General features: G+C 70.5%; 51 protein-coding genes and 2 pseudogenes (2 of these 53 cut by a window edge). 29 read left to right on the top strand and 24 right to left on the bottom strand.

Annotated features, from left to right (window positions below; genetic code table 11):
• The 3 genes in view from LDL49_RS29245 to LDL49_RS29235 are tightly spaced (each overlapping or abutting the next) and all read left to right on the top strand, a layout consistent with a single transcriptional unit that may run on beyond the window.
• On the top strand, positions 1 to 537 hold the end of the coding sequence (locus LDL49_RS29245) for an AMP-binding protein (RefSeq protein ID WP_225295479.1). It extends 693 nt beyond the left edge of the window; only the last 537 of its 1,230 coding nucleotides appear in the window; its start codon lies beyond the left edge, outside the window; it ends in the stop codon at positions 535 to 537.
• Positions 534 to 1,787, top strand: coding sequence for an MFS transporter (locus LDL49_RS29240; protein WP_225295476.1), 1,254 nt, complete (start codon positions 534 to 536; stop codon positions 1,785 to 1,787). The genes LDL49_RS29245 and LDL49_RS29240 overlap by 4 nt, the downstream gene beginning before the upstream one ends.
• A complete protein-coding gene (locus LDL49_RS29235) occupies positions 1,784 to 2,647 on the top strand; it encodes an SDR family NAD(P)-dependent oxidoreductase (protein ID WP_225295474.1) in 864 nt (287 codons plus the stop codon). Before LDL49_RS29240 ends, LDL49_RS29235 begins: the two co-directional genes overlap by 4 nt.
• Here the strand turns inward: LDL49_RS29235 and LDL49_RS29230 are convergent.
• Positions 2,630 to 3,859 (bottom strand): RNA-guided endonuclease InsQ/TnpB family protein, encoded by a 1,230-nt coding sequence (locus tag LDL49_RS29230; protein WP_225295472.1) that lies wholly within the window; start codon positions 3,857 to 3,859, stop codon positions 2,630 to 2,632. The two genes, LDL49_RS29235 and LDL49_RS29230, sit on opposite strands and share 18 nt — an antisense overlap.
• A 116-nt stretch (positions 3,860 to 3,975) precedes the next feature.
• Between LDL49_RS29230 and paaI the strand changes: the two genes are divergently transcribed.
• From paaI to LDL49_RS29195, 7 genes are all read left to right on the top strand, one after another.
• On the top strand, positions 3,976 to 4,440 hold the full coding sequence (paaI, locus tag LDL49_RS29225; protein ID WP_308016203.1) for a hydroxyphenylacetyl-CoA thioesterase PaaI: 465 nt from the start codon (positions 3,976 to 3,978) through the stop codon (positions 4,438 to 4,440).
• A 3-nt stretch (positions 4,441 to 4,443) separates the two neighbouring features.
• Positions 4,444 to 5,700: a phenylacetate--CoA ligase family protein gene (locus tag LDL49_RS29220; protein WP_225295469.1), complete on the top strand. Its 1,257-nt coding sequence runs from the start codon at positions 4,444 to 4,446 to the stop codon at positions 5,698 to 5,700.
• Positions 5,701 to 5,799: 99 nt separating this feature from the next.
• A complete protein-coding gene (locus tag LDL49_RS29215; RefSeq protein ID WP_225295467.1) occupies positions 5,800 to 5,979 on the top strand; it encodes a hypothetical protein in 180 nt (59 codons plus the stop codon).
• A 53-nt stretch (positions 5,980 to 6,032) separates the two neighbouring features.
• Complete coding sequence (locus LDL49_RS29210) at positions 6,033 to 6,329, top strand: hypothetical protein (RefSeq protein ID WP_225295465.1); 297 nt, start codon at positions 6,033 to 6,035, stop codon at positions 6,327 to 6,329.
• A 6-nt stretch (positions 6,330 to 6,335) separates the two neighbouring features.
• On the top strand, positions 6,336 to 10,538 hold the full coding sequence (locus tag LDL49_RS29205; protein WP_225295463.1) for a DUF8616 domain-containing protein: 4,203 nt from the start codon (positions 6,336 to 6,338) through the stop codon (positions 10,536 to 10,538).
• 111 nt (positions 10,539 to 10,649) lie between these two features.
• Entirely contained in the window at positions 10,650 to 11,066 is a 417-nt protein-coding gene (locus LDL49_RS29200) for a DUF1989 domain-containing protein (protein ID WP_225295461.1), read from the top strand.
• Positions 11,063 to 12,178, top strand: a complete 1,116-nt coding sequence (locus LDL49_RS29195; protein WP_225295458.1) for an oxidoreductase — start codon at positions 11,063 to 11,065, stop codon at positions 12,176 to 12,178. Before LDL49_RS29200 ends, LDL49_RS29195 begins: the two co-directional genes overlap by 4 nt.
• Positions 12,179 to 12,200: 22 nt before the next feature.
• Here LDL49_RS29195 and LDL49_RS29190 read toward each other — a convergent pair whose 3' ends face one another.
• The 5 genes from LDL49_RS29190 to LDL49_RS29170 are packed head-to-tail and all read right to left on the bottom strand — an operon-like array spanning position 12,201 to position 17,768.
• Positions 12,201 to 13,760, bottom strand: a complete 1,560-nt coding sequence (locus LDL49_RS29190; protein WP_225295455.1) for a PucR family transcriptional regulator — start codon at positions 13,758 to 13,760, stop codon at positions 12,201 to 12,203.
• Between the two features lie 59 nt (positions 13,761 to 13,819).
• Positions 13,820 to 14,401, bottom strand: coding sequence for a GTP-binding protein (locus LDL49_RS29185; RefSeq protein ID WP_225295453.1), 582 nt, complete (start codon positions 14,399 to 14,401; stop codon positions 13,820 to 13,822).
• Positions 14,382 to 14,732, bottom strand: coding sequence for a DUF742 domain-containing protein (locus tag LDL49_RS29180; protein WP_225295452.1), 351 nt, complete (start codon positions 14,730 to 14,732; stop codon positions 14,382 to 14,384). The genes LDL49_RS29185 and LDL49_RS29180 overlap by 20 nt, the downstream gene beginning before the upstream one ends.
• Positions 14,729 to 15,154 (bottom strand): roadblock/LC7 domain-containing protein, encoded by a 426-nt coding sequence (locus tag LDL49_RS29175; protein WP_214640319.1) that lies wholly within the window; start codon positions 15,152 to 15,154, stop codon positions 14,729 to 14,731. Before LDL49_RS29175 ends, LDL49_RS29180 begins: the two co-directional genes overlap by 4 nt.
• Entirely contained in the window at positions 15,147 to 17,768 is a 2,622-nt protein-coding gene (locus LDL49_RS29170; RefSeq protein ID WP_225295450.1) for a sensor histidine kinase, read from the bottom strand. Before LDL49_RS29170 ends, LDL49_RS29175 begins: the two co-directional genes overlap by 8 nt.
• 383 nt (positions 17,769 to 18,151) lie before the next feature.
• On the opposite strand from LDL49_RS29170, the gene LDL49_RS29165 reads away from it, so the two are divergent.
• Positions 18,152 to 19,753: a carboxylesterase/lipase family protein gene (locus tag LDL49_RS29165; RefSeq protein ID WP_225295449.1), complete on the top strand. Its 1,602-nt coding sequence runs from the start codon at positions 18,152 to 18,154 to the stop codon at positions 19,751 to 19,753.
• Between the two features lie 150 nt (positions 19,754 to 19,903).
• Here the strand turns inward: LDL49_RS29165 and LDL49_RS29160 are convergent, their stop codons facing one another.
• Complete coding sequence (locus LDL49_RS29160) at positions 19,904 to 20,740, bottom strand: SDR family oxidoreductase (RefSeq protein WP_225295447.1); 837 nt, start codon at positions 20,738 to 20,740, stop codon at positions 19,904 to 19,906.
• Between the two features lie 69 nt (positions 20,741 to 20,809).
• Between LDL49_RS29160 and LDL49_RS29155 the strand changes: the two genes are divergently transcribed.
• The gene (locus LDL49_RS29155; protein ID WP_225295445.1) at positions 20,810 to 21,181 is read left to right on the top strand and encodes a winged helix-turn-helix transcriptional regulator; all 372 of its coding nucleotides are present in this window, start codon (positions 20,810 to 20,812) and stop codon (positions 21,179 to 21,181) included.
• An 86-nt stretch (positions 21,182 to 21,267) separates the two neighbouring features.
• On the opposite strand, the gene LDL49_RS29150 is transcribed toward LDL49_RS29155, so the two are convergent.
• The 3 genes from LDL49_RS29150 to LDL49_RS29140 form a co-directional block, all read right to left on the bottom strand.
• Positions 21,268 to 21,867 carry a hypothetical protein gene (locus LDL49_RS29150; RefSeq protein ID WP_225295443.1) on the bottom strand — a complete coding sequence of 200 codons (600 nt, stop codon included), beginning with the start codon at positions 21,865 to 21,867 and terminating at the stop codon, positions 21,268 to 21,270.
• Positions 21,864 to 23,045, bottom strand: coding sequence for a PASTA domain-containing protein (locus LDL49_RS29145; protein ID WP_225295441.1), 1,182 nt, complete (start codon positions 23,043 to 23,045; stop codon positions 21,864 to 21,866). Before LDL49_RS29145 ends, LDL49_RS29150 begins: the two co-directional genes overlap by 4 nt.
• A gap of 197 nt (positions 23,046 to 23,242) precedes the next feature.
• Positions 23,243 to 23,581 (bottom strand): hypothetical protein, encoded by a 339-nt coding sequence (locus LDL49_RS29140; RefSeq protein ID WP_225295439.1) that lies wholly within the window; start codon positions 23,579 to 23,581, stop codon positions 23,243 to 23,245.
• Between the two features lie 224 nt (positions 23,582 to 23,805).
• Here LDL49_RS29140 and LDL49_RS29135 point away from each other — a divergent pair, with 224 nt between their 5' ends.
• From LDL49_RS29135 to LDL49_RS29125, 3 genes are all read left to right on the top strand, one after another.
• Positions 23,806 to 24,453, top strand: coding sequence for a TetR/AcrR family transcriptional regulator (locus LDL49_RS29135; protein WP_225295437.1), 648 nt, complete (start codon positions 23,806 to 23,808; stop codon positions 24,451 to 24,453).
• Positions 24,454 to 24,636: 183 nt separating this feature from the next.
• Positions 24,637 to 26,754, top strand: coding sequence for a PQQ-dependent sugar dehydrogenase (locus tag LDL49_RS29130; RefSeq protein WP_225295436.1), 2,118 nt, complete (start codon positions 24,637 to 24,639; stop codon positions 26,752 to 26,754).
• Between the two features lie 9 nt (positions 26,755 to 26,763).
• The gene (locus tag LDL49_RS29125) at positions 26,764 to 27,660 is read left to right on the top strand and encodes a sugar phosphate isomerase/epimerase family protein (protein WP_225295434.1); all 897 of its coding nucleotides are present in this window, start codon (positions 26,764 to 26,766) and stop codon (positions 27,658 to 27,660) included.
• A 12-nt stretch (positions 27,661 to 27,672) separates the two neighbouring features.
• Here LDL49_RS29125 and LDL49_RS29120 read toward each other — a convergent pair whose 3' ends face one another.
• A complete protein-coding gene (locus LDL49_RS29120) occupies positions 27,673 to 28,185 on the bottom strand; it encodes an MFS transporter (RefSeq protein ID WP_225295432.1) in 513 nt (170 codons plus the stop codon).
• Positions 28,186 to 28,464: 279 nt separating this feature from the next.
• Here LDL49_RS29120 and LDL49_RS29115 point away from each other — a divergent pair.
• Positions 28,465 to 30,567: pseudogene (locus LDL49_RS29115) on the top strand (CaiB/BaiF CoA transferase family protein); the annotation flags it as partial.
• Between the two features lie 18 nt (positions 30,568 to 30,585).
• Here LDL49_RS29115 and LDL49_RS59310 read toward each other — a convergent pair.
• From LDL49_RS59310 to LDL49_RS29100, 3 genes and pseudogenes are all read right to left on the bottom strand, one after another.
• Positions 30,586 to 31,095 (bottom strand): annotated as a pseudogene (locus tag LDL49_RS59310) (SDR family NAD(P)-dependent oxidoreductase); the annotation flags it as partial.
• 20 nt (positions 31,096 to 31,115) lie between these two features.
• Positions 31,116 to 31,697: a hypothetical protein gene (locus tag LDL49_RS29105; RefSeq protein WP_225295431.1), complete on the bottom strand. Its 582-nt coding sequence runs from the start codon at positions 31,695 to 31,697 to the stop codon at positions 31,116 to 31,118.
• 142 nt (positions 31,698 to 31,839) lie between these two features.
• Complete coding sequence (locus LDL49_RS29100) at positions 31,840 to 32,226, bottom strand: nuclear transport factor 2 family protein (RefSeq protein ID WP_225295430.1); 387 nt, start codon at positions 32,224 to 32,226, stop codon at positions 31,840 to 31,842.
• Positions 32,227 to 32,391: 165 nt separating this feature from the next.
• Between LDL49_RS29100 and LDL49_RS29095 the strand changes: the two genes are divergently transcribed.
• A complete protein-coding gene (locus LDL49_RS29095; protein ID WP_225295427.1) occupies positions 32,392 to 32,841 on the top strand; it encodes a GNAT family N-acetyltransferase in 450 nt (149 codons plus the stop codon).
• 35 nt (positions 32,842 to 32,876) lie between these two features.
• Here the strand turns inward: LDL49_RS29095 and LDL49_RS58525 are convergent, their stop codons facing one another.
• From LDL49_RS58525 to LDL49_RS29060, 7 genes are all read right to left on the bottom strand, one after another.
• Entirely contained in the window at positions 32,877 to 33,881 is a 1,005-nt protein-coding gene (locus LDL49_RS58525) for an FAD-dependent monooxygenase (RefSeq protein WP_308016202.1), read from the bottom strand.
• Positions 33,826 to 34,104 (bottom strand): FAD-dependent monooxygenase, encoded by a 279-nt coding sequence (locus tag LDL49_RS29085; protein ID WP_225295425.1) that lies wholly within the window; start codon positions 34,102 to 34,104, stop codon positions 33,826 to 33,828. Before LDL49_RS29085 ends, LDL49_RS58525 begins: the two co-directional genes overlap by 56 nt.
• Positions 34,105 to 34,116: 12 nt before the next feature.
• Complete coding sequence (gene sigJ, locus LDL49_RS29080) at positions 34,117 to 35,007, bottom strand: RNA polymerase sigma factor SigJ (RefSeq protein WP_225295423.1); 891 nt, start codon at positions 35,005 to 35,007, stop codon at positions 34,117 to 34,119.
• Positions 35,004 to 36,194 (bottom strand): NAD(P)/FAD-dependent oxidoreductase, encoded by a 1,191-nt coding sequence (locus LDL49_RS29075; RefSeq protein ID WP_225295421.1) that lies wholly within the window; start codon positions 36,192 to 36,194, stop codon positions 35,004 to 35,006. The genes sigJ and LDL49_RS29075 overlap by 4 nt, the downstream gene beginning before the upstream one ends.
• 59 nt (positions 36,195 to 36,253) lie before the next feature.
• Positions 36,254 to 36,982 (bottom strand): hypothetical protein, encoded by a 729-nt coding sequence (locus LDL49_RS29070; protein ID WP_225295419.1) that lies wholly within the window; start codon positions 36,980 to 36,982, stop codon positions 36,254 to 36,256.
• Between the two features lie 169 nt (positions 36,983 to 37,151).
• Positions 37,152 to 39,755, bottom strand: coding sequence for an AAA family ATPase (locus tag LDL49_RS29065; protein ID WP_225295416.1), 2,604 nt, complete (start codon positions 39,753 to 39,755; stop codon positions 37,152 to 37,154).
• 153 nt (positions 39,756 to 39,908) lie between these two features.
• Complete coding sequence (locus LDL49_RS29060) at positions 39,909 to 40,061, bottom strand: hypothetical protein (protein WP_225295643.1); 153 nt, start codon at positions 40,059 to 40,061, stop codon at positions 39,909 to 39,911.
• On the opposite strand from LDL49_RS29060, the gene LDL49_RS29055 reads away from it, so the two are divergent.
• Entirely contained in the window at positions 40,060 to 40,635 is a 576-nt protein-coding gene (locus LDL49_RS29055; protein WP_263655637.1) for a winged helix-turn-helix transcriptional regulator, read from the top strand. The two genes, LDL49_RS29060 and LDL49_RS29055, sit on opposite strands and share 2 nt — an antisense overlap.
• A gap of 66 nt (positions 40,636 to 40,701) precedes the next feature.
• Here LDL49_RS29055 and LDL49_RS29050 read toward each other — a convergent pair whose 3' ends face one another.
• The 3 genes from LDL49_RS29050 to LDL49_RS58520 form a co-directional block, all read right to left on the bottom strand.
• Entirely contained in the window at positions 40,702 to 41,139 is a 438-nt protein-coding gene (locus LDL49_RS29050) for a hypothetical protein (protein ID WP_225295413.1), read from the bottom strand.
• A gap of 104 nt (positions 41,140 to 41,243) precedes the next feature.
• A complete protein-coding gene (locus tag LDL49_RS29045) occupies positions 41,244 to 42,647 on the bottom strand; it encodes a glycoside hydrolase family 28 protein (RefSeq protein ID WP_225295412.1) in 1,404 nt (467 codons plus the stop codon).
• 140 nt (positions 42,648 to 42,787) lie between these two features.
• Positions 42,788 to 43,747, bottom strand: coding sequence for a LysR family transcriptional regulator (locus LDL49_RS58520; protein ID WP_308016201.1), 960 nt, complete (start codon positions 43,745 to 43,747; stop codon positions 42,788 to 42,790).
• Positions 43,748 to 43,963: 216 nt separating this feature from the next.
• On the opposite strand from LDL49_RS58520, the gene LDL49_RS29035 reads away from it, so the two are divergent.
• The 11 genes from LDL49_RS29035 to LDL49_RS28985 form a co-directional block, all read left to right on the top strand.
• Positions 43,964 to 44,671, top strand: coding sequence for an SDR family NAD(P)-dependent oxidoreductase (locus tag LDL49_RS29035; protein WP_225295410.1), 708 nt, complete (start codon positions 43,964 to 43,966; stop codon positions 44,669 to 44,671).
• A 194-nt stretch (positions 44,672 to 44,865) separates the two neighbouring features.
• The gene (locus tag LDL49_RS29030; protein ID WP_372470453.1) at positions 44,866 to 46,161 is read left to right on the top strand and encodes a YbfB/YjiJ family MFS transporter; all 1,296 of its coding nucleotides are present in this window, start codon (positions 44,866 to 44,868) and stop codon (positions 46,159 to 46,161) included.
• A complete protein-coding gene (locus LDL49_RS29025; protein WP_225295407.1) occupies positions 46,158 to 46,523 on the top strand; it encodes a YybH family protein in 366 nt (121 codons plus the stop codon). The genes LDL49_RS29030 and LDL49_RS29025 overlap by 4 nt, the downstream gene beginning before the upstream one ends.
• A 68-nt stretch (positions 46,524 to 46,591) precedes the next feature.
• Positions 46,592 to 47,827, top strand: a complete 1,236-nt coding sequence (locus tag LDL49_RS29020) for a CoA transferase (protein ID WP_225295405.1) — start codon at positions 46,592 to 46,594, stop codon at positions 47,825 to 47,827.
• Positions 47,824 to 48,846 (top strand): LacI family DNA-binding transcriptional regulator, encoded by a 1,023-nt coding sequence (locus LDL49_RS29015; protein ID WP_225295403.1) that lies wholly within the window; start codon positions 47,824 to 47,826, stop codon positions 48,844 to 48,846. The genes LDL49_RS29020 and LDL49_RS29015 overlap by 4 nt, the downstream gene beginning before the upstream one ends.
• Before the next feature lie 92 nt (positions 48,847 to 48,938).
• Positions 48,939 to 51,329 carry a glycoside hydrolase family 2 protein gene (locus tag LDL49_RS29010; RefSeq protein WP_225295401.1) on the top strand — a complete coding sequence of 797 codons (2,391 nt, stop codon included), beginning with the start codon at positions 48,939 to 48,941 and terminating at the stop codon, positions 51,327 to 51,329.
• Positions 51,326 to 53,032: an ABC transporter substrate-binding protein gene (locus LDL49_RS29005; protein WP_225295399.1), complete on the top strand. Its 1,707-nt coding sequence runs from the start codon at positions 51,326 to 51,328 to the stop codon at positions 53,030 to 53,032. The genes LDL49_RS29010 and LDL49_RS29005 overlap by 4 nt, the downstream gene beginning before the upstream one ends.
• Positions 53,033 to 53,086: 54 nt before the next feature.
• Complete coding sequence (locus LDL49_RS29000) at positions 53,087 to 54,073, top strand: ABC transporter permease (RefSeq protein WP_225295396.1); 987 nt, start codon at positions 53,087 to 53,089, stop codon at positions 54,071 to 54,073.
• Positions 54,074 to 54,077: 4 nt separating this feature from the next.
• On the top strand, positions 54,078 to 54,947 hold the full coding sequence (locus LDL49_RS28995) for an ABC transporter permease (protein ID WP_225295394.1): 870 nt from the start codon (positions 54,078 to 54,080) through the stop codon (positions 54,945 to 54,947).
• Positions 54,944 to 55,984 carry an ABC transporter ATP-binding protein gene (locus LDL49_RS28990; RefSeq protein ID WP_225295392.1) on the top strand — a complete coding sequence of 347 codons (1,041 nt, stop codon included), beginning with the start codon at positions 54,944 to 54,946 and terminating at the stop codon, positions 55,982 to 55,984. The genes LDL49_RS28995 and LDL49_RS28990 overlap by 4 nt, the downstream gene beginning before the upstream one ends.
• Positions 55,981 to 56,299, top strand: partial view of an ABC transporter ATP-binding protein gene (locus LDL49_RS28985; protein ID WP_225295390.1) — the beginning only. The gene runs 578 nt beyond the window's last position; 319 of the gene's 897 nt are visible here — the first part of the coding sequence; its start codon is at positions 55,981 to 55,983; the stop codon falls past the right edge of the window. The genes LDL49_RS28990 and LDL49_RS28985 overlap by 4 nt, the downstream gene beginning before the upstream one ends.

Genomic DNA, 56,299 nt, shown 5'->3' with positions numbered 1-56,299 from the left:
ACCAACACCCCGCGGTGCCCGGCCGACGTCTTCCATCCGCTGCCCGCGCAGCTCGTGCACGCGGACGCCGACGAGCTGCTGGACTTCACCACGCTCGACCCGGACATGCTCAACCCGGTGCTGCGCTACCGCACCGGCGACGCCGGCCGCTTCGTGACCTGCGAGTGCGGCCGGGAGGACCGGGCGCTGCGGGTGCTGGGCCGCCGTGACTCGGTGGTGCAGGTACGCGGGCTGGGGCTGCACGTGGACGACATCGTCGCCCAGGCGGAGCGCGAGCCGGGCGTCTCCCGGGCGCAGATCCTCATCACCCAGCAGCGCGGCCGGGTGTCCGCGGTGGACGTGCTGCTGCTGACCGACCAGGACGCGCCGCCGGATCTGCCCGAACGGCTGCGCGCTGAGCTCATGTCCGCCACGTTCACGATCAGCACGGCCTTCCAGCACGACCCGCACGCCTTCCGGGTCACGGCCGTCGACGCGCTGATCAGCAACGAGCGCACCGGCAAGACCGCCGGCTTCGTCGTACGGGAGGAGCCGTGAGGTTGCCGGAGTCCCTGGGCAAGCAGTTCAACCTGTACTGGGGCGGCCAGACGGTGAGCCTCGTCGGCGACCGCGTCACGGTGTTCGTGGTCCCGACCCTGATGATCTTCGTGCTGCACGCCTCCGCGTTCGAGGTGGGCGTCGTGGCCATGGCCCAGTACCTCGGCATCCCCGTGCTGGGGCCGGTGGCCGGGGTGCTGGTCGACCGGTGGGACAAACGGCTGACCATGCTGATGTGCGACGTCGTAAGGCTGGTGGCGGTGACGGCGATCCCCGTGGCTTACTGGTTCGGCGTGCTGTCGACGCCGTTGCTGTTCGTCTGCGTGGCGCTGATCAGCGGCGCGACGATCTTCTTCAACGTCGGCTACCTCGTCGCCGTGCCCACCACGGTGCCGGAGGACAAGCTGGTGCGGGCGTACTCACGCCTTGAGGGCAGCAGCACGGTGTCCGAGGTGGCCGGGCCGTCGATCGCCGCGGGCCTCTACCACGTGCTCGGGGTGGCCGCGCTGCTCGTCGACGCGGCCAGCTACCTGGTCTCGGCGGCGTGCTTCCGCGCCATGCGGCCCTGGGGGGTCAAGGCCGTCCAGCAGGGCTCCGTGTGGTCGCGGCTGGTGCTGGGGTTCCGGCTGAACTGGGCCGATCCGGTGCTGCGCCGGGTGGTCGTGGCAGCCGTGACCCTGAACTCGGGCGGCCCGATCTTCGTCACGGTCCTGCCGGTGCTCGCCTACCAGGGCCTGGGCATCTCGGTGGGCGTGTTCGGGGCGGCGATGTCGGCCGGGGCGGGCGGCGCGGTGATCGGCGCGCTCGTCGCGCCCAAGATCAGCGACCGGCTGGGCCTCGGCCGGACCATGGCCTGGGGACTGCTGCTGCACTGCCTGGTCGGCCTGGGCATCCTCGCCGCGCCCGCGCTGCCCGCCGCACCCGTGATCGGCGTGACGTTCGGCTGCTACGGCTTCTTCATGTCGTGCATCAACGTCTGCAGCGCCCCGATCCGCCAGTCGCGGATGAAGACCGAGAACCAGGGCGTGATGCACGCGGCCTTCCGCACCGTGACATGGGGCGTGATCCCGCTGGCCGCGCTCGTCGGAGGCACGGCGGTCACCCTGCTGACCGGCAGCCTGGGCGTGCTCGACGCGGCCAAGGTGGTCATGGCCGCCGGCACGCTGCTGGCGGCGTTCTCGTTCCTGCCCGCGGTGGGGATCCAGCCGCTGATGGATCGCGACAAGAACCTTGAGGAGAGCCCGGCATGACCGTGCTGATCACCGGTACGTCCTCCGGCATCGGCCTGGCGACCGCGGTCACCGCCGCCAGGGCCGGGTTCACCGTGGTGGCGACGATGCGCGACCTGGGCAAGGACGGCGCGCTGCGCGAGGTGGCCGACCAGGCCGGGGTCACGCTGGACGTCCGCCGTCTGGACGTCACCGACGCCGCGTCCATCGACTCCTGCTTCCAGGGCGTGCGGGAGGAGTACGGGCGGCTGGACGCGGTGGTCAACAACGCCGGCGTCTCCAACTTCGACCCCACGATGGAGATGTCCACCATGGAGGCCCTGCGGGCCAACCTGGAGGTGAACTTCTTCGGTGTCATCGCCGTGAGCCGGGTCGCGATGCCGCTGCTGCGCGCCGCCCGTGGCCGCCTGCTGACGATCGGCAGCGTGCACGGCATCGTCGGGCAGCCGTTCAACGAGGCGTACGCGGCGGCGAAGGGCGCCGTCGAAGGGTTCATGGAGAGCCTGGCCCCGGTCGCGGCGGCGCACGGGGTGCGGGTCAGCGTGGTCGTGCCCGGCTTCGTACCAGACACCGAGTTCGGGATTTTTCCGGACATCAACCGGGGGACCATCCGGGCGGCCTCGGGGCCGTACGCGCCGACGTTCGACGTCTACCTCGACTGGGTGCGCGGCGCGGGCTGGGAGGGAGCCGGCCAGTCCAAGTGGGAGGTGGCCGAGGTGGTGGTGCGCGCGCTGAGCGAGGACGAGCCGCCGTTCCGCATCCCCACCAGCGACTGGGTGACGGCGTACCTGGCGCGCAAGCTCGCCGATCCGGACGGGTCGGCCGTCCAGGCTCAGGCCAGGACCTGGATCGGGGCCCCAGTATCAACTACCACCGGTTGAAGCTGGTGGTTTGCTCTCGCGGTCCCGTCTGGGTGAAGGGAGGCCGGTAGCGTGTGGCTGGTTGATGGCAGCCCAGCCCGCAGCGCCGCGTGTGGCGATGTTGCGGGCTGCGATGTGGTCGGCGTGCCCAGCGAGGCCGCACCGTTTGCAGACGAACCGGCCCCGCGCCGGCCGGTTCGCCCTGCTGATGTGCCCGCATTCCGGACACGCCTGCGAGGTGTAGGCGGGGTCGACCAGGACGAAGGCGATCCCGGCTCGGGCGGCCTTGTAGCGGGTGAAGGTGATCTGCTGGGCGAAGGCCCAGTTGTGCAGGGTGCGCCGCTGGAACCGATGAGCCCTTACCCGCCCACGGATGCCCTGCAGATCCTCCAGGGCGACACCGCGATCGGTGCGTTCGGCTTCACGCACCACGTACTTGCTGATTTGGTGGTTGAGGTCGGTCATCATCCGGTGCTCACGACCGGACAGGCGGCGCAGCACCCGCCGCGCCGCAGACGTCCCCTTCCTCTGCAACCGCCGACGTTGACGGCGCCGCCGCTTCCGCAACGTGCGGACATGACCGTTACCGCCGACCGGCCCCGGCAAGGCGGGGCCGGGCAAAACCGCACCATCGGAGGTGACCGCCAGGTTGGCCACCCCTTGGTCCACCCCAAGAAAGCCGCCGACCGGCTCGCGCACCGGCGGCTTGGGCAGGGTGAGGGCGACCTGCAGCAGCCACTCCCCGCGTCGGCAGATCAGGTCGGCCTCGCCGAGAGGCAGTGCCTCGATGGTTTTGAGGTCTTTTGGCCGGCCGGTGTAGGGGACGGTGACGCGGCCGGTGGGGGTCCACAGCGACACGGTGCGGGCGTCCCGGTTGAAGCTCATCAGCCGGGCGTCGTAAGGGACGGCCCCGTGCGGGCGGAAGATGTGGGCGCGTTTCTTGCTGGCGCGCCGGTTGGCGTAGGCGCCGGCGACTCGGGCGATGGCCCGCACGGCGGCTTGCGCGCCCAGCCCGGCCAGCTGCGCGCGTGCGTCGTAGTAGGCCAGCCGGTGCAGCTCCAGCACGGTGAAGACGCGGTACTGGAAGGCCAGGCGGGAGATGAGGGTGGCCGCCTCATTGCACAGCAGCACCGCCGCGGCCAGGGCGTCGGCCTGGGCCGGGGCGGGTGTGAGCCGCAGTTGCACGGTCGTGGGCAGGCCGTGGCGTTTGGTGGCGGAGCGGCGGATCGCCATCGCGCACCTCCGGTCACAGCTTCCTCACCCACCGCACACATTACCGAACGTCACCGAGTCTTTCCATTCTGTTTTCGAAAGGAGGGGTGATGCTTCCTCCCTCTGAAGGACCCCGTATGACCACCGAGGACCCGGCCTGCCGCTCGCTCGGCATCGCGCTGGAGGAGGTGGCCGCCGGCCGGGCGCGGCTGCGGATGCGGATCACCGACGAGATGGTGAACGGGCACGGCATCGCCCACGGCGGCTACCTGTTCCTGCTCGCCGACGCCGCGTTCGCGTACGCCTGCAACTCCTACGGCCGCGTCACGCTGGCGCACAGCGCGCAGGTGACGTTCCTGCGCCCGGCCGCGGCCGGTGACGAGCTGGTCGCCGAGGCCACGGAGCGCGTCAGGTACGGCAGGAACGGCGTCTACGACGTGACCGTACGCCGCCCGGCCGGCGAGATCGTCGCGGAGTTCCGCGGCCAGAGCGTGACGGTCTCCAGCAGGCCGGCGGACCGGCCCGATGACACGGACCGGCCCGATGACACGGACCGGCCCGATGACACGGACCGGCCCGATGACACAAAGACCCAGGAGTGACACATGCCCGCCAAATCCCTGCGTGACCTGGTCGACTTCGCCCGACGCCACTCGCCCTTCTACGCGGAGGCGTACCGCGACGTGCCCGACGGCGCCGCCGACCTCACCCAGCTGCCGATCATCGACCAGACGGCCTTCTGGGCCGCGAACGTCTACCCGGACAACCGGCTGCTGACCGGACCGCTGACCGACGCCGGCGTCTACACCTCCGGCGGCACCACCGGCGCGCCGAAGTTCTCCCCGTGGACCCGCACGGAGCACGCCGACTCGGTGACCGCGTTCGGCGCGGGCATGGTCCGGGCGGGGCTGAAGCCGGGGCACCGGGTGGCGAACCTGTTCTCGGCCGGCGAGATGTACGGCGGCTTCCTCTACATCGAGCACTCGCTGCACAACGCCCCGGTGGAGAACGTCCGGCTGCCCATCGCCTGCCACGCCTCCGACGACTCCGTCGCCGACCTGATCGCGTACTTCGGCGTCGACGTGCTGGCGGGTCCGCCGATGAAACTCGCGACCGTGGCCGACGCGGTGACCGCCCGTGGGCAGGTGGCCGACACGGTGGAGCTGCTGCTGTTCGCCGGCGACTTCCTCTTCGACGACCTGCGACCCCAGCTGGCCAAGGCGTTTCCCCGGGCCTCGATCGCCTCGCTCGGATACGCCTCGGTCGACGCCGGGCTCGTCGGCGCCCCGGTGCCGGGCGACGACGTGCGCGTGCACGAGGCCTTCGCCGATCGCACGCTGGTGGAGCTGATCGACGACTCGACCGGTGAGCCGATCACCGTGCCCGGCGTACCCGGCCGGGTGATCGTCACCAACCTGTTCAGGACGCTGATGCCGATCATCCGCTATCCGGCCGGCGACCTGGCGGAGTGGACCGACACGGACTGCCGCGGATTCCGGCTGCTCGGCAGGTCGGCCGAGGGCGCCAGGGTGGAGACGGTGTCGATGTCGACGGAGGCCATCCGCGCGGTCCTCATCGCGGCGGACCCGGACCGGGCCATGTCGGGGATGCAGATGGTGCAGCGCCGCTGGAACGGCAAGGACGGGCTGACGCTGCGGCTGGCCTGCACCGAGGAGCCGCCGCCCGAGCTGACGCAGCGGCTCATCGACGCCGTGTACGCGGCCAGGCCGCTGTACCCCCAGACGGTGGAAGAGGGCGGCGTCCATCCGCTGACGGTCGAATGGGTCCGGCCTTCGGAGCTGGTGCTGCATCCCCGTACGGGCAAGGTCCTGCAGGTGGTGGACGAACGCCCGCGCTCCTGACCCGTCGCAGCGCGATCGACGACGTCGCCGACGTGCTCGCGGCGGCCCTTCCTCGCCGCGTGGCGGCACCCCGTGGCTTATGCCCTGTAGGTTCGAGGTATGAGCGCGGACGAGCGACGGCCTCCGCTTTTCGAGGTCCTCCCGGACCGGGACGGGCGGCCTGAGCCGATCACTTTGCACACCTCCGACGGCACGCTGAGCGTGGCGGCCGACCTGAGCGCCGAGGAGTTCGAGATCCTCGACGAGCTCAGGCGGGCCGCGGCCAAGAAGCAAGGGTGAGGCTTTTGACGTGAGTTGTACGATGCTGGGGTGATTCTTGAGGGCCGAGGGGCATGACGGTCTCCGGGTACAACGCGGAGACGCAGGGAATCCTCCGGTACGGAAAGGCCTCCGCCGAGGAGGCCGAGCGCGTCCGGGGCATCCTGCACGACGTACGCGAGGCGTTCGTGGCGGCCGGGCGGCCGATGGGGCATGACCAGTACGGTGCCCAGATGGAGAAGGACTTCCCCGTCATGCGCGACAGCGTCATCAACGCCTTCAACGACTACATCGACCAGTTGGAAGGCGTCGGCGAAGGGATGCACGCCACGGCCGGACACTACCGGGCCGCAGAGCATCCCGGGACCTGACGGGCGGTGCTGCTCGACGGGGACATACCCGGCTGGATGCGGCCGTGGATCGGCTGGGCCGTCGGCATGGACTGGCCACAGGGCGATGAGTCCAAGCTGTTCACTCTGGCCGACGTGCTGGCGGCCGCGGCCTACCGGGTCGCGGATGCCAGCGGCGTCCCCATTCCCGATCGGGACACATGGGACGGCGAGGCGCTGCGGACCTTCGTCAAGCACGCCGTGCCCAAGGTCGGCGACAGCGAGGCCGACCTGCTGAACCGCCTCGCTGGAATGGCGGTGGCGCTGAACGACCTCGGCGTGCAGGTCCAATACACCAAGCGGCTGATCAAGCTGTCGATCGGGTTCCTGATCTTCCAGCTGTGGACATTGGTGCCGGTCATCGTGAACCCGGCCACCTCCAGCGCCGGGCTGGCGGCCGTTGGGCTGCGCGCCCGCTTCACCAAGGCGATCATCAGGCAGCTGGCCATGCGGCTGCTGGTCAACATCGGGCTGTTCGGCGGCCTGATGCTCGCGATGGACCTGGGCGTGCAGGCCGGACAGAGCCGACGCGACAAGATCGACTGGGGTCAGGCGCTGACCTCACTGGGCACCGGCGCGCTGAACGGTGTGTTCCTGACCGGCGCGACCTGGCTGGCGCCGCCGCGGTCTCTGCTGGGCTACATGCTCGCCTCCGGCGTGGCGGGCGGCCTGACCGACGCGACCACGCAGGCGTTCGACGGGCAACCGTTCGATCTGGAACGCCTGCTCAAGGGCTTCTCCTCCGGCGCCGTCGGAGCCGCCGACGCGCACTGGGCCAGCTGGAACCCGCACTTCGGCAGGGGGAGCGGTGACGGCTCACCGCGCCCCGACCCCGACGGAGGCCCCGATCCTCGTGGAGGTCCCGACAACCGCGGAGATCCTGACACCCGGCCGCCGGACCCGCGACAGTCGCCCGACCCGCGAAGCGCTGATCCTGAGCCCTCCCACACAGGCAGGCGGGAGGTGACCGATCTGGCCGGATGGCGTCACGGGGCCGACTCGGGTCACGACCCGATGCGCCGCCCTGGAGAGGCAGCCGCGCAGCGTCAGCAGTTCCTCGTCCGCAACTTCCGGGAGGAGACCTGGTCCGGCCTGTGGTTCCGCAACCCGGAAAGCACTGACATGAGCGTCACGGGCGACATGCGACGCCGCCCGCCGCTGCCCGGCCACGTGGACGTCGGAATCCGCGCCACCTCAGACGGCTTCCTGGTCGGCGGCTTCCGCCGGCTGCCCGCCGATCTGCCCCCCTCCATGCGCGACCTCGCACCGGGCCGTGACATCCACATCGACGCCGCCGACCTGGCGGGCGTGCTGCGCGAGGACCGGCGGCTGATGGCCCAGCCGGACGCCGCGCTGCGGGTGTTCGGGCCGCACGCCCGCCATGACGCTCTGTTACTGCAGGACCTGGCCGACCGTACGGGCCGGGTCGTGCTCGCCGCCGACAACGGCATGCCGTACGGCACCGCCCGGGGATATCGCGGCCCGCTGGAGGGCCACTGGCAGCGCTTCGAGCCCGCTGCCGCCGACCCACCGCGCTCAGAACCCCGCAGCCGGATCGACAGCATGCTCAACTGGGGCCAGAACCGGGCGGCGGGCAACCCGCCGCAAACCCAGTACCACTTCGGTCAGCTGGCCGCCCAGGGGATGAAGGCCGGGTGGGAGGCCGCCGGGGCCGACAGCGCCAGGGTCACGCTCGCCGACGGCTCGCACGCCATGCTGTCTGATTTCCCCACTCAGGAGGCCAGGGACGCCAAGGTGCTGGTCGCCCAGATCGGCGAGGAGCTCGGACTCAAGATGCCCTCGATGCATCCGGTCCGAGACACGGGGCTGCTGCTCGAATGGGTGTACGGCGATCCGGACCACATGAGCTGGACCGGCCAGGCATGGAACCTACCCGGCACGGTGGCCACTCGCGAGGGCGTCCTGGCAGGCCTGCTCGGCGCCCTGTTCAGGGACGACCCCCTCTTGCTGGGCGCGCTGTCCGGCGAGGCGGCCCTCATGCCCCAGCCCCATGTGGCCAAGCTGATGAGCCGGCTGTTCATCCGCGAGGTGGGCGCCCATCCGGAGGGATGGGCGGCCAACCCGCTCTCGCCGAAGGACGTCACCAGGATCCGGTCCATCATGAGGACGCTCGAGTCCGACTTCGCCAGGGCGGGCCTGGCGGAGTCGCACCGAAGGGTCACCGACTCCCTGCGGATGATCGCGGAGAACGCGGTCGGCGTCGACTCCATCTTCGATGCCCGTCTTGACGAGACCCTGCCCGAGATCACCGCGCAGCAGCTCAATGACCGGGCCGAGCAGCTCGCCGCCCTGGCCGCCGACCTCAGGGACACCGCCCCGCCAGGCGCGGGACGCCCTCTCGTGGACCCCGTACAGCGGCTGGTGGAGAACCTCGACGACATCGTGGCCTCGCGCGAGTCCGGCCTGGGGCGAGTCGTCACGTTCGGTGACGGATCGCAGGCGTTGACGCTGACCGGCAGGGCCGCCGACGACGCGCTGGAAGGGGCGCTGGCCCGGCGCGCACTCGGCTTGGACGGCCCCGCGGTGCACCAGGCATCCGATGGCACCGTCTACCAGACGCACGGCAGCGAACCGCTCCGCGCGGCCCTCGCCACCGGCGTTCGCGAAAGCGACGTGGTGCCGCTGACCGAGGCCGGCGCGGAGGTGGTGACATTCAACGACGGAACCAAGGCCCTGCGCCACGAGTTCGCCACCGTCGCCAAGGCGGACGAGTTCGAGGAACGAACTCATGCGGCGCACGCCACCAGGGACGGTGCGCAGGGCCACTACCGGGCCGGGCCCACCGTCGTGTACGAGCACCGCATCAGCCCGTGGCACTGGAGCGACGAGGAACGCGCCGTTCCAGCGTCGCTGCGGCACGAGCTGGACAGGCGCGCACTGCACGCCTTGCTCGCCCCCGCCCACGCGTTCGCGCTGCAGTCGTCGGAGAACCCGCGCATGGAGCACCTCGGGGTGGGCAAGCCGCTGCTCACGGAGGCCGACAGCGCCGCACTGCGCGCCAGGTACGAGGCGCTGCGGCCGGAGTTCGAGAGGTACGGCCTCGCCGACCGCTACCATGCCCACCTCGCCCTGATCAGCCGCGTGGCCCCGCACGCCCCACTTGATCTCGGCCCGCTGCACGACCACTCCCCGCTGGTCCCCGACTTCCGGGAGACGCCGTGGCGGACGCCCAGCAACCAGGTGCCCGCACTGCCGCATCTCCTCGAGGGCGTCAACCTGCGCCAGGTGAACGAACTGGCCGTCGGGCGCGCGGACGACCCCGCGCTCGTTCCCTGGGCCGAGACGACGCTCGACAGGGCGGACGCCGAGCTCGCCGCCAGGGCGACCACGTCGGGCCACGTCTCCGCCCGCGTCCCCAAGGACTGGTTGCCGAGCGCCGTCCGGCCCGGCGACGAGGTCGTCTTCCACGGGATCCTGGAGGGCGTCGACGACCCCGCGAAGCTGGGTGACCAGCCCGACAGCGTACGGCTGACGATCAGGGCGAGCGAGTACGCCGACGTCGGGGACCTGTCGGGCAAGCCCGCCCACGTTCTGTTCAGATCCGGGGTCAGGCTGAAGGTGCTGGCCGTGCAGGAGTCGTTCGGCGAGCGGCACCTGCTGGCCATACAGGTGCCGTTGGGCCACAACGCCGCCTCGATCGCGCTGCGGGTGCCGCGGATGAAGCCCCCGCTCACCGCCGAGCTGGCACACCACCTCGACCAGCATGTCGAGGAGACGGAGGCGGGTGTCTGGCTGCGCGACCTGGACCACCCGCACGACCGCAGCCTGGCCCCGTCCGCGCGCAACGTGCGGCGCATCGACGGCGCCTTCTACACGGACGGGCACGGCTCGGAGAAGGGGAACGTGATCGGCGGCCAGACCTTGGACGCGACGCAGACCGCGGCCCTGCTCCTGCACATGCCGAAGCTGAAGCCGAACGACGTCATCTTGCTGGCCAACTGCCACATCGGAAACGGCAAGCACCCCCTGCGCGTCGCCAATCTCACCGGCCACGTCGTGATCGCCGCCGATTCGGTGATCGAGGTCACGAAGGAAGGTCACATGCACGCGGTCTCCAGCGAGTTCGGCCGGCTGGGCGGCCGCGGTCAGCTGCGCATCTACCTGCCGAACGATCCCATCTCTGGCGCGGTGTACAACACGATCAACGCATGGTTCCAGGCGCCACCCTGACGACCGGCCACGCGCTCCCGGCCGGGATGCAGGAGGTTCATCCATCAAAATGGCGCGATGCGGTAGCAATCTCCATGGTCAGGCGCCCGTCCTGGCTGCTTGGCTGTCGGCATGCGAGTCATCGTGCCCGCCGGCGAAGGGCGGGCGGTCAAGGTCAGTACCGGTCAGCGCGTGCGCGTCACCGACCTCGACGGAGGTCAGGTCGGTGACGCGTTCGCGTTCGCCGCGGCGGACGTGAACGAGCACCTCAGCGCGTCGCACACGCGGGCCGCCACCAGTCGCCTGTTCCCGCTGGTCGGCGAGCAATTCGTCACCGAACCGCGCCGGCCCATCCTCACCCTGGTCACCAGGTCCTGCGGGCACGCCGAAAGCACGAACACGCAGTCCATCGCCGCCTCGAACGTGATCGCGTCACCCGGGCGACTGACCGCGCTCAGCCAGCTCAGCCGGCCGTCGCCCGGAATCAACGGGCACCGGCCGACGCCGCTGGCGATCGACCTGATCACACAAGGAGAGAGCGAACGATGAACGATGTCCAGCACCCCGCCCTGCGACCGGAACGCGTCGGCGAGCTCAGCCTCGCCAACCGGCTGGCGGTCTCGCCCATGACCAGGGTGTCCGCTGCCGCCGACGGCACGCCGACAGGCGAGATGGCCGACTATTACCGGACGTTCGCCGAGGGTGGCTTCTCCCTCGTCGTGACCGAGGGAACCTACACCGACACCTGGCACAGCCAGGGGTACATCAACCAGCCGGGCATCGTCACCGACGGCCACGAGGCCGCCTGGGAGGAGATCGCCAGGCAGGTGCACGACGCGGGAGCGTCGATGATCCTCCAGCTCATGCACGCGGGCGCGCTGTCGCAGGGCAACCGCTACCGCGACGAGACGGTGGCGCCGTCGGCCGTCCAGCCACGCGGGGAGATGATGCCCGAGTACGGCGGGCGCGGCTCATGGCCGACACCTCGCGCGATGAGCCAGGAGGACATCGACCGCGCGGTGGCCGGTTTCGTGGCCTCGGCCGTCCGCGCCCGGCGAGCGGGTTTCGACGGGGTCGAGGTACACGGCGCCAACGGCTACCTCGTGGACCAGTTCCTGACGGACTACACCAACGAGCGCGACGATCACTACGGCGGCCCGGTCGCCCATCGGGTACGGCTGGCGGCCGACATCGTCTCCGCCATCCGCGCGGAGCTCGGCCCGCACTTCTGCGTGGGGATCCGCCTGTCACAGGGCAAGGTCAACGACTTCACGCACAGATGGGCGGGCGGCTCCAGGGACGCGGAGACCATCTTCGCCGCGCTCGCCGCAGCGGGCGCGAGCTACCTGCACATCGCCAGCGAAGGGCGGGACTGGGTGGAGACGGCGACCCTGGACGGAGGGATGACGATCACCGGCCTCGCCCGGAAGGTGACGGGGCTGCCCGTGCTGGCCAACGGCGGCATGCACGACCTCGACCAGGCAGCCATGCTGCTGGAGGACGGCCACGCGGACGTGCTGACCTTGGGCCGGGGCGCGCTCGCCAACCCCGACTTCCCCCGGCGCCTGGCCCAGGGGCTGCCCATGGCGGCCTTCGACCACCAGATGCTCCAGCCGATGGCGACGCTGAGCAACGCCCACCGGTGGCGGCAGACGGCTTGAGGTCAATCCAGGCCGATGTAGCTCAGTCCATCGCGTCGATGGTCAGCGCCAGGAACAGATCCACCCGATCCTCGGTGCGTCCCACGTCTCTGCCGGTGAGCTCGGTGATCTTGGCCAGCCGGTTGCGGAGCGTGTTGACGTGGACGTGCAACGCGCCGGCCGTCGCCGCCCACTGCCCATCGTGATCGAGGTAGGTCCGTAGCGTCAGCTCGAGCTCACCGCCGCGCCGCGCGTCATGGTCCTTCATCGGCCCGAGGAGCTCGCCGGCGAACTCGTGCAGAGTCTCCACGTCGAGCGAGCCGAGGAGCAGCCGGTGCGTACCCAAATCGGCGAAGGCCCGTACGGAAGGCCCCGTGCGGGTCCGCCGCAGCACGCGGCAGGTCTCCCTGGACTGCAGGAGCCGGGGTCGCAGCTCCGCCGAGCTGGCGGCGAGCCCGCCCAGGCCCGCGACCGGGCGCAGGCCGGAGAAGCGCCGTTCGACGTCGTGGAGCAGGCGCTGGGCGAGCAGCGGCAGCTCACGCTCGGGGTGGCGCCAGGTCAGTACGGCGACGACGTCCTGCGTGCCGTCGGCGACGACGACCGGCACCCCTTCAGCCGCGAAGAACTCCCCGATCACCTCGGCGAGCCCGTGCATCGTCGCGGTCTCGCCGAGCGCGAACGCCACGGCGCAGACGGCCAGCGGACCGCCCGGATCCACGCCGAAGGCGCGCAGGCGGCCAGGGACCTCGGCGGCGCGTCGGCCTCCTGAAAGGATCATCTCCAGGAGCTCGCTGGCGAAGCGCATCTCGATCGCCTGGACCGCCTGCTGTTTCGCGACCTCCAGGCTGAGGAACCGGGCCGTCTGCTCCAGCGCCTCCCGCTCGTTCGCCGCGAGCTCACGCAAGGGGCGCAGGCAGATGAGAGCCGCGTCGATGTCGCCGACGGCGCCCACCGGGAACAGCGCCGCGCGTCCCGCGTCCCCCAGATCCACCTCCAGGGCCGGAGGTCTCTTGGCCAATCCCGTGGCCACGGCGTGCAGTTGGTCCGCTCGGAGATCGGCGCCGGCCATCGCGAGCGGCCGCGCCATCCTGTCGACCACCGCGAGCGGCAGGTCATGCTCGCGCCGCAGGACGTCGAGCACGCCGGAGGCGCCGGCTCCCCGGGAGATCGCCGTGGCCAGGGCGTCCCCCCGGCGCACCATGCCGACCAGCGCCTGCTTGCGTTCGTCGGTCAGCATGTCGGCCACGGCCTGCGAAACCGCCGTGAACGGCACCGCGATGGAGATCTCCAGCAGTGGCAGCTCCCCTTCGCGGCAGGCGTCGACGAGCTCCGGGGGAGTGACGGGCGTCTCGGCCCGCAGGCCGAACACGATGCCGCCGGCCTTGGCCTTCATGACGTTCCGCACGAAGTGCTCCGGCGGCACCTGGCCGATCCACAGGCCGTTCGTCAGTACGAGCTCGCCTTCGCGTACGTAGTGCGATGGGTCGGGCAGCTCGGTGTTGTGCACCCAGGTGACCGGCTCGTCCAGCGCGCCCGGCCGTCCCGGCGCCAGCACCCGCAGTTCGAGTGAGGCGCGATCCACCAGGGCTTGCAGCGTGAACACGGTGTAACTATAGACAGCCGTCGGCCACTTCCATGGAGCTTCCTCTGATGGGGGGGTCGTCAGGCCCCTTCCACCGCGTACGTGACCAGCGTCGTGAGCACTTCCTTGACCGACTCGCGTTCGCGTACGTCGCACAGCACCACCGGAGTGGTCTCGGCCAGGCCGAGCGCCCGCCGTACCTTGGCCGGGTCGTAGCGTTTGGCCCCGTCGAAGCAGTTCACGGCGACCAGGAACGGGATGCCGCGCTGCTCGAAGTAGTCCACCGCCGGGAAGCAGTCCTGCAGGCGGCGGGTGTCGGTGAGCACGACGGCGCCGAGCGCGCCGACCGACAGCTCATCCCACATGAACCAGAACCGGTCCTGGCCGGGGGTGCCGAACAGGTACAGCCACAGGCCGTCGCGGATGGTGATCCGGCCGAAGTCCAGCGCGACAGTGGTGGTGACCTTGGCGTCCACGCCGGAGGTGTCGTCCACCCCGATGCCCCGCTCGCTCAGGAGCTCCTCGGTGTGCAGCGGCCGGATCTCGCTGATGGTGCCGACCATGGTCGTCTTGCCGACGCCGAAGCCGCCCGCGACGAGGATCTTGATGGCCAAGGCCGAGGCGACCGCGGTCGCCCCCGGCTCAGAGGCTGCGTAGTCCATGCAGCACTTCCCTGTAGATGCGTTCGTCGATCGTCTGCGCCGCGGGGCGCGGACGCTCGATGGTGACAAGACCCTCGCGGCGCAGGTCGCCCAGGATCACCCGCGTGATGTTGAGCGGCAGCTTGAGATGGGCCGCGACATCCGCCACCGGTGTGGGCCTGCGGCACACCGACAGCACGGTGCGATGCTCCGGGATCAGGTCCGCGAGCTCGTGGGAACCGCCGACCGTGGTGACGATGGCCACCAGGTCGAACGTCTCGCCACGCGGTCGCGCCCTGCCGCCGGTCAGCCCGAAGAGCCGGATCAGCGGCCCGGGATCCTCCCCGGTCACGGTCTGGCGCCGTTCCAGGCGGGTGCCGGTGCCGCTCCCCTCGGCTGGGAGGAGAGGTGCTCCCCGACGCGCTTGACCATGAGCGCCATCTCGTAGGTGACCATGCCCAGCTCGGCGTCACCCGAGGCGAGCACGGCCAGCCGGGCGCCCTGGCCCGCCGCGGTGACGAACAGGAAGCCACCCTCCAGCTCGATGATCGTCTGTCGTACGCCGCCCAGACCGAAGTGCCGTCCCGCGCCCATGGCGAGGCTGTGGCTGCCGGCGGAGATGGCGGACAGGTGCTCGGAGTCCTCCCGCGTCAGCTCCCGGGACCCGCCCATGGCCAGCCCGTCGGCGGACAGCACGATGGCGTGCCGGATGCCGGGGACCCGCTGGGTGAGGTCGTCGAGGAGCCAGCTCAGTTCACTTCTGGGGTCAGGCATCGGGTTGGTCGTCCTTTCGGTTCCACACGTCGTGTTCCTGCTCCGTCTGGTGGCGACCCTGCTGCCAGCCACGTTGCATGGACGACATGATCTGTGCGAGCTCCTCCGGCGAGCGCACCGAGACGGCGCTGCGGTCCGTGCGCCGCGCGGCGCGCAGCTGAGGAGCCATGTTGGCTTGGGGTACGCGCATGGGCAACCCGTCGAGGTCCTCGTCGGCCTCCTGGGCGGGCACCGTGCGGCTCCACTCTACGGATGGACCGGGGGACCCGGCGCCCCCTGGCCTCGAAATCGGTCCGGTACTCGGCTCGGCGACGGCCTCGCTCCCCAGCCCGTTCGCCGCTCCGTTCCCAAGCCCGTTCCCCAGCCCGTTCACCGGGCCGGGTGCCGGCCTCGGTACGGGACCGGCCTCGAACCAGGTCGCGCGCTCGGGCTCCGGTGCGCGGACGGGCGCGTCCGGCGTGCCGCCCGGGTCAGCCGCGTTCCCGTGGTCACCGGCGTGGTCACCGGGGTTGCCGGGGACCTCTCGGCCGTTCACGGCCTCCGCCGCGCGGGCGGAGAAGGCATCCGAGGCGAGGGGGGAGAAGGGCTCCGGAGAGAAGGGCTCCGGGGACAGGGACACCACGCGGGGCCGGGCCTCGGCGGGCGCGGTGCCGATCGCGCGCATGGGCCTGGGCGCGCGCCCGCCGTGGCCCACCGGGTGCGCGGCGGCGACGGCCAGGGCCTCGGCGTTGGCGAGCAGGGCCGTGGGGAGCAGCAGGATCGCGGTGGTCCCGTCGTACGGCGAGCGGCGCAGCATGATCTTGATGTTGTGCCGGGCCGCGAGCCTGGACACCACGAACAGGCCGAGCCGGTCGCTGTCGGCCAGGTCGAACTCCGGCGGGTTGACCAGCCGGGCGTTGAGCTCGTCGAGGGTGTCCTGGTTCATCCCCAGGCCCCGGTCCTCCACCTCGAGCGCGAAGCCGTTGGCCGCGGTCATGCTGCGGACGTGCACGGTCGTGTCGGGCGGGGAGAAGACGGCGGCGTTCTCCACCAGCTCGGCGATCAGGTGGATCACGTCGGTGACCGCGGCGCCGACCAGCAGCGGGGAGTCCGGCATCGGCGCGACGGTGACGCGGGTGTAGTCCTCGACCTCCAGCACCGCCGCGCGTACGACGTCGTACAGCGGCACGGGGTCGCGCCAGCGGCGGGCGGGGGCGGAGTCGGACAGGATGATGAGGTTCTCCGCGTGCCGCCGCATGCGGGTCGTCAGGTGGTCGAGCTTGAAGAGGTCTTCCAGGACCTCCGGGTCGTCGACCCGGCGCTCCATGGTGTCGAGCAGCGCGAGCTGGCGATGGAGCAGCGCCTGGTTGCGCCAGGCCAGGTTGAGGAAGACCTGGGCGACGCCCTTGCGCAGCGTCGCCTGGCCCACCGCGGCCTCGACGGCGGTGCGGCGTACGGCGGAGAACGCGTTCACCACGCGATCGACCTCGGCGGTGTGGGCCGGGTCGAGGCCGGGGGCCTCCGTGGCCGGGTCGACGTCGTCGCCGCGGCGCAGCCGCTCGACCAGCCGGGGCAGCCGCTCTTCGGCGAGTTCGACCGCGGACGCCTGAAGGCGTCGGAGCTCGGCGATCAGGGACTGGCCGAACCGGTACGAAAGGGCCACCGACGCGACCACCGCGGCCAGTCCCAGGATCAGGACCAGCCAGATCCGCCAGTACGCCCCGGTCTTCTGGTCCTCGGCCTCCACCGAGGAGCGGCCCAGCTCCGCGTGCGTGTCGAGGTTGATGGCGCTGAGGAGGGTCTCGGCGTCGGCCTTCCACTCGTCGGGGTCCACCGGCGGCGATCCGTTGGTGTCCCACCCGAACAGCCGGTCCTCCACCGCCAGCAGCCGCTTGTACGGGGCACTGGCGACCAGCTTGTCGTAGTTCGCCCGCAGGGCGGGGCCCGCGTCGCGTTCGGCGTTGGCGAAGACGAGCCGGCGGCTGGTCATCGCGGAGACGAACGAGGCACGGTCCGTGGGGGTCATCTTGTGGTGCACGATCGTGCTGGTGAGCACGGCGTGCTCCTGGCCCAGGTATTCGGCGGTGGCGCTGTAGGCCGCCATGCCGCGCACGGCGCGGTAGGACGAGAGGCTGCTCAACGCGTCGGAGTCGGTGAACTGCCGGTTGGCGATGCTGATCAGGTTGCTGTACGCGTTGATGATCTTCAGCGGCGGGGACAGCGCGCCATCGTCCGCGCGCTCGCGCAGTGACTGGAGGCCGTCGAGTGCCCGCACCAGCTCCCGCACCTCGGCCGGGGTGTCGTCCTCCGACCCCTCGCCGGCGGAGCCGATGGATCCGATGGCCTCGCGCAGCCGCGCGGCCTTGCCATCGGTGATCGGCCGCTGCTCGGCCAGCAGCGCGTACGTGCCGGTGCTGCGTGGCGCCGCCGCCGAAAGCTGGCGCTCCTGCTGTAGTTCGATGATCAGTTCCAGCACCGGCGACCCGATGGCGTCCCATCGGTCCTGCGTCTGGGAGACCGCGGCGATCTCATCCGCGCTGGAGTAGGCGATGAATCCCCATAAGGCGACCATCGAGACCAGCGGAAGCAGCAGGATCCTCAGCAGTTTGGTGCGGATCGGCGGAGGCGAGCTCATCCATCGTGTCCAATTCCGCGCGTAGTGGTGCGCCGCTAGGCAGTCGTGAACTGGTAGCGGCCCCCCAGGATGCCCGCCACGACTGATACGCCTGTGGTGCGTCCACTATGCCGATGGGGCAGATGTACTTCAAGCTCCAGATGTGAAGATTCGTGCACAATGGTGGGTTGACTCTTTGTCAGCACACGGTTCGTGATCGTGACGGTTGGCGTCTGACGCACAGTGACGAGCGTCGGCACCGTGGTGGCCCGGATCGCCGTCTGGATCGGGGATCGGGGTAAAAGCCTTCCATTCAACGGGAGAGCGCTATCCGATAGATCGGACCAGAGCTATGTTTCAGGCGCATGATTCCCTCCGCGGCCCGTCCCGAAGGAGTTGCGTACATGCCGGAAACTCTCGCTCCGACGCCGAAAAGGAAATCGAGCCGTCGCGTTTTCGCGCTGCTGACCGCCGTCGTCACCCTTCTCTTAGGAATCCCCGCGACCCCCGCACTCGCCGGCGCGGCCCGCCCGGTGGTGCGGGCGGAGACCGGCCTGCTCAGAGGCGCCGTGGCCGATCGCGTGGACCGGTTCCTGGCCGTCCCGTACGCGGAGCCCCCGGTCGGCGACCTGCGCTGGAGAGCGCCCCGCCCGGCCCGCGCGTGGACGGGCGTTCGCGACGCCGCCGAGTGGGGCAACCGCTGTCCCGCCGCGGCCAGCAGCAACGGACCGCGCTCCGAGACCGAGGACTGCCTGTACCTCAACGTGTTCAGGCCCGCCGGCGTCAAGGCCGGGCAGCGGCTGCCCGTGCTGTTCTGGATCCACGGCGGCGGCCTGGTCAACGGCTCCGGCAACCAGCACGACGGCAGCCTGATCGCCCGCCTGGAGAACGTCGTGGTGGTGAGCATCAACTACCGCCTGGGCGTGTTCGGCTTCCTGGCCCACCCGGCGCTCACCCGCGAGGCCGGGCAGTCCGGCAACTACGGGTTCCTCGACCAGCAGGCGGCGCTGCGCTGGGTGCAGCGCAACATCGGCGCTTTCGGCGGCGACCCCCGGCAGGTCACCATCGACGGGGAGTCGGCCGGCGGGTTCTCCGTCTGCGGCCACCTCACCGCCCCCGGATCGAGCGGGCTCTTCAAGCGCGCGATCATCCAGAGCGGCTCCTGCGTCAGCCAGCCCGTCAGCCAGGGGGAGCAGTCCGGCACGTCCATCGCTGGCCGGCTCGGCTGCGCCGACGACGCGACCGCCGTCGCCTGCCTGCGCGCGCTGTCCCCGGCACGGCTCGTCGACGGGCCGCAGTTCAGCTCGTTCGTGCACGGCGGCCCGGTGCTGCCGGAGGCTCCCGATGACGCTGTCCGTGCGGGTCACTTCCAGCGCGTGCCCCTGATCGTTGGCTCCACCCGCGACGAGGGCCGCACGTTCGCGCAGGGCAATCTGGACTGGACCCGAGAGCAGTACGAGAACTTCGTCCGGTCCCTGTTCGGCGGCAACGCCGACGCCATCCTGGCCCGGTATCCCTGGCCGGCGACGACGGACCGATTCACCGGCGCGTACCTGTCGGCGGCGATCTTCACCGACTCGGGGTACATCGCCGGTCTGGGCGGCTGCCCGACGCTCCGGTTCATCAAGGACCTGTCCGCCTACACCCGCGTGTTCGCCTACCGGTTCGACCACCGTACGGGGCCGGGCCTCACCCCCGAGCCGGTCGGGTACGAGTGGGGCGCCGGGCACGCCGCCGAGCTGGCCTACCTGTGGCCGAGCTTCGACAACGGCACGCCGATCGCGCCCACCTTCGACGCGGCCGAGCGCCGGCTGGCGGCGGACATGGTGCACTACTGGGGCTCGTTCACCCGGCTCGCCCGGCCGCAGGCGCCGTTCGCGTCGCCGTGGCCGGACTACAACCGCACCTCGCGCGTCATGTCGCTGCGCGCGGGCGGACGGTCGGTGATGGTCCCGGCCAGTGAGATGGCCACCGAGCACAACTGCGACCTGTGGGACGCGCTCTGATCTTTCGCCCGTCGGACCAGGGCGGAGACAGGACGGCGAAAGTGCCGCGGCGACCGAGCCGATGATCCGGTCCTGAGGGCCGCCCCGATCGTACGGGCGGCCCTTGGCGGGGTGGCGCGGCGGCTCGTCAGCAGATCTGAGAGACAGCTCCTAGCCGAGCAGGGAGCGGACATACTCGCCGACCGGCTGGGTCGGCCGGCCGCTGAGCTCGCTCAGCGTGCCGGGGGTGTCGGCGAGCCAGCCACGGGAGATGTTGACGTCCACATCGGCCATGAGCGCCGCGAACGGAGCCGGAAGACCGGCGCCGGCCAGGACGCCCGCGTACTCGTCCTTCGGCAGGTTCTGGTAGGCGACCTCGTTGCCGGTGACCTTGGAGATCTCGGCGGCCAGGTCGGCGAGCGTCCAGGCGGTGTCGCCGCCGAGCTCGTAGACCTTGCCCTCGTGGCCCTCTCCGGCCAGCACGGCGGCCGTGGCGGCGGCGTAGTCCGCGCGCGAGGCGGAGGCGATCCGGCCGTCGCCGGCGGCGCCGTAAACCGCGCCGAGCTGGGGAGCGGTCGTGATCGCCTGCTCGTAGTTCTCGTGGTACCAGTTGTTGCGCAAGAGCGTGTACGTCACGCCGGACGCCTTGATGTGGTCCTCGGTCGCCTTGTGGTCGGCGGCGAGGCCGGCCTCGGTGGTGTCGGCCTTGGGCGCGCTGGTGTAGGTGAGCGTGGCTCCGGCCTCCTTGGCCGCGTCGACGACCGCCGAGTGCTGCTGGAGCCGGTTGGCCTCGATGCCGGAGATGAGCAGCACCTTGGTGGCGCCCGCGAAGGCGCTCTTGAGGGTCTCGGGCCGGTCATAGGAGGCTTCGCGGACCTCGACGCCGAGATCCGCGGCCTTCTCCGGGGTACGCGCGGCCGCGACGATCTGCTCGGCGGGGATCCGCTTCTTGAGCTCCTCGACCACCAGTCGGCCCAGGTGCCCGCTGGCTCCGGTTACCACGATCATGATTTCTCCCTCTCAGTACGAACTAGCGGTTAGTACTTTCTATCGGAAAGCACTGTTAAGCTAGCACGCATGGAGGAGTTCGAGAACCTGGTGGCCGACGTCTTCTCGCGCAAGTGCACCTCCCGCACGGTGCTGGAGACGATCACCGGCCGCTGGGCGATCCTGGCGCTGGTGGCTCTCTACGAGGGGCCCTACCGCTTCAACGCGCTGCGCCGCCGCGTCGACGGGGTGAGCGAGAAGATGCTGTCCCAGACCCTCCAGACCCTGGAACGCGACGGCATGGTGCTGCGCGTGGCCGAGCACACGATTCCGCCCCGGGTCGAATACAGCCTCACCTCGCTGGGTCGCGAGGCCGCCGAGCGACTGATCCCCCTCATCGCCTGGCTGGAGGACCGGATGCCCGACGTCGTGACCGCCCGCGAGGGCTACCAGGGCCGTTAGAGACGCGCCGGCACGTCAGCTGGCCCTCCGCGCGGGCACGTCAGCCGGCCGTCATCTGGCACGTCGGCCGGCCGTGAGCCAGCACGTCAGCTTGCCGTCCGTGCCTCCGGCAGCAGGGCGAAGCCCGTCCCGAAATCGCGGTTGATCGGCAACGTGACCACCACGAACTCCTTCCTGGCCACCTCGACGCCCTGGATCTTGCAGGCGATGGCGGCCGTGCAGTCGCCCCCGGTCAGGCCCATCAGCCGGCCGCCGCGGACCCTGGCCTGCACCATCGTGAGATGCAGAATGAGGTCTACGCCGAAGGTCACCCGGCCCACCGGCCGGCCGTTGACCTGTACCTCGACATAGGGCTCGTGGTGGGAGACGACCTCATGCTCGGCCAGCGGCACGACCTGTCCCGTACCCGGGTTGTCCAAGGTCCTGCGGGCTGCGGCGCGCAGGCCGCGGTACTTCGCCCAGCCGCCCAGCAGCACCGACCCTACGTCGATGCCGCCGAGCAGATCGGCGCCCGCATCCGCGGCCCTGCGCGCCAGCTCGCCGGGCGGCGCCTGGACCTGCCGGGTGATCTCATCGAGCACCCGGCGGGCGTCCACGGCCCGCGCCAGCTCCTGGGCCGCCTGTTTCGGGTCGGCGTAGAGCAGCAGGTCGGCGGTGCTGGGCTGGGTGATTAAGGTAACGGTCACCGTAGGATCTCCCTGATCTCCTGCCGGCCCTGGTCGTGGTGGCAGACGAAGTCGAGGCTGAGCGAGGGCGCGAACTCGCGGATATGCAAGCTCGGCGAGAGGTCGGCGTACGGGACGCAGACCACGGAGGGCGTCGCGGACGTCCGCCGGCCGCGGCGGGCACGGCGCAGCGCCCAGACCACTACGGCCGCCGCCAGGAGCGCGGCGACCAGCAAGCCGGGCAGCGGCGTGCCCGACGAGCCGGCCTTCTCCGGGTCGATGTCGCTGACCTGCGGCGACTCGTCGGTATCGGTGGGGGTGACGTCCGGGCTCGCGGGGTCGGTCGGTGTGGGTCCCGGTGTCAGCGTGACGGTGACGGAGCTGCCGCGGTCGACGATGCTGCCGGCGGCCGGATCCTGCTCACTCACGCGGCCCGAGTCCCCGCTGCCGACGACGAGGGTGAGCCCCTGTCCCTGGAGCCGCCTCCTCGCCGCGCTCGCGCTGAGCCCGTCCAGGTCGGGGACCTCGACGCGGTCGTCAGGCGTTGGGGACGTCGGCGCGGGGGGACGCAGGGTCAGTGTCACGGTGCTGCCGTGCGGCACCTGCGTGCCGGCGGCGGGATCCTGGGTGTCCACCACGGCCGTCCCGTCTCCCTCGGCCACCGACGGGACGAGTCCCTTGTCGCGGATCTTCTTCTCCGCCACGTCCTGCTGGTCGCCCACGACGTCCGGGACCTCCACGGTCGGCGCCTGGAGGTCGATGGTGACGGTGGAGCCGCAGTTCGCGAGCTCCTCGCTGGTGGGGGTCTGGTCGGTGACCGTCCAGTCGCCCGCCGCGTCGGACGGCGTGGACTCCGTGTCGAAGCCGCCCTGGGCCAGCGCGGCGACCGCGCTGTCCCGGGTCATCCCCATGACGTTCGGCACCGGCCCCGGGTGGGTGCCGTCATGCGTCTCGCTGTTCCATTCGGACAGCGTCGGGCAGGACGGTTCGGCCGTCGGCCCCGCCACCTCCGTTGCCCCGGCCGTCGGCTCCGCCGCCCTCGCCGCTCCTGCCCTCAGCGCCCCCGCTGCCCCGGATGTCGTCGGCGCTGTTCCCCCCGCCGCCCCGGCCGTCGCCGGGCTCAGCCCGATCACGCACGCGGCCATCAGCGCCATCATGCTCGCCGCAAATACGTAGGCCACCAGGCCGTACCGGCGCATCGCCACCTCCCCGGCATCAGGGTTCTGACGCTAGGCGCGCAACCCGGCCGGGTCATGAGTAGGCCTCTACTCAACTCGCGTGGTGGCTTGAACGGGTGTCTACTCAAGCCGCGTGGCCGGCTTGGAGCAGGCCGCTACTCAGCTCGCGTGGCGGCCTCCCCGCAGGGCCGCCGGAGTGAAAGGGCCGCAGGAGGGGGTCAGCCCGCGGAAGGCTCCTTGGCGTGCGCGGGGACGGCGGTGCGCGTCGTCCCGGCGGAGGCGGCCGGGCGTCGGCCGGGGATGAAGGACATGATCACCAGGGCGATGAGGGCCATGCCGGCGCCGAGGGCCAGGACGACGCGGAAGCCGTTCTGGGAGGGCACGGTCACGGGGCCGAGGGACATGTTCAGCTGGGCCAGGATGGCGCCCGAGACGGCGCTGGAGATCTGCATGAGCGCGACCACGATCCCGGCGAAGGCCAGCACCACCACGACGGCATTGGTCCGCGGCGGGCCGGGCGGCTCGGCCTCGAAGGGCTGAGCTTTTGCATGGCGCATGGAAAGGTCTCCGTCCGAGCGGCCGGACATGAGATCCGGCCACAACTTAAATCAACTGTTTGACTTAAATTAGCAGGGCCGGTTGACTGGCCGCGTACCGAGGGCCGAATTCGAGGAGGACGGACGGTGAGCCAGAGCCTGCACGGTCACGACCGAGGGGCTGCGCCGGGTCGAGGGACTGGTCGTCGGCGGACTGAGCGAGCTTCCGGTACGGTGGTGACCTGATGGAGAGGACCGCCCGGGCCGAACGCGTGAGCGCGACGCGAGAGCAGATCCTGACGGCGGCGGAGCGGCTGTTCGCCGAGCACGGGGTCTTCGCCGTGTCCAACCGCCAGGTCAGCGAGGCCGCCGGACAGGGCAACACGGCGGCGGTCGGCTACCACTTCGGCACCAAGGCGGATCTCGTACGCGCCATCGTGCGCAAGCACACCGAGCCGATGGAGCGGCTGCGCCTGCGCATGCTGGCCGAGACGGCCGGCTCCACGGACGCGCGAGATTGGGTTGGCTGCCTGTTGCGCCCGATCACCGAGCACCTGGGTGCTTTGGGGAACCCCACCTGGTTCGCCCGGTTCAGCGCGCAGGTGATGACCGACCCCGCACTGCGCGAGATCATGATCGAGGAGACGATCAGCTCGCCGTCCCTGGGCCAGGCGATCGACGGGCTCAACCGGTGTCTTCCCGACCTGCCGCTGGAGGTACGCCTCGAACGCGGCGACATGGCGCGTCAGCTGATGGTGCACATGATCGCCGAGCGCGAGCGCGCACTCGCCGAAGGCATCCCCACACCCCGGTCCAGCTGGCACGACGCCGCGACCGGGCTGATCGACGCGATCGTCGGTCTGTGGCTGGCGCCGGTCACCCCCCGCTCGTAACCGCTGACCGTTCAGGCAGGGCGTTCTCGCCTGAACGGTCCAGCGGCGCGCGGTACTTAGTCCGATCTGAAGCGAAAGCTGTTTGATCGTGCGTAATTAGGCCCTCCTCTATCGGCGTAAGCCGGGTTACATTCACGTTAATTTGCCCTCTCTTATCCCCCTGAGCAGACCGAAGGGAGAGGCATGAGAACGAGAACCGCAATCGCCGCCCTGACCGCTGCGGCGATCCTCATGCCGGCCGCCGCCAACGCCACCGGGACCGTCAGCACGAACGCCGGCGGGACCGTCGCGGCTCCGCCGCCCGACGACCAGTTCCAGAAGGTGACGCTGAACGACGATCCGGGCGAGCCCATGGACCTGGCGGTGTTACCGGATTCGCGGGTCCTGCACACCACCCGGCCCGGGGTGGTGTGGTTGCACGATCCGAAGACCGGTCTCAACACGCAGGCCGCCAAGCTCGACGTCTACCGGCACGACGAGGAGGGCTTGCAGAGCATCGCCCTCAGCCCCGGCTTCGGCAAGGGCTCCAAGGCGGACGACTGGGTCTACCTCTACTACTCCCCGCCGCTCAACACCCCCATCGACGACCCGGCGACGCCGGACTTCAACGAGGGCGACGCCCCGGTCACCGGCACACCGGCGGACTTCGCGCCGTTCAACGGGCTGATCCGGCTGTCCCGCTTCCGCTTCACCGGCGCCACGATCGACCTCCGTACCGAGCAGCGCATCCTCGACGTGCCGGTGAACCGCGGCATCTGCTGCCACGTCGGCGGGGACATCGTCTTCGACGGCGACGGCAACCTCTACCTGTCCACCGGCGACGACACGAACCCCTTCTCCTCCGACGGCTACAACCCCATCGACGAGCGGCCCGACCGCAACCCCGCGTTCGACGCCCAGCGCAGCGCCGGCAACACCAACGACCTGCGCGGCAAGGTCCTGCGCATCAAGGTCCGCGCCGACGGGTCCTACACGATTCCGCGCGGCAACCTCTTCCCGCCCGGCACGGCGCGCACCCGGCCGGAGATCTACGCGATGGGCCTGCGCAATCCCTTCCGCATCGAGGTCAACCGGTCCACGGGCGAGCTCTACGTCGCCGACTACTCGCCCGACGCGCGGGAGGCCGATCCCCAGCGCGGCCCGGCGGGGACCGGCAAATGGACGGTGATCCGCAAGGCCGGCAACTACGGCTGGCCGTACTGCGCGACGGCGCGGCTCCCGTACGTCGACTACGACTTCGCGACCGGCACGTCAGGCGCGGCGTTCGACTGCGCGGCGCCGGTCAACGAGTCGCCGCACAACACCGGCCTGCGCGCGCTGCCCCCGGTGACGCAGCCGAACGTGTGGTACTCCTACGGGGTTTCACCGGAGTTCCCTCAGTTAGGCACCGGCGGCATCGGGCCGATGGCCGGTCCGGCCTACCACTTCGACCCGCGTAACACGCGCGGCCGGAACGCCGTGGGGTGGCCGAAGTACTTCGACGGCGTTCCGCTCTTCTACGAGTGGACCCGCGACTACGTCAAGGCGTTCCACCGTGACGGGCGGATCGAGGACGTGCTGCCCTCGTTCGTCTTCGACAACCCGATGGACATGGAGTTCGGCCCCGATGGCGCGCTCTACGTGCTCGAATACGGCGACGGCTACTTCCAGGAGAACCCGGACGCCCAGCTCTCGCGCTACGACTACATCGGCTGGACCGGCAACCACACGCCCGTCCCGGCCGCCGCGGCCACGCCGACCGACGGCCACGCGCCCCTGACCGTCCGCTTCACCAGCGCCGGTACGACCGACCCCGACGGCGACAGGCTCCGCTACGCCTGGGACTTCGACGCCGACGGCAAGGTCGACTCCCGCAGCCCCGAGGCGTCGTACACCTACCAGAAGAACGGTCTCTACAACGCCACGCTCAGGGTCACCGACACCGCCGGCATGTCCGCGGCGACGTCGGTGCGGATCGTGGTCGGCAACGCCGCGCCGGTCGTGGAGCTGGTCCGGCCCGCCGAAGGGCAGGCTTTCCACTTCGGCGACGTCGTCGAGTTCGAGGTGCGGGTCACCGACGACCAGCCGGTGGACTGCGCCAAGGTGACCGTGGACTACATCCTCGGCCACGACGACCACGGACACCCGCAGACCACGGCCCGCGGCTGCACGGGCTCCATCCAGACCACCTTGCCGAGCGGACACGATCCGGAGACCGACCACCTCACCGGCGTCTTCGTGGCCGGCTACACCGACCCCGGCGGCACCGACCTGCCTCCGCTGACCGCCAGCGACCAGGTCGTCCTCCAGCCCACACGTTAGGAGTCACCCATGTGCTACGGCTATGGCCCCAGCAGGCGCTCCCTGCTCGCCGCGGGCCTCGGACTCGGGGCGGCCGCCCTGGCCGCCGCCTCCCCCGCCGCCGCGGCGACGCCGCCGCACCACTCCGGCGGGGAGCGCATCCCGCCGAACCAGATCAGCATCCAGCTCTGGACGGTACGCGACGACCTCGCCCAGAACTACGACGCCACGCTCACCTACCTGGCCGAGACCGGCTACCCGAAGGTCGAGCTGGCGCTCGGCTACTTCGGTCGTACGGCCCAGCAGCTCCGCCAGTTCCTCGACGGGATCGGCATCCGGGCCAGCTCCAGCCACGACGGCCTCACCACCGACGCGGCCGGTCTCGACACGAAGATCGCCAACGCGCTGACCCTCGGCCAGTCCTTCATGGTCGTGCCCTACCTGAACTCCACCAGCGAGGACGAGTGGAAGGCGTGGGCCGAGCGCATGAACGTCGAGGCACGGGCCGCCCGCTCGGCCGGGCTGCGCTACGGCTACCACAACCACGCCCACGAGTTCACCACCGACCTCGGCGGCGGCAAGACCCCCTGGGACGTGCTCACCGCCGAGCTCGATCCGCACCTGGTCCATCTGGAGATCGACCTGTATTGGGTGGTCACCGGCGGAGTCGGGCGCGGCGCCGCCGACCCGGTGCGCTTCGCGCTCGACGTCATTCGCAAGGCGCCGCAGCGGGTGCTGCAGTTCCACGTCAAGGATCGCGCACCCGACGGCGACATGGCCGACCTCGGCACCGGGACCATCGACTTCCGGCGCATCTTCGACAAGCACCGCGTCGTGGAGTACATCGTGGAGAACGACACGCCCGATGTGACTCCCCGGCATACCGCCGAGGTCGGCTATCGCTACCTGCGGAAGGTGCGGTTCTAGGGCGCCTGGGGATCAGGCGGCGATCTCGGTCAGTGAGCGGTCGCGGGTGCGGACGCCGAGGCGGATGATGCCGACGGCGATCACCAGCAGGGCCACCAGGACGAACGACGCCGGCCGCGCGCCGAAGCCGGTCAGGATGGGCAGCACCACGAAGGGGGTGACCGCACCGCCCAGATGACCGACTCCGTCCGCGATGGCCGACGCCGTTCCCCGTGCCCGGGTGGGGAACACCTCCGCGGTGTAGGTGTAGGCGGGGGTCGCCATGAAGGCGATGCCGAACGAGCTGAACAGGGCGCCGACGGTGGCCACCGCCTCGCCCATGTCCAGGGTGATGAGCAGCAGGGAGGCCGCGAAGACCAGCGTGCCGATGATGACCATGGTGCGGCGTTCCATCCGCTCCACCAGCAGGACGGCCGCGACGGTGGAGACCAGCGGCATGGCCCGGGTGAGCACGCTGACCAGGACCGCGTCGGAGGTCGAGATGCCGATGCCCTCCAGGATGAGCGGCAGGTAGCTGGCTTCCATGAGCAGGGAGTCTGCGGCGGGCCCTCGCCGCACGTCAACCACCATGTTGCCGATCGGGACGCGTAGTACGTTGCCGATTCGGACGTTTTCAGACCGGAAACCGGATGGCATCCTCACGGTTGTAGGAAACCTGTTCGCAACAATCCTGGCGAGCGATCCTGAACCGCTCGAAAGCCCGGCGCGTGGCCATGAACCGCCGCTCAGGGGCCGGGATCCCTCCGCCGCGACAGGCCATGTCCGGCGTACTCCCGCATCCTTCACACCGTGGGGTGATTCACCATGCCCGCAGCCAGGGGTCTTCCCCTCGCCGGTCTTCGGGTCATCGATCTGGCCGACGGCAAGGCCGAGATGTGCGGCCGCTTCCTCGCCGACCTCGGCGCCGACGTCATCCGCGTCGAGCCGCCCGGCGGCGCGCCGACCCGCCACCGCGAACCGGTCCACGACGGCGTCAGCCTCTACTTCGCCACGCACAACGCCAACAAGCGCGGCGTCACCCTGGACCTGCGCGACCCCGCCGGCCGTGACCGGCTGCTCGACCTGGCCGCCGGGGCGGACTTCCTCATCGAGACCGAACGCCCCGGCACCCTCGACGGCCTCGGTCTCGGCGCGGATACCCTGCTCGCGCGCAACCCGGCGCTGGTCGTCGTCTCGATCACCGACTTCGGGCAGACCGGCCCGTACCGGGACTGGATCGGCACCGACTGGACGCACATGGCGCTCGGCGGGGTGCTGTCGCGCTCCGGCATCCCCGGCCGCGAGCCGGTCATGCCGCCCGGCCCGCTGGCCTACGAATCGGCGGCCGTCCAGGCCGCGTGGGCGGGCCTGCTGGCGTACCTGAACCGGCTCGACACCGGCCGCGGCGACCACGTCGACTGCTCGGTGTACGAGATGACCGCCCAGGTCCTTGACCCGGGCTTCGGCATGGGCGGCTCGGCCACCGGCGGGGTGCCGGCCACCCGCCTGCCGCGCGGCCGTCCGCAGGCGGGCGACCTCTACCCGATCTTCCCGTGCGCCGATGGATACGTCCGGATCTGCGTGCTGGCCAAGCGCCAGTGGCGCGGGATGTTCGGCTGGCTGGGGGAGCCGGCGGAGTTCGCCGACCCCAAGTACGACAGCATGGGCGCCCGCTTCGGAGCCGCTGAGCGGCTGCGCGTCCTCATGGGAGACCTGTTCAGGGACCGGACCAGGGACGAGCTCGTGGCCCAGGGCCAGGAGCGCGGCGTGCCGATCGCGGCGCTGCTCGACCCCGGCGAGGTGCTCGACAGCCCGCACTTCCGCGCGCGGGGCAGCCTGCTCGACACCGAGGTCGCCCCGGGGCTGACCGGCCGCGTGCCGTCCGGATACGTGGAGGTGAACGGGGTGCGGGCCGGGTTCCGGCACCGGGCCCCCGAGCCGGGGGAGCACGACGACGAGGTCTTCGCCGAGGGGAGGCCCGGCAGGCCGGTCACCCCCGACACGGCCTCTGGTACGGCGGTCACCTCCGACGCAACCTCCGAATCGGCCGAGGTCGCGCCGCGGCGGCCCCTCGACGGGCTGCGGGTGCTGGACCTGGGTGTCATCGTGGTCGGCGCGGAGCTGGGCCGGTTGCTCGCCGATCAGGGCGCCGAGGTCATCAAGATCGAGAGCCGGGCCTACCCGGACGGCAGCCGCCAGTCGCTCGGTGACGAGGTCATCAGCGTCGGCTTCGCGTGGGGCCACCGCAACAAGCTCAGCGCCGGGATCAACCTCCGCTCACCCGAGGGCCTGGAGCTGTTCAAGCGGCTCGCCGCCGACTCCGACGTCATCCTGTCCAACTTCAAGCCGGGCACGCTGGAGTCGCTGGGTCTCGGCCACGACGTCATCAGCGAGCTGAACCCCGGGATCATCATGGCCGACAGCAGCGCCCTGGGCCCGACCGGGCCGTGGAGCAGGCGCATGGGCTACGGCCCGCTGGTGCGCGCCTCCGCCGGGCTGACCGGGCTCTGGCGGGACACCGAGGTCGAGGCCGGGTTCTGCGACGGCATCACCATCTATCCCGACCACATCGCCGCGCGGGTCGGCGCCGTCGCCGTGCTCGCCGCGCTCATCGAGCGGCGGCGTACCGGGAAGGGCGGCACGGTCAGCGTCGCCCAGGCGGAGACGATCCTCACCCAGCTGTCCACCGGCTTCCTGCGCGAATCACTCGAACCCGGCTCGTTCACCGCCCACGGCAACAGCGGCGAGTGGGACGCGCCCCAAGGGGTCTACCCGTGCGCCGGCGACGACGAGTGGTGCGTGGTGAGCGTCGACGGCGACGAGCAGTGGCGGGCCCTGTGCGAGGTGATCGGCCGCACCGACCTGAGCGCCGATGCGCGGCTGGCCACCGCCGCGGGCCGCCGCGCGCACCGCGACCTCCTGGACGCGGCCGTGGGCGGCCAGATCCTGGGTGAAGATCTGCACACCGGCCTTCGCCGCCGCGTACGCGACGATCGTCCGTTCGCTCGGCTTGCGCCCGGCCGCCGAGGACAGGGTGATGATGTTGCCGGTCCGGCGCTCCTTCATGCCGGGCAGGAAACACTTGACGGTCAGGAAGGCGCCGGTCAGGTTCCGGTCGATGTCGGCCCGCCAGCTCTCCTCCGTGATGTCCTCGATGGGCAGGGGGCGGCTTTCCGTGCTGCCGGCGTTGACGACCAGCACGTCGAGGCGGCCGTACCGGTCGAGGATCTGCTCGCGGATCCGGTCGAGGTCGGCGGCGACGGTGACGTCTCCGGTCACGCTGATGGCCTCGCCGCCGAGGTCGTCGATGCGCGCCTGGACCGCGGCGAGCGCGGCCTCGTCCCGGCCGTGCAGCACGACCCGGGCGCCGGCCTGCGCGAACGTGGTCGCGATGGCCGCGCCGATCCCTCGGGAGCTGCCGGTGACCAGGGCGACCCGGTCCTTGAGAAGGCTCATCGGCTGTCGTTCCTCCGGGGTCAGGCCGTCGCCGTCAGAACGATGATCGTCACGGCCAGGGCGGTGTCGAGCACGAGACAGAACTCGGCGAGCGACCGGGTCACCACCCTGTTCGCCCGGTAGTGGTAGACGTCCCATGCGGCGTGGCCGAGCAGGCCCAGCGCCACCAGGTAGCTGCCGGCCGTCGGGTTGACGAACAGCGCGACCGTGGCCGCGGCGCCGAAGCCGAGCATGGCGACCATCTGTAACGGCAGCCCCCCGGGCTCCGGGCGTGCCCCGCGCCCGGGGCCATAACCGCGCAGGAGACCGTAGCCGCCCAGCAGGACGCCCAGGCCCAGCACCGCCCAGGTGGCTTCGAAGTCGTCATCGATGAGGCCCGCGGCCAGGATGACGGCGAAGGTCAGGAAGAACACGGGCCAGGTCGAGGCGGGTTTCCCGAACGCGGCCGCGCCCAGGTACACCACCGCTGAGGCGGCCAGTATCTTCGCCAGTTCGAGGCCCGTGGCCAGGCCCAGGATCATGAGTGCGGCGGTCCCGACCCCGAGCAGAACCGGCCAGTGCCGCAGCACCCGGCCGAGTGAAGGGGTCGTCTGTGTCGTCATCGTCGTTACCGCCTCGGGGGATGCGCAGTTGCGTTCATCCTCTATCCCGGCGAACCATCGGGGCCAGGACAGCAACCGGACATTTACCGGACATTGGGCGGTATGTCCGGGGACGGGGGCATGTCCGGGGGTCGGGGGCGGGCTACGCGTCGTCGGCCATCGGGCTGAACTGGATGCCCGCCAGCCGCCACGAGCCCTCCTGCCTGACCCACGTCTGGGACACCCGCACCCGCAGCGCCACCGCCCGGCCGTGAGAGGTCGCCTGGTTGCTCTGCACGTTGCGCACGATCGCGGCGTCGCCGTACATCCGGATGTCGATCTGGCTGGTGTCCAGGGCGTGGTATTGGAACTGGGCGTGGCGCCCGATCCATTGCTCCTTGTCGAGCACGTACCCTTTGGGCCCGATCGACTGGAAGTCGTCGGCCAGTAACTCGCGCAGGCGTCCGGCGTCGGCGGCCAGCTCTGCCGCGTCGAACTGCCGCTGAAGGTCGAGAACCGTCTCTTTCTCTGTGCTCTCCGTGCTCTCCATGGGAGCAGAGCATAGGCGGGCGGACCGGAATGGTCACCGGACAAATTACCCTCCCGTATTGTCCGGTTAATGCCCTGGACTGCCTTCCTGGCGATGGCCGACAATTGTCCAACCACGGCATCCCCGGCGGCTAGGGTGCGCAGTGTGCCGGTAAAGTGCCACATCATGGTTGATTGGGGTTTTCGCCCGGCTTTGGCGGCGGACATCGAGGCGATGGTCGAGCTACGCGCCGTGGTGATGCGGGCGGATCTGGAGCGGCTCGGCCGCTACGACGAGCAGCGCGTGCGGCAGCGGCTGAGGGACGCCTACGACCCGGCGCACACCTGGGTGATCGAGGTCGGCGGCGAGTTCGCCGGCTGCGTGGCGCTACGGGAGGCCGAGGACGCCCGCTGGCTGGAGCACTTCTACCTGGCCCCGCACCTACAGGGTTCCGGCATCGGTTCGGGCGTCCTGCGCGAGCTGCTCGATCGGTGCGACCGTGACGGTGTCCCTGTCCGGTTGAACGTGCTGCAGGGAAGCCCGGCCCGGCGGCTGTATGAGCGGCACGGGTTCACCCTGGAGTCCGAGGATCCGGTGGACGTGTTCATGCTCCGCGGAGTGTCGTCAGATCGGTGATGCCGAGCTTGCCGAGCCGCAGATGATCGAATCGTTCATGCCGGAGTGCCGAACCAGTGGCCGGCGGCTCGCTCGAACGCTTCACGGTCGGGGGTGCGATCGCCTGCCCAGGCGACTATGCCGTCGGGCCGGATGAGGACGGCGCCGAATCCGAGGTCGTTTCTCGCCGGACCGGCCGCGTACCGTATCCGGCTCTCCCAGCCCGTCGCCGAATCGCGCAGGCGTCGGTCGGTGCTGAAGTCGAGCGCGACGCCTCGTCCGTCCCGCATCAGGTCGCCGAGGCGGGTGCCGTTCTCAAGGTGGAGGTCCGGGGCGTTGCGGCCGACCAGTGGCTGCTCGCTGCCCAGGTCGTAGCGGAGCGACGATCCCGAGACCTTCTCGAACACGTAGGTCGTCCCGTCACGGGTTCCGAGCAGATCGCGGATCACCGCCTGGATCGCCTGGGCGTGCGGGTCCGGCCGCATGACCGCCGCCTGGGCGCGCGTCCAGTCGAGCACCCAGGCGCCGATCGGATGGCGCTCGCCGGTGTAGGTGTCGAGCAGTCCGTCCGGTACGTCCCCGTGTACGGTCGCCGCGAGCTTCCACCCCAGGTTCATGGCGTCGCCGATGCCGAGGTTGAGGCCCTGCCCGTCAAAGGGAGGATGGATGTGCGCGGCGTCGCCGGCGAGCAGGACGCGCCCCTGGCGGTACGTCGTCGCCTGCATCGCCCGATCGGTGAAGCTCGAGGCGAGATGGACGTCGCTCAGCGCCACGTCGGTGCCGGACACCCGGCGCAGAACCGCCTGGAGATGCTCGACGCCGCGCCTGACCTCCACGCCGAGCTTGGCCGCCCGCTCGGACAGCACCGCCTCGACCGCTTCGAGGCTTGTCAACATGGACTCCGGTGCCGGGCTGGGCAGCCGGAACGGCAGGGCGGCGACGTCGACCTTGGCCGGATCGAGCATCATGCCGGCGAAGTGGCCCACGCTGCGAGGAGACGACGGCTCATCGGCGCCGGGATCGTCGGGGACGCCCGACGCCGCCAGCAGCGGGTGCAGCATCCCGCGGCGGTAGAACGCCTCCACCGACGCGGCGGACAGGCCCCGCGTCCCAAAGCGGGTACGCCTTCCACGGGGAGCGGGGCTCCGGCTCCCGTTCGAGCACCAGGACAGAGCAGCCCCCGAGGCCGAGCTCGCAGGCAAGGAACAGACCAACCGGGCCGGCGCCCACGATGACTACATCATGCACGAAAGCCTCCTTCCGAAGCCTGTTGCTGACGGACATGTGAACGTGCTCCTATCGGCTGATCTGGCGCGGAACCGCCACCGCGAGAAGTTTGTCGGGGTTGCGAATGGCGTAGAAGTTGGTGATCTTCTCGTCGGCGATCTCGATCAGGAAGACGCCTTCCAGGCGCTCCCCGCTGAGTACCAGCGCGGGCGTGTTGTTGCAGTTGACCATCTCGACCCGCAGGTCCTCCAGCCGCTCCTGGCGGAACAGACTCATGAGCACCGCGGCCACCTTCTCCGCACCCACCACCGGCCGGCGCGACGCGGTGGCCTTGCCGCCGCTGTCGGCGGTCCAGGTGACGTCCGGCGCGAGCAGCCAGAGCAGCCCCTCCAGGTCACCGGTGGTCGCCGCGGTCATGAACTGCTCGGTGATCCGCGCGGTCGTCGCGGCGTCGACGGGTTCGAAGCGCTTCCGCCGCGCCTGTACGTGCTCGCGGGCGCGGTGCGCCACCTGGCGCACCGCGCCCGCGGACTTGCCCACCGCGGTGGCGATGGCCTGGTAGTCGAAGCCGAACACCTCGCGCAGCACGAACACCGCGCGCTCATCGGGGGTGAGGGTTTCGAGCAGCACGAGCATCGCCATCGACACCGACTCGGCGAGCACCACGTCGGTCGAGGCGTCGTTCGCGTCGAGCAGCAGCGGCTCGGGCAGCCACGGGCCGATGTAGTCCTCGCGGCGGCGCGCGCCCGCCCGCAAGGCGTTGAGCGCCTGACGGGTCACCAGTTGTGCCAGGTACGACTTGGTGTCCCGGACCGTCGTGAGGTCCACGTTGGCCCACCGCAGATAGCTGTCCTGCAGCACGTCGTCGGATTCGGTCGCCGAGCCGAGTATCTCGTAGACGATCGTGAACAGCAGCGGCCGCAACAGGGTGAACCGCTCGGCGTGCTCGTCGGTGCTCACGGGGACGTGACCACCCGCGCGGCGGCGGCCGGCTGCTCGGGACGCGGGCCGCCCTTGGGCCAGCCCATGGAACCCGGCTTGCGGGCCTCGCCGCGGATCCGCTTCGACACCACGAACTTGCAGGTCACTTCCTTGATCACCGCGCCCATGCGGCCGCCGATGTAGACGTTCACCGCGGTGTCGTCCTTGCGGGCGAGCTGTCGGATGCCGGCGTGCCGGCCGAGGCTGACGCACGCCCCCGTGAAGGCCAGATCGAGCACCGCCGGTTCGGTCCCCGCGATGCGGCTCAGCACGGTGTCGGCGGCCTGTGCCCCGAGCGGCCCGGCGGCGTAGCCGCTCATCCGCAGCGGCCGGCCCGACGGTGCGGCGGCGTCGCCGGCCGCGACAATGCGGTGGTCGTCGACGCTGGTCAGCGTCTCGTCAGTGAGCAGCCGGCCGAGCGCGTCGGTGCGCAGCCCACTCGCCGCCGCCAGCTCCGGCACGCCGAAACCGGCCGTCCAGATGGTCAGCGCGCTCGTACGCACCGCACCGCCGGCGACGACGACCGCGTCCGGCCGCACCTCGCTCACCACGGCGGCCTCGAGCACCGCGACACCGTGCCGGGACAGCCAGTTGGCGATGTAGCGGCGACCAGACGCGCTGAATGTCGGTGCCAGGGTCCGCCCACAAACTAGCGTGACCCTGCGCCCTTGCTCGGCCAGCTCGGCGGCCGTCTCGATGCCGGTCAATCCGCCGCCGACCACGGTGATCTGAGCATCGGGGGGCAACTCCTCCAGCCGGGCGCGCAGCCGCTGCGCGTACTCGAACTCAGCGATGTCGAACGCGAATTCGGCCGCGCCGGGCACCGATGACGGTACGGCCCTGGAGCTGCCGACCGCGTAGATGACGTAGTCGTAATCCAGCGTACGACCCGACGCCAGCCGCACGGCGCGGGCGGCGGTGTCGATGCGCGTGACGCTGTCGACCACCAGCTGGATGCCCTCGCCGAGCAGCGTGCCGTAGTCGATCGTGGCGTCGCCCGTACGGGCCACGAACTGGTGCAGCCGGATGCGTTCGACGAACTCCGGGCGCGGATTGACCAGCGTGATGTCGACGTCGTCGCGCATCCGCAGCCGGTTGGCCGCGAGCGTTCCGGCGTAACCGCCACCGATGACCACGATCTTGTGGGGTGTGTTGTGTTCGATCATGCCCTCAGGACACCGCGGACCGCTGAGACGTGACATCAAGCGACGTGACGCGCGTCACTCTAGGCCCGTGGCCACCTGGGTTGGTAGCAGCAGCGCATGCCCGTCTGTACGGTGGTGCGTAATTCGTCGCCGATGATCGGATCGGCCTCCGCGATGCGGGTCAACGTCCGCCTGATGGCCTTGCCCACCGCGACCCTGGCGCGTTCGGCGCTGCCGGCGAAGTGGCGAGTCCGCTCGCCGAGGCCGGTGGCCGCGGCCAGCTCGTCGAGCAGCCAGTCGCGCTCGGCGCGTACCGCGGCGACCCGTTCTGAGTCGTTCATCGACTCGAGCTCGTCGATCTCCGCCTGCAGGTGCGACAGCCGCTGCATGTAGCGGCGTCTGGCCAGGTCGTCGAGCACCGGCTGGGCGCTTTCGCCGTCCCGGCCCGTCGACCGGTCGGGGAGCGCGGAGCCGGCGGCCAGTTCGAGGGCGGAGATCTCCTGGTACGGGTTGGCCAGCAGGAGCGCCAGATGGTTCATCCCCACGCTGTGGTCGACGTACGCGGTCCGGCCGGCCAGCTCGATCCGCCATTGCCGTCCCCAGCGGTGACAGGACGCGGCAGCTCGGCCGGTACCTTCGACCGGCAGGTGATCATGTCGTGCCAGTAGCGCGCCCAGTTCCAGCAGGCAGCGCTCGGCGCGCGAGTCCGTGGGCGGGAACAGGTCGATGATGTGCCGCAGCAGCTCCATGAGCAGGTCGGCGCGACCGTCGCCGGTGATCGGCCGCATGTCCATGACAATCGGCTGCATGTCTATGACAGACGGGCTGGTACGCCGCGCCATGCCGCCCCCTTTTGACCGTGGTCGGTCCCCGACCGTGCCGTAGTGAGTCCCCGTGCTGTGGTGAGTGCCTCGACCGTACGGGGGCGGGGCGGCGCTGCGGATCGGTGGCCGATCCCTATATTGCGGCGGGCGATGCCTAACTTTCCGCCCCAGGTTCCCTCTCCGCCAGGCCGAGCCGGATGGCCTGGTCGGCGGCGGCGTTGCGGCTCGGGGCGCCCAGTTTGGCGAGGATGGACGAGACGTGATGACCGACGGTCTTGACGGAGATGAAGAGCTTCGCGGCGATCTCGGCGTTGGTGCATCGGGCGCAGAGCAGGGCGAGCACTTCGTGTTCGCGTCGGGTCAGCCCGAACGGATGCCCTCGGGTCGCCGCTCGCGGCCCGGCCGGGAGCGAGCGGGCGCCGAGTTCGCGTAGTTTGCGCCTGACGATGCGGGTGGCGGTGAAGGCGCCGAGGCCGGTGAGGATCTCCAGGGCTTGGCGGAGGTCCGGCTCCCGTGGGGCGTGTGCCAGGGCCAGCGCGGCGTCGTACGGGCTGCGCAGCTCGGTCCAGGCGTGCGCGGCCTTGGCCGCCTCGCCGTCGAGTTCCAGCCGGTACGGCTCGGCGTGCGCGCCATGCGCCGGGCGGCGCGAGCCGGTCCGCCGCAGCCAGACGGCGACCGCGCCGAGATCCCAGGCGTCGCACCCGTCGGAGGCGGCCGCGGCCAGTTCGGCCTCGCGGCGGGCATGGTCCGCCTTCCCCTCCAGCCAGTACGCCTCGGCGCGGGTGAGCCGGACCGGCACGATCTGCTGCGGCTCGCAGGTACGGTCGGCGATCTCGGCCGCCTCGTCGAGACACTCCCAGACGCCGGGCTCGCCGCGGCGGGCGTGGATCGCGCCGAGCTTGCGTACGATGCACAACCGGCTGCACGGGGAGAGCGGCGTGGTGGCGAGGATCTCGGCGCAGAGCGTCACCGCCTCGTCCCAGCGTCCCGTCCGCTCCAGCATGGTGGCCTGCTCGCTGCGCAGGTGCATCGCGTACGTGGTGAGATCCCGCTCATCGCAATAGGCCAGGCCCTCGACCAGCAACGGCTCGGCTTCGGCGAACTGCCGCTCGCTCACGTACGTGGCGCAGAAGTTCGCGAACGCCCGGCCCGCCTGGTCTTGGTGGTGCCCGGCCAGGCCGAGGTCCAGGGCCCGGCGCATTCCCCCCACCCAGTCCTCGCCCTTGGCCGCGGCCGACGCCGCCATGGTGTTGAGCACGTCGCTGAGCACATCGGTGGCGCCCAGGCGCTCGGCGATCGTCTGTGCCCGCCGTGCCAGGCTGATGGCCGCGTCGTGCTGGGCCTGCAGCATGCGCCGGTTGGCGAAGGTGGCGTACGCCCAGGCCAGCTCGACGCTCGGCCCGAGCGGTTCCAGAACCGACACGGCGGCTTCGGCGGCGGCGACCGCCTGATCCGCGCGGAGGAGGTTCCACAGGGTGCGGGACAGCCGCCGTAGCGCGTCACCCTCCCGCAGCCGATCTCCCGCCTCGCGCCACTGCGCCAGCGCGTGCTCGCAGGCATTGGCCGCGTCCTGCCACTGGTCGAGCAGCGCCGCCTCGTCGGCCAGCCCCTCGTACAGCCCGGCGATCGTCGAGGCGTCCGCCCCGTCCGCGAACCGCAGCGCCCGCCGGAACTGCGCCGCGGCCTCCCGGTGCGAGGCCAGCCACGCCGCACGGCGGGCGGCGGCCGGGGCATGACGCAGGACCGCCTCGGCATCGCCTGCCGCCTCGGCGTGGAAGGCCATCCGGGCTTCGTCGTCGCAGCCCAGGCCGGCCAGCGCGGTCAGGACGAGGCCGTGAATGGTCCGGCCGCGATGCGCCGAGACCGCCCCCGCCACCGCCAGCCGCGCGATCTCATGACGGAACCTCAGCCACGGGCCGTCCTCGATCACCAGCCCGCACCCGAGCAGCTCGTCCAGGGCGGACGGCGGGCAGCCGGTCACCGACTCCAGCAAGCGCGACTCGACCCTGGTCCCGGTCAGCGCCGCCACGTCCAGCACCTGGCGGGACCCGCCGTCCAGGCGCGTCGCCCGTGCCAGCACCGCGTCCCGCGCCGACGGTGGCACCTCTGTCACCCCGGCCTGTACGACCTCGGTCACGTAGAACGGGTTCCCGCCGGTCAACCGGTGCAGCGCGGCCGCCTCCCACCCGCTCCCACGGGCCAGCAGCCCCACGGCCTCGGCGGACAGGGGCGCCAGCGCGATCCGCCGCGTCGCCCGCTGCGAGGCCAGATCCCCCAGAGCGACCCGGAACAGATCATCCGCTGCCCGGCCCTCGTCCCGGTAGGTGGCGATGACCAGCACCGGAGCATTCCACAGCCGCCGGCTGAGGAAGCGCAGCATGTCCAGGGTGGCCTCGTCGGCCCAGTGGACGTCCTCGACCGCGACCACGTTCAGCGTCCCGGGCTCACTGACCTCGTGCAGCAGCCCGCGGAACAACTCCTCACGCCCGGCCCCCGCGCGGCACAGCTCCAGCAGCGCGCCACGACGCTGGTCCGCCACATCGAAGAGCGGCCCGAGCGGGCGCGGAGTGAACAGCCCGTCGCACATCCCCCACGACCAACGGGCATCCGGCAGGTCCTCCTGGAAGCGCTCCACCAGCGCCGACTTCCCGACGCCCGCCTCACCCGACACCAGAACCAGCCGCCCGGCACCCTGCCGGGCCTCGGCCGCGTACTCAGCCAGCGCCGCCAGCGACGGCTCCCGCTCCAGCAACCGCATGCCCGCAGTATCCGCCATATCCACGGAAACCGTAAGACGAAGGATCGGCCGACCGATCGAGGGCGGTGATTCTGTAGGTGAGCAGTGGGACCAGATGCCTGTCAGGGAAGGCTCCACCGCCGTCGACGTGGGCCTACTGATCCGCGCTCATCGTCAGTCGGTCCCGAACTCCATGGCGGCGGGGCCGAGCAGCTCGTCGTGGTGGGGCTCTTCGCGCCGTTCTGTGTAGCTGGAGGCATCTCGGGAGTACGGACAGTTCTGCGGCCTGGCCCGCGCGATGGAGATGGTCGACGAACGATGGAGCATGCTGATCATCCGCAACCTGTTCGCCGGACCCCAGCGCTTCACAGACCTGCGAAAAGGCTTGTCCGCCATCCCGGCCAACATCCTGTCGGCCCGCCTCAAACAGCTCGAAGGGACAGGCTTGGCCACCCGCCGCGCGCTGCCACATCCCGAACGCGCAGTCGTCTACGAACTCACCGACTACGGACGCGATCTCGAATCGGCGCTGATCGCGCTGGGCCGGTGGGGCGCACGCACGATGATCGAACCTCGCCCCGGTGAAGTAATCACCGCCGAATCGATCGCCATGTCCTTCCGCACCACCTACCGGCCGGAGGCAGCCCAGAACGTCACTGTCGGTTACGAGGTCCGCATGGGCGACTTCACGCTCCGGCTACAGATCACCGACGGGGTACTGACGGTCGGCATCGGCCCGCACCCCGCACCCGACCTCGTCATCGAACGGCTGAGCGGCCACCCCATCCGTGAACTCATGAGTGGCAGCAAGACCCCCGACGACCTACTTCACGACGACGGCGTGCGTGTGGAAGGTGATCCGGCGCTTCTCAGCCGGTTCGCCGAGATGTTCCACTTCTGATCAACCGACAGGCCGCCATGCCATTCCGCCTTGCCCCTTGCTGGAGCCGCCAGAGAGCGGCTTCGCTCAGGTATGAAGCGGTTGATGCCGTTGGCCGTCGCCGTGGTAATGGCGGGGGATGACTCCTGCTCGCAGCGGCGCTTCGGGATGGCAGCCGATCAGCGTCACCGGACGCGCGTCCGGGAGCGGACGCGCCTGGAAGACGCCGGTGGTGTCCAGGCAGGTGCCCAGCGGTTCGTCATCGAGGCCGCGCAGCCGGAACCCGGTCCCATCGGGCGGATCTTCCGAGGGCCATTCGACCTCATCAGGCCGCCGCAGCGCCTCGAGCAGCGGGCCGACCGGCTCGCAGCCGAGCAGGGCGTACGAGTCCGGCGCCGTCGGCGGCTCGGGGTCGACGAACAGCCCGTCGATGTCGGCGCACACTCCCAGGGTGACGTCGGTGGAACCGGTGTACTCGTCGATCAGCAGCCACCGCAGCGGCACGTCCTGATCCCACGTCCACACCGGCTTCATGCGACCCCCGATCACCGACGGGCTACCGTTCCCAGGCAGACCTTGCCGCGCGTGTCGATCATCGTATGCCCGTAGCTAGAAGGTGAGGCCATGACTCAGTGCTGCTCCACGCCGTTCACGAACACCTTGCGCAGGATCAGATCGTCGGTGAACGTGATCGTGTTCGCGCCGGTGATGTTGGTGAACGCGCACTTCTCCAGGCGAACTCCGGTCAGGTGGTCGGTCTCCAGGCCGACGAGGTCGAGTACGGCGTCGGCGCCGTCGATCCTGGTCCACTCCATCCGGATGTCGCGGACCGACACCGGCTCGGTGCCTCCTTCGTTGCTGTTGTAGGCCATGTTGACGAACATCACCTCGCGGTCCACGTTCTGGCCGGTGAAGCCGCGTACGTAGACGCCCTCGATGAAGGCGCCGCGCTTCTTGCTGGCCTTGAGGTAGACGGGGTACTTCACCGGGTAGTTGCCGGGGAAGTCCGGCGAGTTGATCACGCATCGCTCGGCGAAGACGTTGCGGACGCCGCCGGACATCTCGCTGCCGACCGTGATGCCGCCCCAGCGGCCGGAGAAGGCGCAGTCCTGGACGACGATGTTCTCGCTGGGCACGCCCACCCGGCGGCCGTCGGCGTCGCGTCCCGACTTGACCGCCACGCAGTCGTCGTTGGTGTTGAAGCGGCAGCCATGGATGTGCACGTACGAGGACGACTCGGGGTCGCAGCCGTCGGTGTTGTAGAGCGTGCTGACGACGGTGATGCCGCGCACGGTGACGTTCGTGGACAGGACCGGGTTCACGGTCCACATGGCCGGCTCGAGGATCGTGAGGTCGCTGACCAGGATGTTCTGACATTTCACGAACTGGACCATGGCGGGGCGCAGATAGTGCCCCGCCCCGAACACGCGCTGCTCGACCGGCACGCCGTCGTCGCCCATCTTGCGCAGCGCCCGCTGGTCGGCGCCCTGCGGGCCGCTGTTGGCGTACCAGCTCTCCCACGGACCCTGCCTGGCCTGGCCGTCGAGCGTGCCCTTGCCCGTGACCGCGATGTTCCGCTGGCCGTGGGCGTAGATGAAGGGGCTGTAGTTGTAGCATTCCGTGCCCTCCCACCGGGTGAAGACGACCGGCAGGTAGGCGTTCGGATCGGTGCTGAAGGCGATCACGCCGCCCTCGGACACGTGCAGCTCCACGTTGCTGAGCAGATGGACGGCGCCGGTGAGGAAGCGTCCCGGCGGGACCACGACCCGGCCGCCGCCCCTGCGATGGCACTCGGCGATCGCCGCCTTGAACGCGGCCGTGCAGTCGGTCGTGCCGTCGCCCATGGCGCCGAACGCGGTGACATCCCACCTTCGGTCGGGGAAGCGAGGAGGCCGGATCTTGCGCAGGATGTCCTGCACCTGGTGCCAGGGATCCGCTGATCGGGCCTCGGCCTGCGCCGACGTGGTTCCGGGGACGAGCGTTGCGGCGGCGAGAGCGCCGCCGGCCTTCAGTAGAGATCGTCTGGATGGCATGGTCACCACCGGGGGGTGCGGAGACATCGGATCTCTGGAGCGTAAGTGCGCTTCGGGCGGAATTCAATTCTTGACGAAGTTAATGGTGGTCCCCTTGGTGTCCGGTGAGGAGGGAGCGGTGGAGTTTCTGGTGGACGTGGTCACGCCGTGGTCGCCGCGTCCGAGCGACTCGGGCCGGTCGACCCTGGGACGCGGAAAGGGTCGCCGATCGGCAGCCAGGCCGTGTCGGCGTCCAGGCCGAGCCTGCCGACATCACGGGTCAGGGCTTCGGCGGCGGCTCGTACGGCGCCGCGCTGCTCGCCGTGGCGGCACACGAGGGCCCAGCTCCAGTACGGCGACGGGTCGACCACCGGTCGCCGGACGAGATCGGGCGGCAGGGGAGCGGTCTGGCCTTTCGGTGAGTTGATGACGGGGCGGCGCAGCCGGCGTACGTGGTCGAAGAACGCCGGGCCGGTGATGCCACCATCGTCGATGTGCACGGCCTGGGATCCGGTGTCGCGGGCGAACTCCTTGGCGTAGCGGTTCCAGGAGTCCCAGGTGACGGTGTCGGTGTCCAGCAGCACCAGAGTGTCCTTGGCCCGGACCACGGACGTGTCGGCGCCCATGGAGATCGCGTGGAGCCGATCCGCGCCGATCAGCCGGGCGTCGAGGTCGTAGCCGGCCAGGTCGTCGGTCTGAACCCAGCAGATGGCCAGGTCGATGCTGCCGTCGGCGACCCGGCCGGCCTGGGTGTGCGACGGCATGACCCACGCGTCGACGTGCAGTTGCGCGATGCCGGACACGCGGCCGGCCAGGTCGGGGGGCCGCCAGTTGACGTACCCGAGCCGGACCGGTTCGGGGGCGGTCAGGCGGGCCGCGGACCGGCGCAGCTCGTCAGCCTGCTCCAGCAGCGCCCGGGTCGGGACCAGCAGCGCCTCCCCGGCCTGGGTCAGCGCGACCGAGCGGCGGTCGCGGTCGAACAGCCGCACCCCCAGGTCCCGCTCCAGCGCCTTGATCTGCTGGGAGAGCGACGGGCCGGCGATGCGCAGCCGGGCCGCCGCGCGGCCGAAGTTCAGCTCCTCGGCCACCGCCACGAAATAGCGCAGCTGGCGTAGCTCCACCCGCCCATCGTAGTGCGGTAGGAGGCTGCGCCTACTAGCAGGGAGCAAGCCGGTCGTGGCGGGACGCCGACCGCTGGGTGCACGATGGAAGGCATGGCCCCCGGCCGGGTCGGGACACAACCGCCGGCCGTCCGAGCCACTCCCCCCACACGCCGGCACCGCCCAGGAGCGGTGCGGGTGCCGCAGGTCCACAATCATCTCCCGAGGGGGAAACCAATGAGTACGCCAAAGGTCGCCGTGATCACCGGTGCGTCCCAGGGCATAGGCGCGGCGCTGGTGACCGCCTACCGCAAGCTCGGCTACGCGGTCGTCGCCAACTCCCGGTCGATCGCGGACTCCGACGACCCCATGGTGCGGGCCGTCGCCGGCGACATCGCCGTCCCGGGCGTCGGGGCGCGCGTCATCGAGCAGGGGCTGGAGGCGTTCGGCCGCATCGACACGTTGGTCAACAACGCCGGCGTCTTCGTGGCCAAGCCTTTCACCGACTACACCGACGAGGACTACGACCTCGTGACGGGGATCAACCTGCGCGGGTTCTTCGAGATCTCCCAGCGGGCCATCGAGGTGATGCTCAGCCAGGGCGGCGGACACGTGGTCAACATCACCACCAGCCTGGTCGATCACGCCAACAGCAAGGTGCCGTCCGCGCTGGCGTCGCTGACCAAGGGTGGCCTCAACGCGGTCACCAGATCTCTGGCCACCGAGTACGCCACCCGGGGCATCCGGGTGAACGCGGTCGCGCCCGGCGTCATCCGCACCCCGATGCACCCGGCCGAGACCCACGAATTCCTGGCCGGCCTGCACCCCGTCGGCCGGATGGGCGAGATCGGCGACATCGTCGACGCGATCGTCTATCTCGAGCACGCTCCGTTCGTCACCGGCGAGATTCTGCACGTCGACGGCGGGCAGAGCGCCGGTCACTGAGCCGGTCACTGAGCCGGTCACTGAGCCGGTCACTGAGCCGGGGGCGAAGCGGGGCGGTCGGTGACCGCAGGCGCCGCTCGCCCCACTGCCGCCCACCCCACCTGCCACCCGCCTCATCTGCCGTACGCCGCACCCGCCGTTAAGAGGTGCCGCCGCCACACCACACCTTGACGTAAGAGCCGAGAGAAAGGCGCGTGTTGACAGCCGTACCAGAGCAGACGATCGAGGCGACCTCGCTGGAGCGGCCCTGGCGGGTCGTCGGGCAGGGCGCGGCGGCGCTGGGGGCGGGCGTGGGCATCGGCCGCTTCGCCTACACCGCGATCCTGCCCCTGATGCACGCGCAAGCCGGGTTGTCGCCGCAGCTCGGCGCGCAACTGGCCACCGCCAACTACATCGGCTACCTCCTCGGCGCGGTCGCCCCGATCATCGTCCCCGCGATGGGCGCCTCCCGGCTGACGCTGCGCCTGTCGCTGGTGGTCCTGATCGTCACACTGGCCCTGATGCCGATCACGCACGTCGGCGTTCTCTGGTGGCTGCTCCGGCTGGTCGCCGGCATCGCGAGTTCGCTGATCTTCGTCGTCGCGGTCAACGCGATGCTCACCGGGCTGCGCGGCCACGCACACCACCTCACCGGATGGGCTTTCGGCGGCATCGGCGCCGGGATCGCCCTGTCCGGCGTCGTCGTGCTGATCCTCCGTACCGCCGGTACGTGGCAGCAGGCGTGGTGGACCACGGCCGTACTGACCGCCGTGTTCACGGCCCTGGCCTGGCGGCTGCACACCGGGCCGGCGTCGTCCGACGCGGCACCGGCGTCGTCCCACCCGGCACTGGCGTCGTCCGACGCGGCGGCGCCGGTGCCGTCCCGCCGCGGTGCCGCCGTCGGGCTGCGCTGGTTCGGCGCGTTGCTGGTCAGCTACACCCTCGAAGGGACCGGGTACATCATCGCCGGCACCTTTCTGGTCGCCGCGATCGACCAGACCGCGCCCGGCTGGGTCGGCAGCTCCGCCTGGATCCTCGTCGGGCTGGCCGCCCTGCCCTCGTCGGCGCTGTGGGCATGGCTCAGCCGCACATGGTCGCGGCCGACACTCCTTCTCGTCGCGCTCGTCGTGCAGGCCGTCGGCATCGCGCTACCGGTCCTGGCCGGCGGGGTCGCGGCGGCCCTGGTCTCGGCGGTGCTGTTCGGCGCCACATTCCTCGGCATCGCCTCCCTCACCCTGGCCATCGGCGCCCACCTGCGGATCCCGCGGGCGGTCGCCATCCTCGCCACCGGCTACAGCGTCGGGCAGATCCTCGGCCCCTTGGTCGTCACCCCGCTCCTGCGCCAGGGCTACCACCAGGCGCTGCTCGTCGGCGCCGCACTCGTCGCCCTGGCCGCGGTCGCGGCCGGCCCGCTGCGCCACCGCTTCCCGCATCACCTCGGCCCCCTGCCCCGACTGGTCGACACCGCCCAGCCGACGCCCATCACGACCACTGACAGGAGAGCGCCATGACCGGTACCGAGACCGAGATCCTGCACACCGTCCTGGACCGATGGAAGAGCGCCGTCGACGCGCACGACCCCAAGCGCGTGGCGTCGTACTTCACCGACGACGTGATCTTCCAAGGGCTGCACCCGTACGGCGTCGGCCCCGAGAGCGTCGCCGAGTACTACGACTCGCAGCCGCTCGGCATGACCGCCGCGTACACCATCCTGGAGACCCGCCGGATGGCCGACGACCTCGTCCTCGGCTACCTGCACGTCGACTTCACCTTCACCGACCGGCCGGTCGTGACGGTCAACCTGTGCGTGCTGGCGCGGCGGGTCGGCGACGACTGGCTGATCGACCACTATCAGGTCTCACGGCTGCCCTGATCCCCTGAAGCGCAGAAGGGCGGCTATCGTCTCACTGCTGATGTCTTCGTGCTCAAGGGGGCGGCCCGGTGACGGACACCCGGCGCTCGCGGCCATTGCGCGGCCTGCGGATCGTCGAGATCTCCAGCTATGTGGCGACCCCGCTGAGCGGGATGACGCTGGCTCAGCTGGGCGCCGACGTGATCCGGGTCGAGCCGGTCGGCGGCGCGGTCGACCGTACGCGCTGGCCACTGGCCGAGAGCGGGACGAGCCTGTACTGGTCGGGACTGAACAAGGGCAAGCGCGCCATCGAGGTGGACGTGTCCGCTGAGGAGGGTCGCGCACTCGTCGGCGAGCTGATCGTCAGCGGCGGGCCGCGCGGCGGGATCGTGATCAGCAACTCCGAGCGCTACCCGGAGCTGTCCTTCGAGGCGCTGCGCGCGCGCCGCCCCGACGTGATCCACGTGCTGCTCACCGGCCGGCGCGACGGCGGGGCCGCGGTGGACTACACGGTGCAGGCGGCGACCGGGTTCCCCCTGCTGACCGGCCCGGAGGACGTGGCGGAGCCGGTGAACAGCCTGGTGCCCGCCTGGGACGTGGCCGCGGGGCTGTACCTGGCGGTCGGGCTGCTGGCCGCCGAGCGGCACCGCCTGCTGACGGGCGAGGGGCAGCAGGTACGGGTCGCGCTGGAGGACGTCGCCCTGGCGACCGCCGGGAACCTCGGCTACCTCGCCGAGGCGCAACTGAGCGGCACACCGAGGGAACGCGGCGGCAACTACGTCTACGGCACCTTCGGCCGCGACTTCACTACGGCCGACGGCGGGCGGCTGATGGTCGTGGCGCTGACCGCCCGGCACTGGCGCGGGCTGCTGGCCGCGACCGGCCTGACCGACGTGGTCAGCGCGCTGGCCACCGCGCTCGGCGTGGACTTCGCCGACGAGGCGGCCCGCTACCGGCATCGCAAGGTGCTCGGCGAGCTGCTCGCGGGCTGGTTCGAGGGCCGTACGCTGGCCGAGGCCGAGTCGGCGCTGCGGGCCGGCCGGGTGCTGTGGTCGAGATATCGCAGCTTCACCGAGCTCGCCGCGCTGCTGGGCGAGAACCCGCTGATGGGAGCGGTCGAGCAGCCAGGAGTGGGCGGCCACTGGGCGCCCGGCTCGCCCGTGGTGATGGACGGCGAGCAGTCGCCGCCAGAGGCCGCGCCGCAGGTGGGCCGGCACACCGACGAGGTGCTGCGGGCCGAGCTCGGGTTGTCAGCCCAGGACGTCGCGACGCTGCGCGAGCATGGTGTGATAACTGAACCGGTAAACCCAGGGGCGGCCGGATGAAGCGACCCACGATCGACGACATCGCCCGCCGGGCCGGCGTGTCGAAGGGCGCGGTGTCGTTCGCGTTGAACGGCCGTCCCGGTGTCTCCAGCGAGACCCGCCGCCGGATCCAGGCCATCGCCGCCGAGCTGGGCTGGCAGCCGAACAGCCTGGCCAGGGCCCTGTTCGACGGGCGGCCCGACGTGCTGGGCCTCGTCGTGGACCGGCCGGCGCGCACGCTCGGTCTGGAGCCGTTCTTCATGCAGCTGATCTCCGGCATCGAGTCCACGCTGTCGGCGGAGTCCGTGGGGCTGCTGCTGCAGATGACCGAGGACCACGAAACCGAGATCGCGATTTATCGGAAATGGTGGGCGCAGCACCGGGTCGCCGGGGTGTTCGTCGTCGACCTGAGGGCCGAGGACTCCAGGATCGCCGTGCTGGAGGAGCTGAAGCTGCCCGCCGTGGTCATCGGCGGACCGGAGGGGACCGGGCGGCTGCCCGCCGTCTGGAGCGACGACGCCGGCGCGATCGGCGTGGTGATGGCGCACCTGGCCGGGCTGGGGCACCGCAGGATCGCCAGGGTCGCGGGGCAGGAGGAGCTCAGGCACACCCGCGTCAGGACCGCCGCGATGCGCGAGGCGGCAGCCAGGCTGGGCGTGACGGCGGTCACCGTGTACGCCGACTACAGCGGCGAGAGCGGCGAGCGGGCCACCCTCGACCTGCTGCGCGGACCCGACAGGCCGACCGCCATCGTGTACGACAACGACGTCATGGCCGTGGCCGGCACCGCCGCCGCTCGCGAGGCGGGCTTCTCGGTGCCCGCCGAGCTGTCCGTCGTGGCCTGGGACGACTCCGCCCTGTGCCTGCTGGCCCGGCCGCACCTGACGGCGGTGAGCAGGGACATCGCCGCGTTCGGCGCCCACGCCGCCCGGTCGCTGCTCAGCCTGGTCCAGGGCCGGGAGGTGGCCGACTCGCAGCAGGCCGAGCCGTGCCTGGTGAGCAGGGGGAGCACGGCCCCCTGCCCTGAATCGGTTCAGTAACCGAGCGGAAATGTGCCCGACTAATCATTGCAACTAAACGGGTTTAGTGATGGCATGTCAGCCAATCCCCGCTGCTCGAGTCCGGAGGGTTGATGACCCCGCTCCGCCCCTTGCCTGATTCCTGGACGGTCCGCTCGGCGAGCGGCGACGTGCGGGCTCCGGCCACCGTGCCCGGCTGCGTGCACACCGACCTGCTCGCCGCCGGTCTGATCCCGGATCCCTACCTCGACGACAACGAGACCCTCCTGGCCTGGGTGGGGCGTACGGAGTGGCGTTACGAGACGGAGTTCTCGTGGGACGGCACCGAGCACGAGCGCACCGATCTGGTCTGCGAAGGGCTCGACACCGTGGCCGAGATCGAGCTCAACGGCGTGCGCGTGGGCGAGACCGCGAACATGCACCGCTCCTACCGCTTCGACGTCCGCTCCGCGCTGCGCATCGGGACCAACCGGCTGGCGGTGACCTTCCGGCCGGCGGGGGAGTACGCCGAGCGGCTGAAGGAGGAACTCGGAGACCGGCCGGGCGCCTACACCGAGCCCTACAACTTCATCAGGAAGATGGCCTGCAACTTCGGCTGGGACTGGGGTCCTGCCCTGGTCACGGCGGGCATTTGGCGGCCGATCGGGCTGCACGAGTGGAGCGGCGCCCGGTTGGCCGCCGTACGGCCGGTGGTGACCGTCGCCGACGGCGTCGCCCGGGTCGCCGTGCATGTCGAGGTCGAGCGGGCCGTACCGGCCGTACAGGAGGAACTGCAGATCACCGCCACCGTCTGCGGCAGGTCTGTCATGGGAGCGCTCTCATCGGACACGGCGGTACTCGAGGTCGAGATTCACCGGCCCGAGCTCTGGTGGCCACGCGGGTACGGCGAGCAGCCGCTGCATGAGCTGACCGTGACGCTCGGCGACGACCTCGACACGTGGCAGGGGAAGATCGGCTTCAGGACGGTCGAGCTGGACACGGCCGGCGGCGCCTTCACGATCGTGGTCAACGGCCGCCCGATCTTCACCAAGGGCGTCAACTGGATCCCCGATGACTGCTTCCCGGTCAGGATCGACCGCGCCCGCTACGCCGAGCGTCTCGCGCAGGCCTGCGAGGCCGGCGTCAACCTGATGCGCGTCTGGGGCGGCGGGCTCTACGAGAGCGACGACTTCTACGACCTGTGCGACGAGCTCGGGCTGCTGGTCTGGCAGGACTTCCCCTTCGCCTGCGCCGCCTATCCGGAGGAGGAGCCGCTGCGCTCGGAGGTCGAGGCCGAGGCCCGCGCGAACGTCACCCGCCTCATGCCGCATCCGAGCCTGGCCCTGTGGTGCGGCAACAACGAGAACATCTGGGGCTTTTTCGACTGGCACTGGCGCGAGCGGCTGGCCGGCCGCACCTGGGGCGCGGGCTACTACCTCGACCTGCTGCCCGGCATCGTGGCCGAGCTCGATCCCGGCCGGGCGTACTGGCCGGGCAGCCCGTACTCGGGGTCGATGGACGTCCATCCCAACGACCCTGACCACCACAACATCCACATCTGGGACGTCTGGAACGAACGCGACTACACGGCCTACCGCGAATACCGGCCCCGGTTCGTCTCGGAGTTCGGCTTCCAGGGGCCCGCCACCTACGCGACCATCAAGCGGGCCATCGCCGACGAGCCGCTCACGCCCGACTCGCCCGGCATGCGCGTCCACCAGAAGGCGATCGACGGGGACCTCAAGCTGGTCGCCGGGCTCAAGCCGCACTTCGCGCCGCCGGCCGGCTTCGCCGACTGGCACTACCTCACGCAGGTCAACCAGGCCAGGGCGATCCAGCTCGGCGTCGAGCACTTCAGGTCCTTGTGGCCGCACTGCGCGGGCACGGTCGTATGGCAGCTCAACGACTGCTGGCCCGTCACCTCGTGGTCCGCGATCGACGGCGACGGGCGCAAGAAACCGCTGTTCCACGCGCTGCGCCGGGCGTACGCCGACCGGCTGCTGACCGTGCAGCCGCGCGACGGCGGGCTGGCCCTGGTGGCGGTCAACGACACCGACGAGCCGTGGGTGAGCGGCGCGGTGGCCGCGCGGCTCGGCGTGGACGGCACGGAGCTGCGGGCCGAGAGCTTCGACCTCGAGGTGGCGCCGCGCGGCGCGGTGACGGTGCCCCTCGGCGTGGGCGAGCCGGTCGACCCGGCCAGAGAGCTGATCGCGGTGCGCGCGGGGGAGCGCAGGGCGCTGTGGTTCTTCCTGCCGGACAAGGACCTCGACCTGCCCGAGGGGCGGTGCACGGTGACGGTCGAGGGGCGTGACGTGATCGTCAGCGCGCACACGCTGGTGCGGGACCTGGCGATCTTCCCTGACCAGGTGCACCCCGACGCCGAGGTGGACGACCAGCTCATCACCCTCCTGCCCGGCGAAAGCCATCGCTTCACGATAAATCGGGAAATCGGGGCTGATGTGCCCATGAGGTGGGTGAACGACCGCTCCGCCCTTCTGCCTAACCCCCCTGGGAGAAGTACATGAGAAGAACCTCGGTGAAAAGAACCATGGTGCTCGTGGCAGCGGCCACGCTCGCCCTCCTCACCGCCTGCTCCGGCGGCGGGGTGCCACTGACCGCCGGCAGCACCGCCCCCTCCTCCGGTCCCGCCGCCGCCTCCGGGGGTGCCGCCAAAGACACCATCGTGAACGTCATCGCCGGCACCGGCCAGTTCAACGAGAACCTCAACCCCCTCGTCCAGGGCGCGCCCAACCTCCTGGGCACCTGGGGGATGATCTACGAGACGCTCATGTTCTTCAACCAGTCGAAGTCGGGTGACGTCCAGCCCCTGCTGGCCACCAAGTACGAGTTCGGCGACGAGGGCAAGTCGATCACCTTCACCCTCCGCGACGGCGTGAAGTGGAGCGACGGCAAGCCGTTCACCGCCGAGGACGTCGCGTTCAACTTCCTCTACCGCCGCGACAAGAAGGACCTGAACGCGGGCGGCAGCAACACCAAGGACGCCCAGGTCCTCAGCCCCACCCAGGTGAAGATCAGCTTTACCGAGAAGATGTACACCAAGCTGTGGGACGTGGCCGGCCACCAGTACATGGTGCCCAAGCACATCTGGGAGAAGATCGACAAGCCCACCAAAGAGACGAACGCCAAACCGGTCGGCACCGGGCCGTTCATGATGGGCGAGTTCACGCCGCAGAGCTACACGATGGTCAAGAACCCGAACCACTGGGACACCGGCAAGCCCAAGATCGCCGGAATGCGGTTCTGGTCGTACAACAACAACGACGCCTCCCTCCAGGCGATGGTCACCGGGCAGCTCGACTGGGGCGGCATGTTCATGGCCGACCCCGACAAGCAGTTCGTGGCCAAGGACCCCGAGCACAACGCCTACAAGAACGAGTCGCAGCTCTACGTCACCAACCTGGTGCCGAACCTGACCAAGGCCCCCATGAACGACCTGGCCGTGCGGCAGGCCATCAACCTCGGGCTCGACCGCGACAAGATCATCGAGTTGGCGTTCGCCGGGTTCGGCAAGCCGGCCAGCCCGGCGGGCATAGTGCTGCCGCTGTTCCAGGACTACCTCTCGCCCAAGTACGCCACGGCGAAGCTGGAGTTCAACCAGGACAAGGCCCGTCAGACCCTGGAGGCGGCCGGATACGCCAAGGACGGCGACGGCTACTACGCCAAGGACGGCAAGCGCCTGTCCGTGACCTGTCACCTGGTGAGCGGCTGGACCGACTACGTCTCGGCCGCCCAGGTCATCAGGCAGCAGCTCAAGGAGGTCGGCATCGAGTTCAAGTCGAAGGAGGTCTCCTTCAACGCCTTCGTCGACATGCAGCAGAAGGGCGACTTCCAGCTGATGATGTGGAACGCCTATGGCGGCCCGCACCCGTACTACATGTACGACAACATCCTCAACAGCAAGAGCATCCCCCCGGCCAACCAGAACATGGCCCGCTACAAGAACCCGGCCGTGGACGCCGCGCTGAAGGTCATCGCCGACACCCCGCCGGAGCAGACGGACGCGATCAAGCAGGCGATCTACGCCATCCAGGACGCCGTCGTGGCCGACCTGCCCTACATCCCGCTGCAGCAGTCCAGCGCCCTGGCCGAGTTCCGGACCGCCAACGTCACCGGGTGGCCCAGCGAGCAGAACCCGTACGCGCTCGGCCTGCCTTTCTCCCACCCCGACAACGGCATCGTGGCCAAGAACCTCCAGCCGGTGCAGTAGCAACGACGAGGACGCGATCGGGGCCGCGTGCCCCGGTCGCCCGGGGAGAATCACATGGCATACCTTTGGCGCAAGCTCGGCTTCTACGCGGTGGCGCTGTGGGCCGCACTCACGATCAACTTCCTCATCCCGCGCCTGATCAGGGGCAACCCGGTCGACATCATCCTGTCGCGCTTCCAGACCAGGCAGCCCCCGCCGCCGGAGTTCCGCAAGGCCCTGGAGGTCATGTTCGGGGTGAGCCACGACCCGCTGTGGGTCCAGTATTTCGCCTACCTCCGCCAGCTGGCCACCGGGAACCTCGGCACCTCCGTCACCTACTACCCCGCCCCGGTGGGCACCGTGATCGGCCAGGCGATGCCCTGGACGCTCGGGCTGGTGTCGATAGCGCTGCTGATCACGGTCGGGCTCGGCGTCGGCCTGGGCATGGTGGCCGGGTGGCGGCGGGGGAGCTGGTTGGACGGGCTGATCCCGACCACGACGTTCCTGGCCGCGATCCCGTACTTCTGGCTGGCCCTGCTGCTGCTGTTCTTCCTCGGGGCCGGGCTCGGCTGGTTCCCGCTGAACGGCGCCTATGACTACGCCCACGTACGCATGGGCTTCACCGGCGACTTCATCGGCAGCGTGCTCTGCCACGGCGCGTTGCCCGCGCTCACGCTGGTGATCTCCGGCATCGCGGGCTGGCTGCTCGGCATGCGCAACATGATGGTCTCGACCATGGCCGAGGACTACGTGGTCATGGCGCAGGCCAAGGGGTTACGGCCGCGCCGGGTGATGGTCGCGTACGCGGCCCGCAACGCCGTCCTGCCCAACGTGACCGGGTTCGCGATCATGCTCGGCTTCTTCGTCGGCGGCCAGGTCGCCACCGAGGTCGTCTTCTCCTACCCGGGCGTGGGGTTCGCGCTGCTGCAGGCCGTCGGCAGCGCCGACTACCCGCTCATGCAGGGCCTCTTCCTGATCATCTCGGTGGCCGTGCTGGCCGCCAATTTCCTGGTCGATCTGCTGTACGGGCTGATCGACCCCCGAGTGCGGAAGGCGGGCTGAGGCAGTGACCGCTGTTGTGACCCTGGCCGCTCCCCGGGACCGGGTGCTCGGCCTGCCCAGATCGGGCAAGCTCGTCGCCGGACTGGTGATCGTCGGCTTCTTCGCCCTGCTCGCCATCGCCGGCCCCATCCTGGCCGGAGACCCCGAGGCCCTCGTGGCCGGCCGGCTCGAACCACCCTCGGCGGAGCAGTGGCTCGGCTCGACCGACACCGGGCAGAGCGTGCTGGCCCAGCTGATGTACGCCACGCGCGGGTCGATGCTGATCGGTGTGACCGCCGGGGTGCTGGGCACGGTGGGCTCGCTGCTCATCGGCGTGGTCGGCGGCTATTTCGGCGGCTGGGTGGACGAGGCGTTCTCCCTGCTCAGCAATGTCGCCCTGGTCATCCCCACGCTGCCGCTGCTGATCCTGGTCGCCGACTACGTCGAGGACGGCGGCCCGTTCACCTACGCCCTGATCATCTCGCTGATCAGCTGGGCGGGCCCCGCGCGGGTCATCCGCTCCCAGGTCATGTCGCTGCGCAACCGCGACTACGTGGACGCGGCCCGGGTGAGCGGCGAGCCCGGCTGGCGGATCATGGTCTTCCAGATCCTGCCGAACCTCGTTCCCGTCATCGCCTCCGGTTTCGTCTGGGCGATCATCGGCGCCATCCTCACCGAGTCGGGACTGTCCGCGCTCGGCCTCGGCGGCGGCGCGGTCACCTCCTGGGGCGGGATGCTCTACTACGCCCAGAACGGCTCCGCGCTCTCCATGGGCTCCTGGTGGTGGTTCGTCCCGCCGGGGCTGTTCATCGCCGCGCTCGGCACCGGGCTCTCACTGATCAACTTCAGCATCGACGAGCTGATGAACCCGCGACTGCGAAAGGCGGCCGCATGAACGACACCGTCCTGTCCGTACGCGACCTGAGCGTGGCTTATGGGCAGACCCGCGCGGTCCGCGGCGTGAGCTTCGAGCTGGGCCGCGGCCAGGTGCTCGGCATCGCGGGCGAGAGCGGCTGCGGCAAGTCGACGCTGGCGTACGCGATCAACCGGCTGCTGCAGCCGCCCGGCCGGACCACCTCCGGCGAGGTCGCCTTCCACCCCAAGGACGGCGACCCCATCGACGTGCTGGCCCTGGAGGGGGAGGAGCTGCGGCGCTTCCGGTGGCGGCGGGTGGCCATGGTCTTCCAGAGCGCCATGAACGCCCTCAATCCCGTGCTCAGCGTCCGGCGCCAGCTCCACGACGTGTTCACCACCCACGAGCCGTCGATGTCCAGGCGCGAGCGGGAGGAGCGCTCCCGCGAACTCCTGGAGCTGGTCGGCATCGACCCGGGGCGCATCGGCGCCTACCCGCACGAACTGTCGGGCGGCATGCGCCAGCGGGTGCTGATCGCGATGGCCATGGCGCTCAACCCCGACGTGGTCGTCCTGGACGAGCCCACGACGGCGCTGGACGTGGTGGTGCAGCGCGACATCCTGGAGGAGATCGACCGGCTGCGGGAGATGTTCGGCTTCGCCGTCGTCTTCATCACCCACGACCTGTCGCTGCTGCTGGAGATCAGCGACCATCTCGCGATCATGTACGGCGGTCGCATCGTCGAGTACGGCACCAGCAAGGACACCCTCCTCCAGCCCCGCCACCCCTACACGGTCGGCCTGCTCAACTCCTTCCCCAGCCTGCGCGGCGAACGCCAGGCGCTGCACGGCATCCCCGGCAGCCCGCCCGACCTGTCGAAGGAGCTGACGGGCTGCTCGTTCGCGCCCCGCTGTCCGTACGCGTTCGAGGGCTGCCACACCCACGAGCCCGAGCTGGACTCGATCCAGGACTCCCTGGTGGCCTGCCTGCAGTACGACCGCAGGCTGCACCCAGCCCGCCCCGACCGGCGCCTGCGGGAACGCCGCTTCGACCACGCCGACCATGAGGTGATCTCATGACCTCGATGACGGTCAGCCACCTGAGCAAGACCTTCAGGCTGTCCAGGAAGGAGCACCTCCGGGCGGTCGACGACGTCTCCTTCGAGCTGCGCTCCGGCGAGACCACCGCGCTGGTGGGGGAGAGCGGCAGCGGCAAGTCCACGATCGCCCGCATGCTGGCCAGGCTCGCCAAGCCCACCTCGGGCGAGATCCGGTTGGAGACCTCGAACTACCGCAAAGACGTTCAGATGGTCTTCCAGGATCCGTTCGCCTCGCTCAACCCGGCCCACACGATCGGCTACCACCTGCGCCGCCCCCTGGAGATCCACAAGACGC

This window comes from Nonomuraea aurantiaca (genome assembly GCF_020215705.1).
Lineage (GTDB): Bacteria > Actinomycetota > Actinomycetes > Streptosporangiales > Streptosporangiaceae > Nonomuraea > Nonomuraea aurantiaca.
The sequence above is the reverse complement of the archived record's forward strand: the minus strand, read 5'-3'. Positions and strand labels throughout refer to the sequence as shown.

Excerpts from the sequence above, each read along its gene's own strand:
- LDL49_RS29195 (WP_225295458.1), top strand. The coding sequence starts at position 11,063 with ATGAACGATGTCCAGCACCCCGCCCTGCGACCGGAACGCGTCGGCGAG.
- LDL49_RS29010 (WP_225295401.1), top strand. The coding sequence starts at position 48,939 with ATGACCCCGCTCCGCCCCTTGCCTGATTCCTGGACGGTCCGCTCGGCG.
- LDL49_RS29145 (WP_225295441.1), bottom strand. The coding sequence starts at position 23,045 with ATGCGCCGGTACGGCCTGGTGGCCTACGTATTTGCGGCGAGCATGATG.
- LDL49_RS29140 (WP_225295439.1), bottom strand. The coding sequence starts at position 23,581 with ATGCGCCATGCAAAAGCTCAGCCCTTCGAGGCCGAGCCGCCCGGCCCG.
- LDL49_RS29155 (WP_225295445.1), top strand. The coding sequence starts at position 20,810 with ATGGAGGAGTTCGAGAACCTGGTGGCCGACGTCTTCTCGCGCAAGTGC.
- LDL49_RS29125 (WP_225295434.1), top strand. The coding sequence starts at position 26,764 with ATGTGCTACGGCTATGGCCCCAGCAGGCGCTCCCTGCTCGCCGCGGGC.
- LDL49_RS29170 (WP_225295450.1), bottom strand. The coding sequence starts at position 17,768 with ATGAGCTCGCCTCCGCCGATCCGCACCAAACTGCTGAGGATCCTGCTG.
- LDL49_RS29075 (WP_225295421.1), bottom strand. The coding sequence starts at position 36,194 with ATGATCGAACACAACACACCCCACAAGATCGTGGTCATCGGTGGCGGT.
- LDL49_RS29220 (WP_225295469.1), top strand. The coding sequence starts at position 4,444 with ATGCCCGCCAAATCCCTGCGTGACCTGGTCGACTTCGCCCGACGCCAC.
- LDL49_RS29005 (WP_225295399.1), top strand. The coding sequence starts at position 51,326 with ATGAGAAGAACCTCGGTGAAAAGAACCATGGTGCTCGTGGCAGCGGCC.
- LDL49_RS29210 (WP_225295465.1), top strand. The coding sequence starts at position 6,033 with ATGACGGTCTCCGGGTACAACGCGGAGACGCAGGGAATCCTCCGGTAC.
- LDL49_RS29035 (WP_225295410.1), top strand. The coding sequence starts at position 43,964 with ATGAGTACGCCAAAGGTCGCCGTGATCACCGGTGCGTCCCAGGGCATA.
- LDL49_RS29160 (WP_225295447.1), bottom strand. The coding sequence starts at position 20,740 with ATGATCGTGGTAACCGGAGCCAGCGGGCACCTGGGCCGACTGGTGGTC.
- LDL49_RS29105 (WP_225295431.1), bottom strand. The coding sequence starts at position 31,697 with ATGACGACACAGACGACCCCTTCACTCGGCCGGGTGCTGCGGCACTGG.
- LDL49_RS29045 (WP_225295412.1), bottom strand. The coding sequence starts at position 42,647 with ATGCCATCCAGACGATCTCTACTGAAGGCCGGCGGCGCTCTCGCCGCC.
- LDL49_RS29185 (WP_225295453.1), bottom strand. The coding sequence starts at position 14,401 with ATGGACTACGCAGCCTCTGAGCCGGGGGCGACCGCGGTCGCCTCGGCC.
- LDL49_RS29070 (WP_225295419.1), bottom strand. The coding sequence starts at position 36,982 with ATGCAGCCGATTGTCATGGACATGCGGCCGATCACCGGCGACGGTCGC.
- LDL49_RS29120 (WP_225295432.1), bottom strand. The coding sequence starts at position 28,185 with ATGGAAGCCAGCTACCTGCCGCTCATCCTGGAGGGCATCGGCATCTCG.
- LDL49_RS29135 (WP_225295437.1), top strand. The coding sequence starts at position 23,806 with ATGGAGAGGACCGCCCGGGCCGAACGCGTGAGCGCGACGCGAGAGCAG.
- LDL49_RS29215 (WP_225295467.1), top strand. The coding sequence starts at position 5,800 with ATGAGCGCGGACGAGCGACGGCCTCCGCTTTTCGAGGTCCTCCCGGAC.
- LDL49_RS28990 (WP_225295392.1), top strand. The coding sequence starts at position 54,944 with ATGAACGACACCGTCCTGTCCGTACGCGACCTGAGCGTGGCTTATGGG.
- LDL49_RS29175 (WP_214640319.1), bottom strand. The coding sequence starts at position 15,154 with ATGCCTGACCCCAGAAGTGAACTGAGCTGGCTCCTCGACGACCTCACC.
- LDL49_RS29085 (WP_225295425.1), bottom strand. The coding sequence starts at position 34,104 with ATGTCCGTCAGCAACAGGCTTCGGAAGGAGGCTTTCGTGCATGATGTA.
- LDL49_RS29100 (WP_225295430.1), bottom strand. The coding sequence starts at position 32,226 with ATGGAGAGCACGGAGAGCACAGAGAAAGAGACGGTTCTCGACCTTCAG.
- LDL49_RS29055 (WP_263655637.1), top strand. The coding sequence starts at position 40,060 with ATGCTGATCATCCGCAACCTGTTCGCCGGACCCCAGCGCTTCACAGAC.
- LDL49_RS58525 (WP_308016202.1), bottom strand. The coding sequence starts at position 33,881 with ATGCTGCACCCGCTGCTGGCGGCGTCGGGCGTCCCCGACGATCCCGGC.
- paaI (WP_308016203.1), top strand. The coding sequence starts at position 3,976 with ATGACCACCGAGGACCCGGCCTGCCGCTCGCTCGGCATCGCGCTGGAG.
- LDL49_RS29165 (WP_225295449.1), top strand. The coding sequence starts at position 18,152 with ATGCCGGAAACTCTCGCTCCGACGCCGAAAAGGAAATCGAGCCGTCGC.
- LDL49_RS29015 (WP_225295403.1), top strand. The coding sequence starts at position 47,824 with ATGAAGCGACCCACGATCGACGACATCGCCCGCCGGGCCGGCGTGTCG.
- LDL49_RS29095 (WP_225295427.1), top strand. The coding sequence starts at position 32,392 with ATGGTTGATTGGGGTTTTCGCCCGGCTTTGGCGGCGGACATCGAGGCG.
- LDL49_RS29235 (WP_225295474.1), top strand. The coding sequence starts at position 1,784 with ATGACCGTGCTGATCACCGGTACGTCCTCCGGCATCGGCCTGGCGACC.
- LDL49_RS29230 (WP_225295472.1), bottom strand. The coding sequence starts at position 3,859 with ATGGCGATCCGCCGCTCCGCCACCAAACGCCACGGCCTGCCCACGACC.
- LDL49_RS29000 (WP_225295396.1), top strand. The coding sequence starts at position 53,087 with ATGGCATACCTTTGGCGCAAGCTCGGCTTCTACGCGGTGGCGCTGTGG.
- LDL49_RS29200 (WP_225295461.1), top strand. The coding sequence starts at position 10,650 with ATGCGAGTCATCGTGCCCGCCGGCGAAGGGCGGGCGGTCAAGGTCAGT.
- LDL49_RS29130 (WP_225295436.1), top strand. The coding sequence starts at position 24,637 with ATGAGAACGAGAACCGCAATCGCCGCCCTGACCGCTGCGGCGATCCTC.
- LDL49_RS29065 (WP_225295416.1), bottom strand. The coding sequence starts at position 39,755 with ATGCGGTTGCTGGAGCGGGAGCCGTCGCTGGCGGCGCTGGCTGAGTAC.
- LDL49_RS29060 (WP_225295643.1), bottom strand. The coding sequence starts at position 40,061 with ATGCTCCATCGTTCGTCGACCATCTCCATCGCGCGGGCCAGGCCGCAG.
- LDL49_RS29025 (WP_225295407.1), top strand. The coding sequence starts at position 46,158 with ATGACCGGTACCGAGACCGAGATCCTGCACACCGTCCTGGACCGATGG.